Genomic DNA, 50,363 nt, shown 5'->3' on the forward strand with positions numbered 1-50,363 from the left:
AAATGAGCCTTCACTATTTTTTGCCGGAGATCGAGAGAATACGCTTTCATTAGGTTTGACTACAACAATGATATTTTGTTGTACCTCATTACAGCGGAATCCGCTGTATCGAAGATTTGGGCAGAAAGATTAAGCTATCGCAGCGAATGACTTGTCAGTTGTATGCTGGACATCGCGGTGCGGGAAAGTCAACAGAATTGCTGCGACTTCAGGAATATTTGCAAAATCAAGGCTGCTTTGTCGTCTATTTCGCGGCTGACGAGCAAGATATTAATCCCGAAGATACTGAATATACTGATATTTTGCTAGCTTGCACCAGACATTTGTTAGAAGAGCTCAGAGATGCCAACTCTAAACCTTTACGCGATTGGATGCGAGATAGGTGGGAAGATTTGAAAGATTTAGCCCTAACCGAAGTGTCTTTTGAAACCTTGAGCTTAGAGTCGCAAATTGCTCAGTTTGCCAAACTGACGGCGAATGTCAGAACCGTACCGAGTCTGCGCCAAAAAATTCGAGATAAAATTAATCCCCACACCACGACGCTGATTGATGCGCTGAATGAGTTTATTGGCGATGCTAAAAAAAACTTGCCGGATAAATCTTCGCAACTCGCAGTAATTGCCGATAATTTAGACCGAATTGTGCCGTTTTCCCAGGACGGGAAACGCAGCAATCTCGACGAAATCTTTTTAGACCGCACTGAACAACTCAAAGCTTTAGATTGCCATGTCATTTACACCATACCGATTTCTATGGTGTATTCTAACCGCGCTACTGAGTTAATCAATAATTATAACGACCCGCAAGTGTTGCCGATGATTATGGTGCAGAATCCTGACGGCAGCACCAACGAAGCGGGACTTGCTAAAATCAAAGAGTTGATTGAAAAGCGGGTAAAACAAGTCAATCCGAATCAATTTTTAGAAACAGGATTGTTTGACAGTGGAGAAACTCTAGAACGTCTGTGTTTGATGAGTGGGGGTCACGTCAGAAATTTGCTGTTGATGATGCAAGAAGCAATAACTCGCACCGAGGATTTGCCAATTACTGCAAAAGCAGCGCAAAGGGCAATTACTCAAGCGCGGGATGTGTACCGCAGAACTCCTGAAGAAGGCGAATGGCAAATTTTAGCGCAAGTCTCCAAAACTCAGCGCATACTGAACGATGAACAGCACCGTAATTTATTGTTTAGCCGCTGTATTTTGGAATACCGATACTATGATGAAGCAGGAGAAATGCAGCCTTGGTATGATATTCACCCGCTGATTAAAGGAATCAAGCAATTTAAAGATTGTCTTGCAAAATTGATCCATGACAGCAGAAATAATTGATTGGGATGCCGATTTACCCGAAGCAGAACCAGAGGAAGAATATCAAACTCTGGTACGCACCCTCAAACGGACAAATGGTTTCCGGTTGTTGTTTGTTGAGTGTTCACCTGCGGAAGGTGAACGCTTGATTGCGAAAGTTCAAGCAGATGTGCCGCAGAAAAAGATTGAAGTGTTGCCGCTGGATGAGTCGGTTTATAATTTTTATAAGATAATTGAAGATTTGCCAGACCGAGATGCAATTAATATTCTGTTTGTGAAAGGCTTAGAATATTCACTTTATGAATATGAGAAAGAAAAAAAAGACATCGGATGGGAAAGCAAGGATATTTATTCTTATAGTTGGCGGGGTGTGCCGTCGGTTTTAATTAATTTAAACCAGCAGCGGGAAAGGTTTAGAGATGGTTTTAAGATTTGTTTTGTGTTTATTTTGCCTCGTTTTGCAGTGAATTATTTGATCCAGCGGGCCCCGGATTTCTTTGATTGGCGCTCGAGTTTATTTAAGTTGTCGATGGATAAAGAACTGCTGCAACTAGAATCAAGGCAGGCTTGTTCCGAAAGAGGGAAGCGAGAAGATTATCTAGCTTTGACTTTCCAAGAAAGAAAACGGGAATTGGTGAGGATTCAATCTTTAATTGATGAGGATGGGCAAACACCCGAACAACAAGCAGAATTGTTTTATGAACAAGGTTTATTGTATGGCTATGCTGAAGAATATACAAAGGCGATAGCCTCCTTCGACAAAGCCTTAGAATTCAAACCAGATTATGACGAAGCCTGGTACTATCGCGGCATTGCACTGGCTAATTTAGAAAGATGGGAAGAAGCGATAGCCTCCTATGACAAAGCCTTAGAAATCAAACCAGATTCATACCAAGCCTGGTATAATCGGGGCCATACACTGGATGATTTAGGAAGATTGGAAGAAGCGATATCTTCCTACGACAAAGCCTTAGAAATCAAACCAGATTCATACAAAGCCTCGTTCAATAGAGGCAAAAGCCTGGGTAATTTAGGACGATGGGAAGAAGCAATCGCCTCCTACGACAAAGCCTTAGAAATCCAACCAGATTTACAGGAAGCCTGGAACAATCGGGGCTGTGAACTGGGTAATTTAGGAAGATTGGAAGAAGCGATAGCATCCTTGGACAAAGTTTTAGAATTCAAACCCGATGATGACTTTGCTTGGAAAAATCGGGCCATTGCACTGGATAATTTAGGAAGATTGGAAGAAGCGATAGCCTCCTACGGCAAAGCCTTAGAATTCAAACCAGATGATGACGAAGCCTGGAACAATCGGGGCATTGTACTGGGTAATCTAGGAAGATTGGAAGAAGCGATCACCTCCTTCGACAAAGCCTTAGAAATAAAACCAGATTTACACCAAGGCTGGTTCAATCGGGGCAGGGCACTGGATAATTTAGGAAAATTGGAAGAAGCGATCGTCTCCTTCGACAAAGCCCTAGAAATCCAACCAGATTTACACCAAGGCTGGTTCAATCGGGGCCATACACTGGATAATTTAGGAAAATTGGAAGAAGCGAGCGCCTCCTACGACAAAGCCTTAGAAATCAAACCAGATTTACAACAGCTTGTCTGGTACATTCGGGGCCATGCACTATGTAATTTAGGCTTATTAGAAGAAGCCATCGCCTCCTACGACAAAGCCTTAGAAATCAAACCATATTTACACGTTTTCTGGTACCTTCGGGGCCATGCACTATGTAATTTAGGCTTATTAGAAGAAGCCATTGCCTCTTATGACAAAGCCTTAGAAATCAAACCAGGCGATAACTTTGCCTGGTTATTTTATTTAGGCTTATTAGAAGAAGCCATCGCCTCCTATGACAAAGCCTTAAAAATCAAACCCGGCGGTAACTTTGCCGGGTATAGTATTAGACATCTGCGTTTTATAATAAAGCTTGCTGTTATGCGTTGCGTAGTCAAATTGACCAAGCGATTCAGAAGTGGCAGCAAGGCATCAATCTGAACCCTGACAAATACCGAGAAATGGCAAAAACTGACTCGGATTTTGACAACCTGCGATCGGATACTAGGTTTCAAGCCTTGATTCAAGAATAGGGATTTGCCCTTGGGCGGGGCGGGTTTATAAGATTGTCAGTTTTCGGCAATTGTTGGTAAAACCCGCCCCAACAGCATCAAAAACACTTTTCAACCGAAGCTAGCGGACACGATATGATATAAGAATTAGTAGCGAGGTAAAAGATGACTCAACTAAATGTAACCGTAACCAATGACAGATTTCCCGAACTCATCGCCCGTGTCGAGGATACTGGAGAACGAATTGTCATAGAACAGGAAGGAAGAGCGATCGCTGCTATCATTACTTATACAGACCTGAAGCGACTGGAAGCCCTAGAAGCTGCCCTAATTAACAAAGCAAAACTAGAAGAATATGAATCGCTAAAAGCTGCGATCCGCAATCCAGCTTTTGATTCTCTGAAAGACTCAGCAGAAGATATCTACACTTTAGCTGATGGCGTGCCCTTCCACGACCCTGAATGGATTAAAACAGTAGCAATCGAGCCGGATTTTGGTTCGATCCTAGACCCAGAAGAAGACATTTATACCATAGCTGACGGTAAACCATTCCATGACCAAGGGTAAGATTTTCCTAGTACCGTTTCCCTATGATGATTTATCGGCTAACAAACTGCGTCCAGCAGCTTGTTTGACTAACCCTTTGGGAACGCGACGCCATGTTATTCTTGCTTATATTACAAGTCGCTTGCCCACAAATCTACTGGAAACAGATATCGTATTAGAAGCTTCTCATCCCGACTTTCAGGCTTCGGGGCTGCGGGTGCCATCTACTATCAGGCTGCATCAACTGGTAACTGTTTCTACAGTGGTTGTTCAGCGTGAGTTAGGTGAATTATCATCAGATACACAGGCTCAAGTTGCTGAAAAGCTTTACAATTTGCTAAGTCAGTGATCGCCGATAGGTGAAACTTATATCAGGACTTATGCAACTTTTAAATTTTTACACTACCCGTAGCAATAAGGGCCGCAATGCACTATTAATAGGGTTGATGTGTAAGTCCTGTTAAATATTGGGTGAGGTTTGTCACACCTCAGTACGATCGCCCTTTCCTCTTTTCTACGCAGCCCTATAAAAAATTAGTATTAATCTATACTTACCTATACTTACAAATGCCAGCTCTAAAATTATAATGAAAAAAATTGAAAAAGTCCCAAAAATCCTGTAAAATTGCCATAAATAACCAAATAGTCGCGATCAAAAGCACTCAAAAGCAAAAAAGATCGCATATAAAAAAGAAAAGAATCAATTAGATAGAAAATGAGGTGAAACCCCTTGCAAAAATTAGCCAGCATAGAAAAGCCGATCGACTCAGGGGAAAAATCCATAGCAGTCAACACCCAAAAGGCTCAAACATTGTACGAACGCGGCAACGCCCTAGAAGCAATGGGACGATTCCAAGCTGCGATCAAATCCTGGGAACAAGCGATCGCACTCGAACCAAAATTTTATGAAGCGTGGTACAACCAAGGCGTAGCCCTCAAAAAATTGGGCCAGCTAGAAGAAGCGATCGCAGCCTACAACAAATCCCTACAAATCAAACCAAACAATCCCGAAGCGTGGTATAATCGGGCCAACGTTTTGCGGAAGCTCAACAGACTCTCAGAAGCGATCGCATCCTACGAAAAGGCGCTCGAACTCAACCCCAGCTACCCCGAAGCTTGGACGAACCGCGGCAACACCCTCGTCAGCTTAGAGAAATTATCAGAAGCGATCGACTCCTACGACAAAGCCATCGCCATCAAACCAGACTACTGCGAAGCTTGGTACAACAAAGCATTTGCCCTCAGAAAATCAGACCAAAATACAGCCGCGATCGCCTCCTACGACAAAGCGATCGAACTCAAACCAGATTTGCATCAAGCCTGGTACAACCGCGGCTTAGCCCTAGCCGATGAAAAACTATACCCGGAAGCCGTCGCCTCCTACGACAAAACCCTGCAACTGCGGCCGAATTCCGCCGAAGCCTGGAACAAACGCGGCAGGGCGATCGCACAAATGGGACAATTTGAAGAAGCGATCGCATCCTGGGACAAAGCCCTCGCACTCAACCCAAACGACAGCGAAACCTTTTACAACCGCGGCTTAGCCTTCGCCAACTTACAACGCTTTGAAGAAGCAGTCGCCTCTTGGGACAAAACCGTAGAGTTGCAGTCAGACAACACCGAAGCCTGGTACAACCGGGCTATAGCCCTCAAAAAAATTCAACGATTTACCGAAGCGATGGCCTCCTACGATAAAATCATCGCACTCACACCCGACGATCCAAACCTGTACTATCAAAAAGCTTGCCTTTACGCCCTGGAAAAAGAAGCAGGCGAGCTCACAAACAGCCAGGAACTTGTAGCCACCAGCATTCGGCTGGCGATCGAAAACTTATCAAAGGCGATCGAACTCAATCCGCCAAAATACCGGAAATTATGCAAAAATGACTCTAAATTGCATACAATACGGGAAGAAGTGCGGTTTTTAGCTTGATTTCAGGGTAGCTATGATTGATGGATACGGATGCCGCACTGCAACCTTTGTAGGCAAAACAGCACCATAAACCCCAATCATGCAAACCCTAGACAAAACTCAAGCAAAATTCGCTCAACTGGCAGCCCATCTCAGAGAAGTTACCGACATCGAATCAGCCTCGTCGTTGCTGCATTGGGATCAATCAACTTATATGCCCTCCAAAGGTGCAACTGCCAGAGGCCGCCAGTTGGCTACTCTCAAACAAATATCCCACGAAAAATTTACAGATCCAAAAATAGGTGAACTCCTAGAAGACTTGCGTTTCTACGAACAAACCCTCCCCTACGACTCCACCGCAGCCAGCCTGATCCGCATAGCCCGCAGAGACTACGATCGCGCCGCCAGAGTCCCCGCAACCTTCATGTCCGCACTCTGCCGCCACCAAGCCGACAGCTACGAAGCTTGGGCTGCGGCCAGGGCAGCCAACAACTTCGCAGCGGTTGAGCCGTACCTAGAAAAAACCCTAGAATTAAGCAGGCAATACGCCGAGTTTTTCCCCGGATACGAACACATCGCCGATCCTTTGATCGATCGTAGCGACTACGGCATGAAAGTATCCCTGCTGCGCCCGCTTTTCGCCCAACTGCGTCAAGAATTAGTGCCGATAGTCGAAGCCATCACCTCCCAACCTCCCGCCGACGACTCCTGCTTGCACCAAGACTTTCCAGAATCCCAGCAACTAGAATTCACTCGCAAAGTTGTAGAACGCATGGGGTTTGACTTCCAACGGGGACGGCAAGACACCACCCTGCACCCGTTCATGACCAACTTCTCCATAGACGACGTGCGAATTACCACCCGCGTCTATGAAGACCACTTGGATCAAGCACTCTTCAGCAGCATCCACGAAGCCGGACACGCCCTCTACGAACTCGGAAATTCCCCGGAATTTGAGGGCACGCTGCTTGCAGGTGGCATTTCCTCCGGCGTGCACGAAAGTCAGTCGCGACTTTGGGAAAATTTGGTCGGGCGCAGTCGCGGTTTTTGGGAATGTTTCTACCCGCAACTCCAAGGCGTATTTTTGCGACAGTTGGGACACGTATCCACTGACGCATTTTACCGGGCAATTAACAAAGTCTCGCGATCACTCATCCGCACCGACGCCGACGAAGTAACCTACAACCTCCACGTCGCCATCCGCTTTGACCTAGAATTGGCAATGGTAGAGGGAAAACTCGCAGTCCGAGACCTCCCCGAAGCCTGGAACGAACGTTATAGAACCGACCTCGGCGTTGTCCCCGCCACCGACAGCGAAGGCGCGATGCAAGATGTTCACTGGTATGTTGGTACGATCGGCGGAATGTTCCAAGGTTACACCCTCGGCAACTTGATGAGCGCTCAATTCTACGAAACAGCAGTAAAAAACAATCCTGAAATTCCCGTAGAAATAGAACAAGGCAATTTTACCGTACTCCACGACTGGCTAAAACAAAACATCTACCAGCACGGCCGTAAATACACCGCTGTCGAATTGATCGATCGCGTTACAGGTTCACCTTTAACTATCGATCCATTTATCCGCTACATTCGCCACAAATACGGGGAGTTTTATGTCATTTGAGGGATAGCAACTTCACTTTGCAGACTTTAAAATTACAAAAAAAGTAGCCGCTTAAAAAAAAGGGCGATACTGTTTGAGTATCGCCTAATTCTACAGCGGAAATCAAAAGTCTTAAATAAGGGAGTATTTATGTCTGAACTCTTTCAGGCTGTGATAGCCAGCGACGAAAAAACCGACTTGCGTCAGTTTGTCAGCGATTTACGCGCTTTGGGAAACAAATATTTACTCCGAAACGACATAGTTAACGCTTTTGCCGCCTACTGCACCAAATACGAAAAGCCGGAACAGTTCCATCAATCTTCTCTTTTAAGCAAACTGATTTACTACGTTCAGGAAATTATTCTTGAAGATGGCAGCTTTTGCGTCCTGCTGCGACCAAAAATTGCTAGTATGGAAATAGTGCGAGTTGCAGACGACTTGACTGTTGAGCAGATGACAGTGCAAGAATTGCTCGACGTGCGCGATCGCTTCGTCAACCACTTTCACCCCCAAGAAGGCGACATTCTCGAACTAGATTTCGGCCCTTTTTACGATTATTCCCCCACAATTCGCGACCCCAAAAACATCGGTAAGGGAGTGCAATTCCTCAACCGATACCTGTCCAGCAAACTGTTTCAAGACCCCAGACAGTGGCAGGAAAATCTATTTAATTTCTTGGGTCTCCACCGCTACAACGGCGTACAATTACTAATTAACGATCGCATAAAATCCCAAGAACAACTTTCCGAACAAGTCAAAAAAGCCCTCACCTTTGTCGGCGATCTTTCTGAAGAAGAACCCTACGAGAGATTTCGATTGGTTCTGCAAATGATGGGTTTCGAGGCAGGTTGGGGAAATACTGCCACCCGCGTGCATGAAACCCTAGGAATTCTTGACGAATTAATTGATTCCCCCGATCCGCAAACCCTAGAAGCATTTATTTCTCGCATCCCGATGATTTTCAAAATCGTCCTAGTTTCTCCTCACGGCTGGTTTGGCCAAGAAGGAGTTTTGGGGCGACCGGATACGGGAGGTCAGGTAGTTTATGTCCTCGATCAAGCCAAGAGTTTAGAGAAACAACTGCAAGAAGACATTCATCTTGCAGGTCTCGATAGTTTAGGAGTCAAACCTAAAGTAATTATTCTCACCCGGTTAATTCCTAACAGTGACGGCACGCGCTGCAACGAACGTTTGGAAAAAGTTCACGGTACAGAAAATGCTTGGATTTTGCGGGTTCCTTTCCGGGATTTCAATCCCAAACTGACTCAAAATTGGATTTCTAGATTCGAGATTTGGCCTTATTTGGAAACTTATGCGATCGATTCAGAAAAAGAACTGTTAGCTGAGTTTCAGGGCAAGCCAGATTTAATTGTCGGCAATTATTCCGACGGCAACTTGGTAGCCTTTTTGCTGTCTCGCAAACTAAAAGTTACTCAGTGCAATATTGCCCATGCTCTGGAAAAATCCAAATATTTGTTCAGCAATCTATACTGGCAAGAATCAGAGGAGAAATACCATTTTTCGCTGCAATTTACGGCCGATATAATTGCCATGAATGCAGCTAATTGTATTGTCAGCAGCACCTATCAAGAAATTGTGGGCCAACCCGATAGTGTCGGTCAGTACGAATCTTACCATTGTTTTACGATGCCGGATTTATATCACGTTGTGAACGGGATTGAACTGTTCAGCCCTAAATTCAACGTCGTGCCGCCGGGAGTTAACGAAAGTGTGTACTTTCCCTACACGCGGATCGAAGACCGGGTGCAAGGCGATCGCGATCGGCTCAACGAATTGCTATTTACTCTAGAAGACCCCGAACAAGTCTTTGGAAAACTCGACGACCCGCACAAGCGGCCTTTATTTTCGATGGCCCGGCTCGATCGCATTAAAAACCTGACAGGCTTAGCAGAATTGTTTGGAAAAAGCCAGGAACTGCAAGAAAAATGCAACTTAATTCTAGTAGCTGGCAAGCTGCGGGTCGAAGAAACCGAAGACTACGAAGAAGCAGAAGAAATTAAAAAACTCTACGCAATTATCGACCAATACAACCTTCACGGTAAAATTCGCTGGTTGGGAGTGAGGCTTTCCAAAAGCCTGTCCGGCGAAATCTACCGGGTAATTGCCGACGCCCAAGGTATATTTGTTCAGCCAGCATTATTTGAAGCTTTCGGCTTGACAATTCTCGAAGCAATGATTACGGGTATTCCCACTTTCGGGACGCAGTTTGGCGGTCCGCTGGAAATTATTCAAGATGGCGTAAATGGGTTTTATATCAACCCGACCAACCACCAGGAGACTGCCCAAAAACTTCTAGATTTTTTATCGAAATGCGAACACAATCCCAACTATTGGTATGAAATTTCAACGCGAGGAATTGACCGAGTTTACAGCACCTATACCTGGAAAATTCATACTACCAAGCTGCTGACTCTGGCGCGGACTTACGGTTTTTGGAACTACTCGTCCAAGGAAAACCGCGAAGATATGCTTCGCTACATAGAATCGCTGTTTTATCTGATTTACAAGCCGAAAGCGAAGGCTTTATTGGCAGAACACGCGAACCGATAACGGCCGAGTTTTGCTTTTTATATCAAATCTGTTGGCATCGGAATTATTAATTTCTCTCTTCTCTTTCTATGTATCCTTTGCGTCAATAGGGGTTTAATAATTCCGATACAACCGAAATTGGTATTACGGGGAGATAGAAGGAAAAAACTTCGCCTTTCATAGATAAACTTTGTACAAAATCCACCTGTAAAGATTTGTGAATGACGGTAGGTTTTGTACCATAAGACTGAGGCTAATATACGTGGTTTATACGAAAATATGGACTTTGGTCACGAAACATCTCGGAATCAACCGGGTTTATTAGGAAGAGTGGGAACTTGCCCCTACTTCAAACACGTAACTTCCAACTCACAACTTCTGAGTGCTGGTGTCCCCATTGCCGAAATTCTAGAGACCGGGGCAGATATAGCAACCGCGCCAGAAGGTTTAACTTTCTTAATGGTCCAAACCAATGCGGTCTATTACCCCTTCTCTGGGACTTCTTGTTACCCGATCGCGAAGTGAAATGGTCTTGTTCCTTCTTCCTTTTGTTATATGTTTCAGAAAGCTGTCCGGGTAATACAATTAGATTTAGAAACATGAAAACAGCGAAACCTTGTCAAACCTCACTAACAGGATGAAATTTATGCGTGTGACGACTGTTACGATTTTCAGCTTGATTGCTCTGCTCGCTCCCGGCTTAACCCGAAAAGCCACTGCTGCTTTCGATTCCGAACCCTTGGTGCAGGAACAGTACCGCAGAGACTTTACGGCTCCCGCCGATCCGGGTGCGTCAGCATCGCCTGAGGGAAAGTCCCAAGGAAATATGTTTAACAAACCTTTTTACGCGGGCGAGCAGGCGCCAGTGAAAAAGGAAAAAACTATCTCGGCGGGAGCTGACGGGCCAGAAGTTGCAGCCATACAGCAACGGTTGCAGGTACACAGTTTCAAGGTAGGGACGATCGACGGTACCTATGGCTCTCGCACTACATCGGCGGTTCGTGCCTTTCAGGAGTCTAAGGGTTTGAACGCAGATGGTATTGTGGATAAAGAAACTTGGACAGCTTTAGCAGCAGATCCGGCATCAGCTTCTGAAACTGTGCAGAGCAATGCTCCAATTCTGAGCAATGCTGCTGTTCCCGGCAATCCTCCAACTCTTCTAAATAAAGGCGCTGTCGGTTCCAAGGTGAAGACGCTACAGGTGCGTTTGGAAATACAGGGTTACGATCCGGGTCCGATCGACGGTATTTTTGGCGCTCGCACTGCTACGGCTGTCAAGAACTTTCAGAGATTTAAAGGTTTGATGGCGAACGGCATGGTGGACGAAACAACCTGGAAATCGCTCGGCCAAAAGTAAGTGACAAGTGAAAAATACGGAAAATTGCTGTGGCGATAACTCATGATTGAACCCGGTGTCCAAAAATGACCGGGTTTCTCAATGTTGAGCGATCGAGCAATGAAGTCATCAGCCTGCAGATTTATCAGTGGGTCGCCCTCTTCAATCAAAAATCTAAAATCTAAAATCGATTGACCGATCGCTCTGTTGTGTGCTATAGTATTTAAATCTCAAAATGCGGATATGGCGAAATTGGCAGACGCGCCAGATTTAGGTTCTGGTTCCGAAAGGAGTGAAGGTTCAAGTCCTTTTATCCGCACTACTCTCAACGCTTTGTACATCAATAGTTTCAAGTGTCGAGTGTCAAATAATTTGTCAAACGGACAGCAATCTGTCAACGCGGACAAATAATTTGACACTTGACAAATGCTGCCACTTTCTTTAGATCTTCCACAACATCTTCGGGCATACGGATCGTCACCCTAGTCAGTCGATGGTTTCGATCTAATCGCTGCTTTAATGCTTCAACCTTCATACTCTGCCCTCTCCTGACGAGTTGCTTTACGTGCTGAAATAATCTGAATGACATTTTCTTCACGCTCAATCTGAACCACATACAGTAGATCCCAGCGACTATCTAGCCCAATCACAGCATCACGCGCTTCCTCATTGCGGCTGGCATCAACGACAACTAGAAATGGGTCAAAGAAGGATTCAGCAGTTTGTTGAAAAGTAACCTCATCATGATTTGTGAGATTAATCTGGGCTTTTGAGTCGTTCCATACGAAGGTAATGCCATTGAGCACGAAGTATACATTCAGGCTGCCTAGTATAGGTAAAATGTATTTACAATGTCAATGCGTTATTCAGAAAAAACGATGGTTTTCAAACTACTGCCACAGCCTGTGCTGCTTGTTGTGGTCTTTCAATTGTGTTTCTGCATCAATATTTCAAAGTCAACTAGATCCACTAACCCATAACCATTCTCAGAAAACCGATATTCTCCTCGTTCTAGTGCATCTGCAAAGGTTTCCAGATAAACTCGAAAACTAGGTGCAATAAGCCATCTAGTAGCCTCCCGCCACTCAACAATAATTACTTGTCCAACATTTCCGCCTGCTGCTGGAGCTAAATCTACGCATTCGCAAGTACCATTGCTTTCGTTTGTGAATGGAATCCAATTCGGGTTCCACCAACCGTTCCAGATTCCTTCAAAAATGTTGTCACGATCGCACCTAAAATTATCGTCTGAACAATCCTGCCATGTTTCAGATATTTCGATCGCGCTTTGGAGAGACAGGAACTCCAAGTTGGGGAACAGGGAATAAGATTCTTCATCCTGACCGTTATGCACGCGGTAAGACAGCTTGAAATCTTCGGGAAACTCTACACCAAAGAATGCTTCTGCCCGATAAATCTCCTCATCATTAGCGCCCCGTCTGAGACTTTTGAGCACTTGAGGTGCATTGGCTGCCAGCCAATTATCAATTCTTTCCCAAATTATTTTCATGAGAAAACCTCCGAAGCTGGAAACTCAGTCTATAGGAGAACTCAGAGGAAAGTGAGATAGCGGTTTTAACCGCCTAAAATTAAACCGGGGTGCTGACTCTCTTTCCCTGCTACTTTTTGACTCTAACGATCGCTCAGGTGATTATAGCCATTCTAACCACGATCAACTGCTTTAATCTGAACCTTTTGTCCATCTTGTTTTCCATCCTCTATGCCCTCTGCGGTTTGTTCACTCTTTCCTGCATTAAACTCAGTTTTTTTCTGCTGGCGTTCCGACGCAGCTTTTTGCAGCATTTTCAATTTTTCTGGGTCAGCATTCGATCGCCAAAACAACTTATGGTCCTTAATTATAACGCAATTTTCCTCCAAACACTTCAGCCATTCTCGATGTTTCTTAACTGCGCCACCATCGAGAATTCCTAACTTTTCTTCTTGGCGGGTGAGTTTCGCAAACTTTTCATAATGGGGATAACTTGCAGTAACAAAAGCTTCTTTTCTAACTAAAATTGGCGGGTTGTACAAATCAGAATAGTCTTGATAGCTCACAGAAAGATCGCGCAAATCTATGTGCATAGAAGTGTGAAGAGCCGGATGCGGGTTAGTGTCAAAATCGGGATAAAATAAATAGGAAATTTGAGGTTTGCGAGCGTGAAATTTGATAATTGTAGCGCCGTCTAGTCTGCCGATTGTGCGGTTAGCGCAGCCTTCGTAGAGTCGCAGCAAAGGATCAAGTTCTTCTAATGCAGAGACGTGTACTGAAAGGGAACCATGCTGTTTGTAGCCGATCGCACTATCTTCGCAGCAATCCGCAACAATATCAGCTTTGCCCAAACTGTATAGCATTAAATCCGCCAAAGTGCAAGCTTTTTGATAATTGTCAAATAAACCTTTGATATCGTTGCGGATTTGAGCCGGGAGTCGGCGCATCGAAGGTCGATCGCCCAAACCGTTGAGAGCGAGATATACCAGCAAATCTTGGCGGCGCTTGTCGGCGATTGTCTCCCAATCATCCGCATCCGTTGCTTGCAAAATCACCCTCCAAGCGCGATTAAAACTGTGGAATTCCCCTTTAATTACCGATTCTTCAGCTAATTCGCCTTTAAGAGGAAGGCGACCCCGATCGCTCACAAAAGCCATCAAAGGAGCCAGCATTTCCGCATAATCCTCAAACCGCTTAACTTGCGATCGTACTCTGGGAGTCGATAAGTGCGATCGAAACCGAGAAGCACGAAAACTTTCACCCTCCGCAGCATTCCGAAACACAAAATAAATCCCCAAAGCCACAGGAATTGCATCAACACTCAAAACTTGGTCAATATACACCTTCAATTCTTCTTGTTCGTAATACTTCTGAAAAGTATTCCGAGAAGTAATCACCCCATCCCCGTAAGCAATTTGGCCTCTATCACTATCATCAATCAAAACCTGAGCCGCCACAACTAATAAATTCTTAGTTAATTCCCAAGCCTTCAGCAAAGCTTCTCGGCGTTCCGCCAAAGATTCAATGACATTAATCACATAACCAATATTCACAACATCAGCACAAATTCGCGGAGTATCCGGCTGATAGTAGGGGTCCCAACCAGAAATAGCATAACCCTCTTGTGCAATATATTTAACATCCCCGCCGTAACCGCAACCGTAGTCAAAAAAAGTCGCCCCGTCCCTCACCAAATCAGCTTCTAAAACCAGACGCAGAGGTTTAGAAAGCGAATTGCGTACCATTGCAGCTTTGTGCCGCTCGATCTTAGGAATTGATAGCTCGCTATTCTCCTGCTTCACACGCTCGACAACAGTATGATCTTGGATTTCTACACCGCAATATCCCAAGTATTTGAGCCAACCCTCGCGAGTGCCGATAACGCTAGTATTGTCAAGCAGCCCCCACTTTTCCTCGCTGCGAGTCAGCCGGGAAAACTTTTCGTAATGGGGATAATCCGCAGCTACAAAAGTTTCCTTACGGTGCAAAACCGGGGGATTTTCGCTGTTGCTGTAATCAAAACATTTAACTTCCCCCGTTGCTAGATTAATCTGGATGCTGGTTTGCAAAGCAGGATGAGCATCTGTATCGAAATCAGGGTAAAAAAGATAAGATATTTTAGGTTGATGGAGTGAAATTTTAACTAAAGTTGCTTCATCAATATTTTCCAGAGTGCGTCTGGCACAATTTTCGTAGATTCCGAGGACAGGGTTGAGTGTCTGCAAAGCGGAAACGTGAACGTAAAAAGCCGTCGGCAATTTTTTTCCCACCTTGCTTTCCCGACAACAGCGAGCCACCTTTGCTAGGAGATTGTCAACACATAAATTATTGATTTCATCGAGCGAGTACGGCACAGTATTTGCATAATCTTGCTCAGAGATCGCCTCGTTTTCGTACAATAAAACTTCCCGCTCAAACATCATCAAAGGCGTTAGCAGTTTTTCATCATTTTCTAATGAATCGCTATCTAAAATAGTGTTTGTACTGGTATCGTAATTCATAGCTAAATTAATTATTTTTTTAATTAATCGCAGAGAACGCAGAGGACACGGAGTGAAGAAACAAACAAAATTTTCCTAGATTTTCTATATTTAGGATGCACACTCCGTACCATACCGCTTTATTTATTAGTCTTTTAGAGAAAGACTTCGTTTTTGTGATGGCGATTTTAATCGCCGACTAATATCGACTACGAGCAAGTAAGATATTAACCAAACATTCGAGTTTCCACAAATTCTTGCACCCGGGCTAAATGACTAGACAAACTCACTAATATGTTTTCAACCCTCTCAATATTTAACAATTCCACCTCTGATGGTTTAGATTGAAAGCCTCGCGCTTGATGCTCCAATTGTGCGGCCAAATCAGACATCAGAGCAACTCCCACATTAGCCGAAGTTCCCTTGAGACGGTGGGCTTGATATTCCACAGCTTGCCAATCTTTAGCTTCTAGAGCTAGTTTGGCAGCAGCCATATCAGCTTGGGCGTCTGCCACAAAAGCTTGCAAAAGTCGCTCTGGCAATTTAATATTAACTCGTCCGAGTTGCTCCAATCTGCTCTTGTCGAACAGTCCGTCGTAGTCTCTATGTTCCCAAGTTTGAAGTCCGATCGCCCTGGGTGTCGGCTCAGCCACAACCTGCGCTTTTTCCACAACTTCTGTATAATTTGTTGCTAATGGAGATTTATTTTCCGAATTAATACTTTTAACTCCATACTTATTTTCACCATGAACATTTAGGGCTTCATACTTTTTCAGGGCCGCCGCCAAAGCATCTAAATCTACAGGTTTGCTGAGATAATCGTCCATCCCCGCCGCCAGACACTTTTCTCGTTCCCCCGGCATAGCATGAGCAGTTAAAGCCATCACAAAAGTATGCCGCTCGCTTCCTTCGATTTGCCTCAACTTTTGGGCCGTTTTGTAACCATCAAGTACCGGCATTTGACAGTCCATCAGCACTAAATCATAGCTTTTTTTTGCCAGCAACTCCAGCGCTTCTTGACCGTTGACTACGCAGTCAGCCTGATAGCCTAAAACAGCCAACTGTTCGACAAGAACTTGTTGATTGATCGGGTGGTCTTCCGCCACCAAAATTCTCAGCGATGATGGTGAATTGGCAGTAACATATTGAGAATTAACTAATGGCAAGTTGCAAGTATTAGCAGCCTCCACTCTCCCAAAATCTCCCGTTCCCTTCACCAGCGCCAGCATTGCCTCAAGCAGATGGCTTGGCCGCACTGGCTCGATCAAATATCCGTTAAAACCCTGACGGCAAAGCGCTTCAGCCTTCGGCTGTTCCCGTAAAGCAGTCATGGCGATTAACGAGCCAACTATAGAGGTCGATCGCACTTTCCTCGCAAATTCCTCCGCATCCAAATCCGGCATTTGCAAGTCCACAAGCACCACATCCCAGCTTTTTCCCCCCTCCCCCGAATTGTGAGAAATCCCGCCCCGGGCATTTTTCAACCAACTCAAAGCCTCAGCAGCAGTTTCTGCCTCATCGCAGCAGGCCGCCCAACTTTGAGCGAGCGATCGCACCGCTGCCCTCCTCAAAGCGCTTCCAGAGACTACTAACAGCTTCTTGCCCGCAAGTTCGGGAGCATGAGGCTCAACTTGCAACTGTTTTTCCAAAGGTACAGTAAACCAAAAAGTCGAACCGCTGCCTAGCAAACTGCGAACTCCAATGTCGCCTCCCATCATCTCCACTAACTGCTTGCAAATAGCCAAACCCAAACCCGTTCCGCCGTAAGGCCGAGTCGGAGAATCGTCTACCTGAGAAAAAGATTGGAACAGCTTTGTTTGCCCTTGGGCCGAAATTCCAATGCCAGTATCCCGCACGGAAAATAGCAATCTTGCCCCTTGTCTACCGTCTCCAAGTCGGTTGCCCTGTTTCACAGTTACGTGAACTAGAACTTGACCGCTATCCGTAAATTTTATGGCATTACCCGTCAAATTCAGCAAAACTTGCTTCAATCTTCCAGAGTCGCCCACCAACTTTCTCGGCACTGAGCTGTCCACTAAAATATTCAATTCAATACCTTTTTCTTCTGCCAAATGCGCTATGATTTCTATCACCGACTCCAAGCAAATATCCAGATCAAAATTAGCCTTATCCAGTCGCATTTCTCCAGCTTCAATCTTAGAGAAATCGAGAATATCATTAATAACATTTAGCAAATGTTCAGCACTGCGGTAAATCGTCTGAGCACAGTCCCGCTGTTTCTGTTCCAGAGGAGCGCGCAGCAGCAATTGAGCCATTGCCAAAACTCCATTCATCGGAGTGCGAATTTCGTGACTCATGTTCGCCAAGAATTGCGACTTCACCCGGCTCGCTTCTAAGGCCGTTTCCCGCGCTTCCACCAACTCATTAATTTTGTCGGCAACCATCACAATTCCCCCGACTTTCTCGTCTGGATCGTACCAAGGGTGAGCAGCCCACCGCAGGTACAGAACAGATCCGTCTGCTCGTTCCCAGGCATCTTCGCTCACAGAAACTACCTGACCTGTGAGCGCTTGTTGGTACATTACTTTCCAGCGATTCGGCGTATCTGGAAACAATTCGTAATGGCTCAAATTATTCAGAGACGGCAAGTCCAAATTAAATTGACTAACCCATTTTTTAGAGTTAGCCATATAGCGCATTTGTGTATCGAACATCGCCATTGCTACAGGCACGCAAGTAATAATTTGTCTCAGTTGCTGCCGTTCCCTTTCCAGAGCATCTTCCGCCTGTTTCCGCTCAGTAATGTCGCTAATCATGCCAGCCATTCGCAGCGCTTGTCCTTGGGAATTACGTTGAGCTTTTCCCTGAGAAGTGCAGTAGCGGTAAGCACCGTTCGAGTGTAACAGCCGGAATTCTACATTATAGTCTATTTCTTGTTCCAAGTGAGCGGTGATCGCCGCGACGATTCCCTCCTTGTCATCGGGGTGCAGGCGGTTGTATAGAGCCTCCATTGTCCTGCCAAATTGCTCTCGCGACAAACCGATAATTTCCAAAAGGCGATCGTTCCAATAAACCTCATTTTTACTTAAATCCCAATCCCAAATTCCGTCGTTCACTCCCTCTAAAACTAACCTGTATCGTTCCTCACTTTCCTTAAGTTTTTGACTGGTATGAAACGCCTGAAATTCTGCGCGGTAAACGCGCATTGCATTGGACAAACTGCGAGACAAACTTTTGGGAGAAAGCTTATTTTTAGCGATATAATCAGAAGCTCCTGCCTTCATCAATTCCACAGCAATTTGTTCGTCGCCTTGACCTGTGAGCACAATTAAGGGAACTTTTAGTCCAGCTTCTCGTAGAGATTTTACCAAACTCAGTCCGTCTCCGTCCGGCAATCCGTAGTCGAGGAATACGCAGTCAAATTTGCATTCAAATATTTGATTTAATAGCACCCCATTTTCTATCTCATCAACCTGGCTTAAAAGTTGAGATTTATTTTGTTTGGATAGTTGAGCGGTAGCCTGGGCATAATTTTTGTTGACCGAGAGTTTGGCCAGCGCATCCGCGCAGTCTTCTGCTTCAGTAACTGCTGCCGAAACACCAGCGGACTTGAGCGAACGTTTGATCGCCATTCGATCAACTGCATCGTCATCAACTATCAGAATTGTGAGAATTTTGTCCATAAAAACCGAATTGTGGATTACTCCGAAAAAGCTGCTGTCGAGAAAAAGGAATTAAAATAACTGCATAGCTGAAAAATCATAAAGCTCCCTTGAAAAAATTTTATTAAAAATTCCCTATTATAGTTAGGGAATTTCGCTCAGCATCCAGTATCTGTTGAGGGTAGCCATCACTTCCACAAAATTAGAAAAAGTAACAGGTTTAAGAATATATCCCGCTACATTCAAATTATAAGCTTTTACTTTATCTCTATCTTCATTAGAAGTAGTGAGAACGATCACCGGAATCGACCTCAAACATTCATCGAGTCGCAATTCTTGCAAAAACTCGATCCCGCTCATTCTCGGCATATTCAAGTCCAGCAAAATCAACCGGCGGGCTTGAGGCATTGGAGGCTCTATTTTTCCTTCTCCACGCAATATAGCCAGAGCTTCTAATCCATTGGCAGCAATGTAGAGGGGGTTGACGATGTTATTTTTTTTGAAAGCTCGCCGGACGTTCATCACATCAACCTCATCATCTTCTACCAATAGAATATGAATTTTTTTGTCTTGCATAAATCAGCCATTTTATAGATGTTTGTTAAGCGCCCGTCTCGTTGGCGATGTTTAGTCAGCACGGATCGCGAACCCAGCAGGTTTAATCTCTATTGTCCTTTGTCAAGAATCATTTATGCCTGAGCCGATGACAGTATCTACCTGCAGGCGTACTCGCCCGTCATTCGATTTTAGATTTTAGATTTTAGATTTTGGATTGACCCCACGGATAAATGCGGGGGCTTGAGGATTTTAGATTTTAGAATTTGGATTGATTCCACGGATAAATCTGGGGGCTTGTACCCTCAAGAAATTCTTGGTCAGAGAATGAGCGGTGCAGCGGAGATCCAAAAACTCGCCAATAACACCCGATCGAGCTACGGTAAAATCTAAAACTCATCTACATTATTAATCGCCATGTCAGCCGATCGCAAACTCTACGAAGGCAAAGCCAAAATCCTCTACTCCACCGAAGACAGCGAAATTTTGCTGACACACTTCAAAGACGACGCCACAGCCTTTAACGCCCAGAAACGCGGCAGCATCGTCGGCAAAGGCGAAATCAACTGCGCCGTATCCGCCCACCTGTTTCGGATGCTAGAAGCCAAAGGCATTCCTACCCACTTCATCGACACGCCGGCCCCCAACCAAATGCGAGTCTGTCGCGTCCAAATCTTGCCATTGGAAGTCGTAGTCCGAAACATTGCCGCCGGCAGTCTTTGCAAGCAAACCGGACTCGCCCTCGGCACAATTGTCAATCCGCCGCTGGTTGAGTTTTATTACAAAAACGACGATTTGGGAGACCCACTGCTGACCCGCGACAGGCTGCTGCTAATGCAGCTAGCCACCCCCGAACAAGTAGACCAACTAGAAATCGCCGCCCGCGAAATTAACGAAATACTAAAAGAATTTTTCACCGAGTGCGGCATTACCCTAGTAGACTTCAAACTAGAATTCGGTATCGACCAACATCAAAATCTGATCCTCGCCGACGAAATCAGTCCCGACACCTGCCGCCTCTGGGACAACGCAGAAGCCGACCCCGACGCCCGTGTGATGGACAAAGACCGATTCCGCCGCGACTTAGGATCGGTAGAAACCGCTTACCAACAAGTTCTCCAACGGGTTCTCGCTCAGAAAGTCTAGAGGCCTTGGTAATGCGCTAGAATTGCACAGTTTGTCACCCTTGTGCCTTTGATGTCAGCAATCAGCGGTCAACAGTCATCAATTAGCGGTCAGCGCGAGATTCAACCGACTTAATAACTAATGACTATGACTAATGAATAATGACTAATGACTAATGTGGTGTGTGGATTGCCCAAAAAAGTGAACAAAAATGCGTTTATCTGCTGTATTGGTGGCAGTTTTTACTGCCTCAGCAACATTCGGGTTATCAAATTCTGCAAGCGGCCAAACATCCTACTCTGAATCAGCAGAGGAAGCTTTGGCTGCCGTTCCGCCCGCCCCGTCGATCGAATTACCCGATCGCCCCATTCCAGAATTAACCCAAAACCCTCCTCAAAACCGCAAAGCCGCTAAAACCAGCAAAGGGGAAGCCCTAAAAATAGCTGCGGCCCCTGCCAGAGGAGAAGGCGACAGCGAACCCCCAAGGCTAGTCACAGAGCCGCCCTCCCCGGTTTCTCCTCCGATCCTTGAACTAAAACCCGAGCTAGCATCCAACCTCTCCCCCACCTCTAGCAGCCAAAACGCCCTGCCAGACGCGCAACAGGACAGCTCGCTCCCCCCATCGGAAGCGGCTGTAACGCCCGCCTGGATCGCAGCAGAGCTAGCGAAACCAGAGGAATCCGGGACGATCGCTCAAAACGCCCAAGTTACCCCCAGACCGGCCCCGACCAGACCGCCGGCTAACACCGTTCCCCCATTGCCCCCTGGCCCAGCACCGCAGCCCAGGCAAACCCCAGCACCCGCCGGGGCGGCAGAACCGCAAGTGCTAGTTGCAGAAGTTACAGTCACGGGGGCGACAGAAGACTTGGAAAGTGAAATTTACCGAGTCATCAGCACCCAACCAGGACGCACGACCAACCGTAGCCAACTGCAACAAGACATCAACGCCATTTTTGCCACAGGCTTTTTCAGAAACGTGCGGGCAGTACCGGAAGACACACCGTTGGGCGTCCGGGTGACTTTTATTGTGCAGCCAAATCCGGTATTGCGGGGAGTGACAATCACCGGTCAGCAAGTGCTGCCCCAAAGCGTAATTGACGAAAGCTTCCGCGATCAATACGGCAAAATTCTAAACCTTCGTCGCTTTGAAGAGGGAGTGAAAAAAATTAATGCGTGGTATCAAGACAACGGCTATGTTTTGGGCCAAATCACTGATGCCCCGCAAGTAGCAGACGACGGCACTGTCACCCTGGTAGTGGCAGAAGGCCAGATCGAATCCGTTGATGTCCGCTTCCTGAACAAGGAGGGAGAGTCAACGGATGCCACGGGTCAGCCGATCGGAGGCAACACCCGTCAGTTTGTCATCACCCGCGAAGTAGAACTCAAGCCCGGAGACATCTTTAACCGTACCAAGGCGGAAAGAGATTTGAGACGGGTGTTTGGTTTGGGAATTTTTGAAGACGTGCGACTTGCCTTGGAACCGGGAACGACTGACCCCCGCAAGGCAAGGGTAATTGTCAACGTCATTGAGAAAAATACCGGTTCTCTGGCGGCTGGTGCGGGTTTGAGTTCCGCGACGGGTTTGTTCGGTACGCTGAGTTACCAGCAGCAAAACTTGAGAGGTAGGAACCAGAAATTGGGGGCTGAAGTACAAATCGGGGAACGCCAAACGCTGTTTGACCTGAGTTTTACCGACCCCTGGATTGCGGGCGACCCTTACCGGACTTCTTATACGATTAATGCGTTTAGAAGACGATCGATCAGCGTGATTTTTGACGGTGGCGAACGGGAAGTTAGATTGCCCAACGACGATCGACCTCGCGTCGTCCGCACCGGCGCCGGCATCAATTTCACCCGTCCCCTGTCGCGCAATCCTTTTGCCGATTCTGAGTGGACAGCTTCAGTCGGCTTGCAGTACCAACGAGTCTCAATTACCGATCGCAAAGGCAGGCGCGAGTCCGAGGACGAACTCGGCAACCTGTTAAGTTTTAGCGATTCGGGTTCGGATGACTTGACAACATTGCAAGCAGGTGCGGTGCGCGATCGACGCAACGACCCCCTCCGCCCCACTAGCGGTTCCCTGCTCAGGTTTGGGGTGGAACAATCGATTCCTGTAGGTTCCGGCAGCATCCTGTTAAACCGCCTCCGGGCGAGCTACAGCTTGTACCTACCAGTCAAGTACACTAACTTTGCCCCCGGCCCTCAAACGCTGGCATTTAGTGTGAAAGGCGGCACGGTATTCGGAGATTTGCCTCCCTACGAAGCCTTTGCCTTGGGCGGCGCCAACTCGGTGCGCGGGTACGCCGAAGGCGACCTCGGAGCTGGTCGCAGTTTCTTAGAAGCCAGCGTTGAGTACCGTTTCCCGATTATTTCGTTTATCGGCGGAGCGCTATTTTTGGATGCTGGCACTGACTTGGGCACGGGCAAAGATGTCCCGGGCGACCCGGCCGGTATCCGCGAAAAGCCCGGTAGCGGTTACGGTTACGGCCTCGGCGTGCGGATTCAATCTCCTTTAGGGCCGATCCGGATCGATTACGGTATCAACGACACCGGCGACAATCAAATTCACTTTGGGATTGGTGAGCGATTCTAATTAACGAAGAGCCATTAGTCAGCAGTCATTAGTCATTAGTGAGGAGTAAGGGGTAATTGGTAATTGGTAATTGGTAATTGGTAATTGCTAATTGGTAATTACTAAGCTGCGCCTCGGCGCACCCTACGAATCATGTCTAAGGTGCGCGGCCCGGCGCACCCTACGGGTTAACTACTGTGACGCTGTTGCGGCTGTTACAATCGTAGAGAACCTTACCACCAGCCCAATATGACTCCATTTTTTCCGATGCTGTTATTGCCATTTACTCAAATAGCAGAAACTAGCTCTTGTCGTACTGTCGGACAGCCGGAGTTAATCGCAATTATTGCTCTAATGGGGGGACTTTTAGCCTTTGCTGCTACAGCTAACTTGCCAGCTATTTCAATCGTAGCAGCAAAGGTTCTAGCAGGTCTTGCAATTGGAGCTAGCTTCGAGTCGATAATATTGCCCTTCCAGGCAATTTTAGATATCGCAGCGGTGGTGGCTGTAGTCGAGGGCATTAAGCACATCTTAGGATGTGGTTAAGGAGTTAACTACGGTTAACTTCCTTCTTCCTTTTTCCTTATTCCAAATGACTATTCACACCCTAAAATCTGAATTTGAACTGTCGGGAATCGGTTTGCACAGCGGCCAACAAACTCGCGTCCGAGTTTTGCCTGCGGAGGTTGGGGAAGGCCGCTATTTTGTCAGAATTGACTTGCCCGGTGCTCCAATAATTCCTGCAAAAATTGAGGCGGTTTGTCAGACTGCACTTTCAACTGAACTCGCAGGTATCGATGCTGAAATTCGCACTGTAGAGCATTTATTAGCCGCTTTGGCGGGGATGGGAGCGGATAATGCTCGAATTGAGGTTGATGGGCCGGAACTGCCTCTGCTGGACGGTTCTGCTCTGGTTTGGGTAGAGGCGATCGCCCATACCGGCTTAGTTCCTCAAGAATCGAAGCAAGACTCCACTTCCTCCTTCGTCCTTGAACAGCCAATTTGGGTGCGTCACGGAGATGCTTTTGCAGCGGCTTTACCCTCAGCCGAAACTCGATTTAGTTACGGAATTGATTTTGAGGAACAGGCGATCGGCAATCAATGGTACAGTTGGTCGCCAGAGGCAGAAAGTTTTGCGACGGCGATCGCCCCAGCCCGCACTTTTGGACTTGCTCGCCAAGTTGACCAATTGCGACAAGCAGGTTTGATCAAAGGTGGTACCCTAGAGAACGCCCTAGTTTGCGATCGATCCGGCTGGCTCAACCCGCCCTTGAGATTTGCCAACGAACCAGTGCGCCATAAAATCCTAGACTTAGCAGGCGACCTCAGCCTGCTCGGAACTTGGCCAAAAGCTCACTACTTGGCTTACAAAGCCAGTCACAACTTACACGTCCAACTCGCCCAAGCCCTGAAATCGGAAGCTCTAGCTACGCTAGATAAAAGTTAGGAAAAAACACACAATCTGTTAAGATTGCATATTCCTTCTGCCATACCACACTCAAAAGTCTTCAAGCAATGTCCACGCTGACTGAAGTTAACACCCTCAATACTGCTAATTCTGAATCCATCCCCACCAAAAACGGTGAAGATTCTCCAGCGGTTAAATCTACTTTTACTCTCGAAGAAGTTCATAAATTATTGCCTCATCGCTATCCTTTTGCACTGGTTGACAAGATTGTTGATTACGTGCCGTCCGAGAAGGCTGTAGGAATTAAAAATGTGACTTTCAACGAACCGCATTTTCAAGGGCATTTTCCCGGACGGCCGATTATGCCGGGGGTATTAATTGTTGAAGCTATGGCTCAAGTTGGCGGTATTGTTCTCGCTCAGTTGCCCGACATCAAGCAAGGATTGTGGATGTTTACCGGAATTGATCAAGTCAAGTTTCGTCGTCAGGTTGTACCGGGCGATCAGTTGCTGATGACTGTAGAATTGCTGTGGGTAAAACGCCGCCGCTTCGCAAAAATGCAGGCTTTGGGTGAAGTAGACGGACAAAAAGTTTGTGAAGGAGAATTGACGTTTTCGATGGTAGATTAAATTTGGAATTAGTGAGGGCTTAGGGGTAGTTTTAAGTTATGAGTTTTCAATTTAAATTGAAACCGCGAAGCCTTCATCGGCAGGAAGTAATCTTAAAATTAAAAAAATTCCTTCTTCGTTCTTCCTTCTTCCCCCTTCCTTCTTGCTTCAACATCCATCCGTTAAATCAGTTTAATCCCTTACACTGCGCGTTGCCAAACTTCCTTCCCACTTACCAGCAAAACAACTGACAAATGCTTACTTTGATTCACCCAACTGCTGTGATTCATCCCGGTGCTGAACTTCACCCGACTGTAGAAGTGGGAGCTTATGCTGTAATTGGGGAAAGAGTGAAAATCGGGCCTGATACTAAGATTGGTGCCCATGCAATTATCGACGGGCTAACCGAAATAGGCGCTCGCAATCAAATTTTCCCCGGTGCGGCGATTGGTTTGGAACCTCAAGATTTGAAATACGAGGGTTCTCCGACTAGGGTGAAAATTGGCGACAGCAATCAAATTCGGGAATACGTGACAATTAACCGCGCTACTGGAGCGGGGGAAAGCACGACAATTGGCAATAATAATCTATTGATGGCTTATGTTCATGTCGGACACAATTGCGCGATCGCCGATCGAGTAATTATCGCCAATGCTGTAGCCTTAGCCGGACACGTTAAAATCGAGTCTCAAGCCCGATTGAGCGGTGTTTTGGGCGTTCACCAGTTTGTCCACATCGGCCGCTTGTCTATGGTGGGCGGCTTGAGCAGGATCGATCGAGACGTACCTCCTTATATGCTAGTCGAGGGGAATCCTTCGAGAGTGCGAGCTATCAACAAAATAGGCCTCGAACGCGCTGGTTTTACAGCAGAAGATTTGCTAGTTTTGAAGAAAACTTTTCGTATTCTCTACCATTCTGGTTACACTCTAAATCAAGCTTTGGAACAGTTGGATTTGTTACCGGAAAACGCCCACTTGCAGCACCTGCGGAGATTTGTGCAGCAGTCTATAACCAAAGGGCGGCGCGGTTTGATTCCTGGCAAAAAGTGAATGAGGTAGAATAAGCCTAGGAACTAAGCGACTGTTGCCCAATGAATGTTTATACTTCAGTCCAATCTACGTCCCCTGAAACAGAACAAGATGGCTGCATCAGGTTCTTAGATGTGAGTTGGGAACAATTTGAAGCGATAGAAGCAGCTTTTAAAGATGTCAGAGGTGTGAAATTTTTCTATCTAGATCAAAAACTGCAAATTATGACTGTCTCGCCCGAACACGAAATAATCAAGAAAACTCTCTGTATGCTGCTAGAGGCATATATGAGAGCAAATGGAATTCGATTTTACGGCAAGGGCGGGCCGACTCTCGGTAACAGAGAATTAGGCGGTAGAAAAGAGCCGGATGATTCCTATGACATAGGAACCCCAAAAAGAGTCCCAGATACTGCTATTGAAGTGGTAATTACCAGTGGCGGGATAAATACTTTAGAATTTTACAAAAGATTGGGCGTTAGGGAAGTATGGTTTTGGCAAAATAGTCAGTTATCTCTCTATTACTTAACAGGTGAAAATTATGAGGAGATTGGCCAGAGTACATTCCTTCCCGATCTGCACTTAGAATTACTGCTACGCTGTGCTAATATGCCGGATCAATATGATGCTGTTACCGAGTTATTAGCAAACATCTTACCTGTATAAAGTGAGAATATGAAAATTTTTATCAGCACTGGTGAGGTTTCTGGGGATTTGCAAGGAGCTTTGTTAATTGCAGCCTTAAAACGTCACGCTGTCGCCGCTGGTTTAGAGTTAGAAATAACAGGATTAGGCGGGCCTCGTATGGCAGAAGCTGGGGCTACTATTTTAGGCGATACTGTGGGCATTGGTTCTATGGGCCTTATAGAATCTGTACCCTATATTTTGCCGACGATCAAAGTTCAGGAAAAAGCTAAAAAATATCTCAAAAATTTCCGCCCCGATGCGGTTGTATTGATTGATTATTTGACTCCAAATCTCGGCATTGGCAGCTACATCCGTCGCTGTTTGCCGGATTTGCCGGTGATTTGGTACATTGCACCTCAAGAATGGGTTTGGTCGATTTCTCCTCGCAATACTGATTTGATTGTCAATATTTGCGACCACCTTTTGGCGATTTTTCCTGAAGAAGCTTGTTATTATCAAAAAAAAGGAGCCCAAGTGAGTTGGGTTGGTCATCCTTTGGTGGATAGAATGCAATCTGCGCCCAGCCGGGAAGTTGCCCGCAAAACTTTGGGAATTGGGCCGGAACAGGTGTCGATCGCCCTAATTCCCGCTTCTAGACACCAAGAACTCAAGTACCTGATGCCTGTTATATTTGAGGCCGCTCAAACTATTCAAGCTAAATTGCCGGAAGTTGATTTTTTGATTCCGCTTGCTAACAAAGCTTTCCGCAGCAAAATCGAAAAAGCGATTGAGAATTACGGTTTGCGGGCTACTTTGTTAGAAAATCAAACTCTGGAAATCTTGGCGGCTGCCGATCTGGCGATCGCTAAATCTGGTACTGTTAATTTGGAGTTGGCTTTGCTGGATGTTCCGCAAGTTGTCATCTATCGCGTCAGTCCGATTACGGCGATTATTGCTCGCCACGTGCTGAAATTTTCGATTCCTTTTATGTCACCGCCCAATTTGGTGCAAATGAAACCGATCGTCCCGGAGTTGCTGCAAGACGAGGCGACTGCTGAAAATATAGTGGACCACGCATTGGAATTGCTGCAAAATGCCGATCGACGCCAGCAAACTTTGGCAGGTTATCGGGAAATGCGCGAAAGTCTCGGAGATGTAGGTGTGTGCGATCGGGCCGCTGCGGAAATAATGAAAAATGTCAAATTAAATACAGCTTCTTAAAGCAATTTTGGTATTGAAAGGTTATGTATAAACCCGGTTAATTTGTGGATGGCTCCTTGACAAACCCAAGATTTATTACCAAAAACCCGGTTAATTTTTTTAATTTCTATTAAAGCAACTTTGTTATTGAAATGTTATGCCAAGCAATCGGAAAAAGCGACCGATCGCTGTTGATTTATTTGCAGGCGCGGGCGGCATGACCCTGGGCTTTGAACAAGCAGGTTTTGATGTACTTGCATCAGTCGAAATTGACCCTATTCACTGCGCCACACACGAGTTTAATTTCCCGCTGTGTTCTATTCTGTGCAAAGATGTCACACAGCTTACGGGATCGGAAATTCGGAAAAAATCGGCGATCGGGCGGCGGGAGATAGACGTAGTAATTAGCGGTTCGCCCTGTCAAGGATTCTCGATGATGGGCAAGCGCGATGTGGACGACCCGCGAAATTCTCTAATTTTTCACTTTAAACGCTTAGTTTTGGAGCTAAAACCCAAATTTTTCGTAATGGAAAATGTGCCGGGAATTGCATCAGGAGAACACAAAGAACTCCTGAATATTTTAATTAGCTCTTTTCTGGAAGCAGGCTATCAAGTAGAAGAAAACTATCAAGTTCTCAACGCAGTTCATTACGGAGTGCCTCAAGCTCGCAAACGCTTGTTTCTGATTGGGTGCAAAGCAGGTTATGAGCTACCCAAATACCCTCAGCAAACTACGATACTGCCGAAAATTAAAATTCCTAAACGCTATAAAAAAGTTAATTTACCTGCTGTCCCGACAGTTTGGGATGCGATTGGAGATTTGCCGGAAGTGGAAAAGTACAGCGAGTTGCTGCACCGAGATTGGGTAATCGCGGAGTACGGAAAGTGCAGCGCTTATGCGAGTATAATGCGCGGGATTGATGGTTTGGAGGATGATTATTCCTACGATCGCCACTACGATCAACAAATTCTCTCTTGTAGTTTGCGAACTCAACACTCTCTGGAATGTATGGAAAGGTTTCATGCTGCTAAACACGGCGAAAAAGAGCCGATCAGCCGTTTTTATAAGCTTCATCCCCAGGGAGTTTGCAACACTCTCAGGGCTGGAACCGACCGAGCTAGGGGGGCTTATACTTCGCCGAGACCGATTCACCCGATCGCGCCTCGGTGCATTACTGTCAGGGAAGCTGCGCGACTCCATTCCTATCCTGACTGGTTTAGATTTCACGTTACAAAATGGCACGGTTTTCGCCAAGTCGGAAATTCTGTACCACCGCTATTGGCGAAAGCTGTAGCAGCGCAGATTATTAGCGCTTTGGGCGTGGAAGCAATTAAGCCGAGTCTCAAACTGACCTGGGGAGATGATTCGTTGCTTAAGCTGAATTGGTCGGAAGCAGAACAATATTATCTAAAAAGTTAAGAGTTAGATTTAATTATCTCTAACGGGGAATTAGTAATTGGTAATTGGTAATTAGAAATTAGTAATTGCTAATTGGTAAACAAGTAGTGATTTTTGCCTGTCATCTCCTTCTACAGACCGGGTTAGATCAAATCGCATAACTACTTATAGCAATCCTCGCATCATTTGTGGATTTCTTACTCCCCAGCGAGCGGGTTCGGGGAGGGTTTGGGTGGGGTTAAAAATTTACGACTCAGGCAAAGATTGCTATATGCAGAACTACCCTTAATTAAGCGCGGGCTACCGTTCCCTGTATCGGTGGACACATTTCGACGGCGTGCAGGAGATGTCCCGCGTAGTTAAACAAACCGAGAATGTATTCCGGCGCGCTGTCCAGTTTTTTTTTAGGTGACAGTGGGGGAACTGCTTCGACTACGCCTCTGTTATCCAAGACGGAGCGATCGTCCTATACATCCAATAGCAACATCAACATCTAGATACCATTTAAGATTTTAGATTGTAAAAGTCTCCCGATAAAACATTTTGATAAATTTCGCTGAGTTTTGCAACAATTACGAGTCTTTTGAAATTCTAGAGCTATCTTGGAAAAAGTGTATTTTCAGGAGACTCAACTAATATGGGTTGGTTTAAAAGACTGTTCGGACTCGAAAAGCCTGAAGCCCCGGCTGAACCGATGGCACAAGTAGTACAGCAAGCAGCACAAGCGCAATCCATCGCTCCTGCTAAAGTCGGCCCAGACGGAAATTTTGACGAGAGCGGCTTAGCGAAGCGGGTTGCTTTAGCTTTTGACAGCGATGCAGAAGTTGCTGATATCGAGACTGTTTATGTGGCTCAGCTCAGCAGCACAGTTGTTCTCAAAGGTCAAGTTCCCAGTCAGGAAATTCTCGACAAGTTGGTAGCGATCGCCTCTGCTGAAGAAGGTGCAACAAACGTGCAAACCGATCAGGTGACAGTCGGGTAGTTCTTCGGAACCGAAGCAGTTTCGCTCCGGGCGCGGCTCGAATTAGTCAAAAGCTCGATTAAACCCGCGGCGGCGGGTTTTTTCTTGCCCTCTGCCCCTCAAAATATTAATTTTTGTAAATTTAACGAATTCATCTTAAAAAACAGTATAATTGAATACAGAAACTAAAAAAGTTTTAGCGAAAAAACCCAAGCTAGCCTGACTGCCCTTTTTATCTCCATACATATAAGGATCAAAAAATATGAAACTCACTTATCGCGGCGCACACTATGAGTACGACATTCCGACTGTCGATATGATCGAAGGCGAAGTCGCGGGCAAATATCGGGGCCAAAACTGGAACTATCGCTATCCGAGACACATTCCCGCCCCAAATAAATACGGCGGTACAAACTATACTACAAAGCGAGATTCTCAAGCTGGCGATCGGGATAGCGCAGCAGTTCGCACCCCAGGGGCGGTTGAATCTTACCCAACAGTTGTGGAAGTGGCGCAAGTCCACCAAGCGAATATTTGCAATATTCTCGATCGTAGAAAGCAAGCAGCCAAGGCCAAGGGCGATGAAAGACTGCTGCGTTTGCTAGAAATTGAGTCGAGACAAATGGTCTGTTAGAGAAAAGTTTCAGAAAACAAAGCGTTTGTCAAGAGGGGGGAAATCAACAGCGGTTTGATTTCCCCCCTTTTCCCATAACCCTATTCTGTCACTCTGGGAAAATAAAAATAAGAGCCAAATTTTTAACTGTAGATAGAGCTAGCATTTGAGCGTTTATTTTCTAACAGAATGGCTGAAGTCAATGATTTTGGTAAAAGTCTTATGCTATCAGCCTTCCAGATTATTTTTTGCAGAAAGTCATAGAATAGGGATAAAGCAATGTCCAGGTAAGTGAAGTACAAATAAACCAGTTTCTGTCACCCCTTGACACAAACCACCTGCTTGAGAGTCGCCACCACTTCCACCAAATCCGACTGCTGACTCATTACCTCATCAATCGGCTTATAAGCCCCCGGAATTTCATCTAAAAATTGCTCATCTTTCCGGCACTCAACCCCCTCAGTCTGCCGCACAAAATCATCGAGAGTAAATACATTTTTCGCTTGATTGCGAGACATCAACCGCCCCGCGCCGTGACTGCAACTACAGTAGCTTTCAGCATTCCCCTTCCCTTTAACAATGAAAGACTTCGCCCCCATTGAGCCCGGAATAATCCCGTAATCCTCTACATCCGCGCGCACAGCACCCTTGCGAGTCACATACACATCTTCGCCAAAATGCACCTCTTTTTCCGCGTAATTGTGGTGGCAATTCACCTCTAATAACGGCTTAACAGATTTGCCACCCGCGACGTGCTTTTCCACAATTCGCTTAAACCGATTCATCATCACATCGCGATTAAAACGAGCATAATCTTGCGCCCACTGCAAATCGTGCCAGTAAGCCGCAAACTCCTGTGTACCCGCTACAAAATAAGCTAAATCTTTGTCAGCCAGATTAATTTCTGCCAGTTTAGCTAAATCTTTAGCAGTCTCGATATGCTGCTGTGCGAGCAAATTTCCAATGCCGCGAGAACCGGAGTGCAGCATCAGCCAAACAAAGTTTTCAGTATCAACGCAAACCTCAATAAAATGATTACCGCCACCGAGGGAACCCATTTGTTTTAAGGCTTTATTGTTTTGGTGCTGTACGCCTTGATGAAGTTTGTTAAACTCGCCCCATCCCTGCCAGTTGGTGACAGTTTTTTCTACTTCCTTGTTTTCATAAAATCCGACAGGAATTGTGGCTTCGATATCGAGGCGAATTTGTTTGAGTTTGCCTTCTAATTTGTTAGCCTTGAATGGCATTTTAATAGCAGCCATCCCACAACCAATATCAACGCCCACAGCAGCCGGAATAATCGCTTCTTTTGTGGCAATTACGGAACCGACTAAAGCACCTTTTCCTAAATGTACATCGGGCATTAGTGCGACGTGTTTGAATACAAAGGGCAAAGATGCTACGTTGGCGGTCATCTTGGTTTCTTTTTCGCCCAGGGCGTGATTTGCCCAAGATAATACTGGTTTTGGGGCTGATATGTCTAATTTTTCGTAGGGCATTTTTGTTTAAGTTGGTTTTGCCAGTATTTGTGTAGCATAAATGTAACACAAAAACTTTCGGATGTCAAAAACACTAATTCTTGTAGGGTGTGTCAGTCGGGAATTTCTTTGGGGAGTCATAAAATGTTTACTGACGCACCTTACCCACTAATTCTTGCGGCGTCAAATTCACATCAAATGCAGTAGCGGTATTGTTGATAAATCCGACAGTCCGACATGGAATGAATTCCCTGTCTCATAGCTAAAGTCCTCTGAAAGATGACTAAAATTGCTCGCACTTCCCGTCAAAATCTACAGTCGGTGTAAAACCGACTTTCGCTTTGAGACAGGGGTTTAAATCCCTGCCGGATTGCGTCGAAGTGCATAAAAAGCTGACACTAAATTTTACAAATTCGGAGTCTTTCTCGCCGCCTTCTGCACGGGAATAGCCACCGCCTGCGGCTTCTTCTTCGCTGCAAACATCCCGAAGAAGTCGTGCAGCAAAATGTAAAAACACGGAATAATAAACAGCGTCAGCAGCGTCGCCAGCGACAAACCAGAAAACACCACCACACCCAGTGGTTGCAAGAATTCCGAACCTTCTCCAATGCCCAAAGCTAGGGGAAACAAACCCAAAACTGTGGTAATAGTTGTCATCAAAATCGGCCGTAAGCGCTGAGGTGCCGCCCTCAGAATTGCTGTTGTGCGATCGACTCCTTCCTCTTCCCGAATTTGGTTCGCCAACTCCACCATAATAATACCGTTATTCACGATAATTCCCACGAGCAAAATTGCCCCGATCATCACCGTCGCACCGATCGCAGTTTTGGTCACATAAAGCCCGAATACTCCCGCCGCCAACGCCAGTGGCACTGTCAGCAAAATCACCAGCGGGTCAACCAAAGAGTTGTACTGCACCGCCATCGCTACAAACACTAGAAAAGTCGCCAATCCCCCCAACAGCTTGAGAGAAGTTTGCAATTGCTGATTAGTTTCAGCAGCCGAACTCGGCACAATTGTTACTCCTCGCGGCAACTTCAGTTCTGATAAAACTGCATCGACTTGCTGGACAGCATCGCCGAGACTTGCACCCTTATTCAAGTTTCCGACAACTAAGAAAACTTGCCGCTGATTGAGACGCTGAATTTCTGCCGGCGCTTTGCCGATCGTAATATTAGCCACGTCACTTAAACGGATGATGCTGTTATTGCCACCCGATAATGGGATTTGTCCGAGTTGGGCAATAGATTTGACAGAAGTGCGATCGAACTGCACCCGCACATCTATTAATCTGTTTCCCCGCTGCAACTGAGTGGGAACAGCACCTTCAATTGCTGTCTGAATTGTCTCCCCAATATCTTGGGCTGTCAGCCCGTACACAGCAGCCTTTTCCCAGTCTGGACGAATTTGTACCTCTGACTGCGGCGGGTCTGCCTCCGGCCGAAACCGGGCTAATTTTACCTTCTCATCTAATGCTTTTAATATCTGACGGCCTGCTTCCTGCAATGATTCTTCAGTGTCCCCCTGAACCACGACATCAATTTCGCCACCCCGCACGGGAGAATTAGTTAAAACTAAACCCCTAATCGATTCTGGAACTAGCCGCAGACGAGTTCCTTTAGGAAGGTCAATTTTTTTCAATTCCTCAGTCATTCTTTCTGTAAAATCGGTGGTATTAGTACCTGATTTGAGCGTAATTGTGCTGCTTCCCCGAAGCAAATTTTCAGACGTACTGTTGCCGAACAGCAGCCCTCCCGCTGTCGTTAAAGTGTACTCTGTTTCTGGCTGTTCAAGCAGAATCTTATCGACAGCAGCAATCACTTTTTGATTGGTTTCCAAGTTAGTCCCCGGAGGAAATGAAGCAAATAATCTGGCTTGACTTGTATTAACTCTCGGCAAAATTTCTTGGGGAATTTGTCCTAGCATCACCCATGTGCCACCGCCTAAAATGACAAAAGCTACTACAATTATAATTAACCGCAAACCCAGGACTTTCGAGAGCATTGAACCGTAAGCCCGCGTGCCGTTTTCAAAGCCGCGGTTGAAATGTTTTATCGGCCCGAACTGATTGATACCGCTGGAATAAGACATTCCCATCAAGCGAGAAGTCAGCATCGGTACTACCGTTAAAGCTACTAGCAAAGACGCTGCTACTGCAAAGCTAATTGTCAAAATTAATTCGTTAAATAGCAGCGAAAAGAAGCCGCCAATCAGCAAAAATGGCAGCACTGATACTAAGTTAGCCGCTGTGGAGGCAACCATTGCTGATTCTACTTCTTCACTCCGCAACACTGACTCTTCTATTGTGCGTTCTTTTCGATCTTTTATTCTGCCTTTTTTCAGATGAGGGTTGCTGTCTAGACCGACTACAATATTTTCTAAAATAACTACGCTGGTGTCGATCGCCTGACCGATTCCTAGCGCTAAACCGCCTAAACTAAATAAATTCAGCGACATACCAAACAGCCGCATTAAAATAATGGCTGCTAGAGTACACAGAGGAATTGTCAGAGAGATAATCAGGGTTTGTCTCAAGGAGCCTAAAAAGAACAAAACAGCGATCGCAGCCAGCACTGCTCCTGAAACCCCCGCATTCGCCACATCGGCTAAGGAATTGCGGATAAATCTAGATTCGTCTAAGGTAGTAACTACAGTCATGTCCGCCGAAATCAAGCCGGACTCCTGCATTTCTTTGATGCGATTTTTCACTCCGTCTACAACAGTAATGGTGTTGGCGTCCGGCTGTTTTAAGATGCTAATTTTAACGGCAGGTTTTTGATTGAGAAAAACTTTGACTCGCTGTTCTTCCGTGCCGTCATTGACTCGGGCAAAATCGCGCAGGTAAACTCGTTTTGGCGGGTTAGAACCGGATACTTGAAAAGAAAGATTGGCAATTTCAGAGGCTGTTCTAAAGCGGCCGATGGTTCGCGTCAGCGGTTCGTTAGATTCTTGCCGCAGCCGACCGCCGGAAGTGTCTAAATTGCGATCGCGCAAAGCATTAAAAACGTCGTTAAGATTAACTCCTAAACTTTGCAGCCGGTTCAGGTCAATATTAACTTGAATTTCTTCTTGAACGCCGCCGGAAACGTCAACGGAAGCTACTCCGGGAATAACGTTAATTTCCCTGGCTAATTCTTCATCTGCAAATACCCGCAAATCTACCCCTTGTCGCGAGTCTGAAGTCAGGGCAAATTCGTAAACCGGCTGTTGAGAAGGGTCAAATTTAAACAGATTCGGCGATTCAACTGTATCGGGAAGTCGGTTGCGAATTCGGTTGACGGAGGCTGTCGCGTCGTTGAGAGCTTGGTTGATATTGCCGCCCGGTCTGAAGAATAAATCGACGCTGACTTGTCCTTCGCGGGTGCGGGAAAAAACTTGCGTGACGCCTTCTGTCGCTGAAAGTCCTTGTTCGAGGGGGCGGGTAATTTCGTCAACTGCAACTTCTGGCGAGACTCCGGGGGCGTCTAAGCGCACGCTGATGCGAGGATAGGTGATGGAGGGCAGCAAGTCAACGGGCAGTTGGGTGATGTAGAAAATGCCCACAACTATAATCGCAAGTGTCAGCATGAGGGTGCCGATGTGGCGGCGAATCGCGGTCGCGCTAATGCTGAATCCGGGTTTGTCGGCTGTCATTTGATTTTAGATTTTAGATTTTAGATTAAAGAATTGGAAAGTTTACAACGTCACTCAGCCTGCAAAGGAATGAATCGCCGGGCTAGTGACCAAATTGTTTTCGGTCAGGCTTGATTTTGTATAGGGAGTGAGAGACTATTTACGCTCCGCACCTGACAAGTAGTATAATAAATTTTAATAAATTGTCAAAAATGTTTTTTATAATATTCCTTTAGAGGTAGTCTATCGCCCACAATACAGATTGGCAGAAATTGCGATCGGCTTTTTTATAGGTCGAAAGCAATGGCGATTTACCGCTATCGTGGGGGTAGGTTGACTATATTGTTAGCCTTACCTACAGGTTCGTTGTAAAACTCGCCACTCCATTCTTATTCGGCTTTGCAGATTTACGGTATGGAAGGCTAAATATGCCGGATATTCCGTACTTCGTGTGCTCATTGATCTGAAATTAATAGCCTAAATTTTTATACAGCAAGGGTTTCCGGTCTTAGTTTAGTTAATTTGGAGCCATTTTTTCCTTTGATTCATACATAGCTTGGGTTTTAACTACTTAAACTAATGGTTGGACACACTAAGTAAGGAAGAGCCAGCTTTACTAAAAAGTTCTTTCTGCTGATTTACTGCCATTCACCCTATTTCCTAAAAAAACCCGGTTTCTTCACAAAACCGGGTTTTTTACACTCAAATTGCGTGTTCTCGATACCACTCAATCGTATTTTTCAACCCTTCCTTAAACTTCACCTCCGCAACAAAACCAAACTTTTCCTTAGCCCTTTGGGTATCCAAACAGCGGCGCGGCTGACCGTTTGGTTTGTCTGTTTCCCAAACAATTTCTCCCTCAAATCCCATCAATTCGCAAATCGTTTCCACTAAATCGCGAATTTTAACTTCACTATTCGTTCCCAAATTCACCGGATCAGATTCACTGTAATCTTGCGTTGCCATCACAATTCCCCGCGCGGCATCTGTGGAATACAAAAACTCGCGGCTAGGGCTGCCGTCGCCCCAAACTGGCAGTGTTTTGTCTCCCCTTTCTTGCGCTTCGTGGACTTTGCGAATTAATGCGGGGATGACGTGGGAACTTTTGGGGTCAAAATTATCTTCCGGGCCGTACAGATTAACTGGTAGCAAGTAGATACCGTTGAATCCGTACTGCTGACGGTAGGATTGCAGTTGCACTAATAAAGCTTTTTTTGCTACTCCGTAAGGTGCATTAGTTACCTCTGGATAGCCGTTCCACAGGTTGTCTTCTTTGAAAGGAACTGGGGTTAAATTGGGATAAGCGCAAATAGTGCCTACGCAGACAAATTTTTCGACTCCTGCTTCGTAGGCGGCGTGGATTAGTTGCGCGCCCATCATCAAATTATCGTAAAATAATTCAGCGGGTTTGACTAGGTTTAAGCCGATGCCACCGACGTGGGCGGCGAGGTGAATGATGATATCTTGTTTTTCGGCGGCGCGCTTGCAGTTTTCCATGACGCGAAGGTCGCAGTCGCGCGATCGAGTTACCAAAATTTTATCAGCATCTGCCCCTGCTTTCACTAGCTGGTCGATTACCTGACGGCCCAAGAAACCGGCGCCGCCCGTGACTAGAATGCGTTTGCTGCTTAAATCCAAGCTTGTCATAATTTTAGCCTCGGGATTTTGAATAAAGGTCGATCGACAATTTCAATTCTAAAATTGTTGCTTTAGCAAAAAAAGCTTTAAGGTGCAGGATGAGGTTGCCCACACATTTGTTTTAGCTGCAGCAGAGAGGGACAATTTGCGCCATACACACCCGAAAGTTAGATATAGGGGTCGCGACTCCCCAACTCTCATTTTAATGTTTTTTTTAGCCCGCACAGCCGAAAATTTTGCGAGCAATTAAGCGGGTTCTCTGAATGCCCGCGCTACGCTAATAGCTGTAACAACCCTCTGCTCAGTTGTGAAGTGCTTGCAGGGGCTATCCCCCGGTACACGCCTTTCGCCAAAGGGGTAGACACGGGGTCCTACCCCTACAAATTGTTCGCACTGACAGCTTGGTTTAGCGACTTAATCAAATCCGTTGCCCGAACCTCGACCTTGCTGGTCTAAAGCTTTCCTGTCAGCATCTACCATTAAATGTACTAACTCCTGAAAAGTTACAGAAGGTTCCCAATTTAATTGCTGGCGCGCCTTAGTCGAATCGCCAATCAACAGTTCGACTTCTGCAGGCCGCAAGTAGCGTTCGTCAAATTCCACATATTTTTGCCAATCTAAATTGACGTAAGTAAAAGCCAAATCGAGAAATTCCTTAATGGAATGAGTCTCGTTGGTAGCAATGACATAATCGTCAGGCTTGTCTTGTTGCAGCATCAGCCACATCGCCCGCACGTAGTCTTTAGCATAGCCCCAGTCCCGCTTAGAATCGAGATTGCCCAAGTAAATCTTTTTCTGCTTGCCGGCGACTATTCTGGCAACGGCGCGAGTAATTTTGCGAGTTACAAAAGTTTCGCCACGGCGGGGAGATTCGTGATTGAACAAGATGCCGTTGCAAGCAAAAAGTCCGTATGATTCGCGATAATTTACTGTTTGCCAGTGCCCGTAAACTTTGGCGCAGGCGTAAGGACTTCTGGGATAAAAAGGAGTTGTTTCCTTCTGCGGAACTTCCTGTACCAAACCAAACATTTCCGAAGAACCTGCTTGATAGAACCGCACTTCTATGCCGGTGCGGTGCTGATAGTCCCGAATTGCTTCTAGCAGCCGCAATACTCCCATCCCTACTGTGTCAACCGTATATTCCGGCGAGTCAAAACTGACTCGAACGTGAGATTGAGCGCCTAAGTTATAAATTTCTACCGGCTGAACTTCTTCCAATATCCGGCGGAGAGTGGTGCCGTCCGTCAAGTCGCCGTAGTGTAGAAACAGGCGTGCACCCTCGCTGTGAGGATCGACATAGATGTGGTCAATTCGATCGGTATTGAAACTAGAACTGCGCCGGATAATACCGTGAACTTCATATCCTTTCTCTAACAGTAATTCGCTCAAGTAGGAGCCGTCTTGACCTGTAATACCTGTTATTAGCGCTCGCTTGCGTTGCGTCATCTGATTTTCCTGTGACAGGCTGTGTTAATTCACAATAAATTTTTTGGCAGAGGCTGTTGCTCCCTGCCGGGCGTATTCTCAAACTCTACGTTAACGGCTTTATAAAACTTACTCAAACTTAACTTTAGTTACCTAAAGCCAGTTGAAGTTTACTTCCTACGCTGTTGGGTAGTGGGCTATCCCAAGATAAGTAGGCTATCCCCCTTAAGCCAAAGGTTATAGAGTTAAGTTTAACACCTAAACCTAAAGTAGTCTATCTAGAAGAAGTGATCTTTCTAGATGAATAAGAGGTAGGTTTATTTAAGTATTTGCCCCTTTAGTTAAGCTCACAATTCTTCGATCGGCACCCAGGAACTGTTTAGTTTTGACAAAGAGTTTGTCGCGGATTGTCAGTAGTCAGCATCAGTGGTCAGTAATAAATAAAACTAACTACCGATTGCTGACTGCGGACAAAAATTAATATGCGCCGTTAAAATTAATATGCGCCGTTATTTTTGGGAAAAATCACAACTCCAATTGTTTTGAAAACAATCCACATATCCATCCAAAGGTTTTTGTCATTTGCGTAATAGAGGTCGATTTGGACTCGGCGGGGATAGGGAATGTCGTTGCGACCGGACACTTGCCACAAGCCTGTAATTCCAGGCCTTATGGTGAGAATCTTGTTGATGTGACGGCCGTATCTCGGCAGTTCTTCTTCAACTAAAGGTCTCGGTCCGACGACACTCATATCTCCTTTTAAAACATTCCAAAACTGGGGAAACTCGTCTAAACTGGTCATTCGTAAAAATCTTCCAATCCAGGTAATTCGAGGGTCTTGTTTCAGCTTGAAATTGTCCTCAAACTCTTGACGCAAATGCGGAGAATTTTCCATGATTTCCAGCAATATATCGTCCGCATTTTCCACCATCGTTCTGAATTTAAGGCAATAAAACCTTTTACGGTTTTTGCCTACTCGTTCCTGTACGTAAAAAATAGGACCGGGCGAGCTTAAGGCGATTAAGAAAGCCAAAAGCAGGTAAACCGGAGCAAACAGGATCAGAACCGATAAGGAAAACAGGATGTCAAATAACCGCTTGAAAAGTTCTCCGTCGAGGCTCTGTAGAGAACGACTTATGCGTCTATCTCCTTGCAGGACAGACCCAAAACCGCGTCTTGCGATCGCTCGAATTACCTTGCCGGAGATTAGTTGGCTGTCGGCAGTCATCTTACTCCTTCACTTCACACCACACACAGTCCTGATCATAAAGCCTCAAGACGCTTTGTTCTCTCAATTATGTTTCCAATACTCAATTTTCTGCCTTCAGAAGGCTTCAAAAGGCAGAATTAAGAAGGAAGAGGGCTTCTGGCGGCAGAAGAAAGAAGGCACCAGGCACTTATCCAGAGGTGTTCTGAAGGCACTTATACAAAGGCACAAGGAAGATTGTCCCGCTATCGGGTTCTGGCACTCTCACGCCCCGGACTCGGTAAAATCACGGGAGTGAAATTCCTGATAGCAGCGTTCCACAAAAGCTAGATAGCGCTGCCCAAAAACTTCGGGGCCAAACTGTTCAGCGCGCAACCTGCTGATTTCTGGCCGAAATTTGCCTTGCAACTGCTCAAATTCCTTGACAGCTTCGACTAATGCTGCTGCGGTTTGGGAGGAAAAAAATAAACCAGTCCCTGTGTCTGGGTGTTGGCGAATGTCGAGCACTGTCTCCAAAGCGCCCCCTGCTGCATAGGAAATTACTGGTGTTCCGCAAGCTTGAGCCTCTACCAAAGCTATGCCAAAATCTTCGCAAGCTGCATAGACAAAGGCTTTCGCCTCTGCCATGTACTTTTCAACTATGGAGGCGGGCTGCCAGCCGAGCACTTGCACGTTGGGTTTGGCGATTTGCCGAATCATGTCTAATTCTGGCCCGGTGCCGATGACAATTAGAGTATGCCCGAGTTGATTGAATGCTTGGACGATCGCACTTACGTTTTTGTAACTTACTAACCGACAAACTGTGACGTAAAAGTCCTGTTTTTGCCGCATCAAGGAAAATCGCTCGATATTTACCGGCGGATAAATCACCTGGGCCCGCCGCCGATAGCAGCGCCAAATTCGGCGCGCCGTGTGTTGAGAGTTAGCGATGAAATAATCAACGCGATTGGCGGAAATTACGTCCCACTGCCGCAGTCGATGCAACAAATATCGCGTCAGCAGCCCCGGGATGCCCCGTCCGGCTTTGCTGCTACGCAAATAGTCAAAAGTTAAGTCCCAAGCGTAGCGCATGGGTGTGTGGCAGTAGCAGACGTGCAGTTGCTGAGGACTGGTGAGGATGCCTTTAGCGACGGCGTGGGACGATGAGAGGATGATGTCGTATTCTCGCAGATCTAGTTGTTCGATCGCGATCGGCAGAAATGGCAGATATTTTTGCACGCCGCTGCGGGCCTTGGGAAAGTGCTGCAAAAAAGTTGTGCCAATCTGTCGCCCGAAAAGATAGCTTTCGGGATTGGCTGATTCAAAGTCGATGAGGGCATAGACATCTGCCTCGTCTACGTGTTTGAGGATTTCCTGTACTACGAGTTCTGAACCGCCAGTAGCTAAGGGCGTCAACCATTCGTGAACTAGGGCGTATTTGAGTTTTTTCACTTGTATTTGTAGCCAATCAAACGATTTGTTAGCGCCAGTGCTGTCAATATTAGTCTTACTAAGGGATCAACTTACGCAATATCCAGCCATCAACCAGGTTTCTAGGTAGGTATCTAGGTCAAACCAAGGATTTTGGGAATAAACGGAGTTTGGGTCAAATCAACCACAGCAAAACAGCACTCTCCGGCAGCGATTTCCCCGATAATTGACAAGAAATACTATTAGGCGGAATACTGAAGGTGATTTGCGATCGCCTAAATCTGCGGAATCGGCGATCGGCTCAATGTGGTGTGAGGAAAAATGTCCAAATTTTTGTGGAAGGGACTTTTAGTTAGTCCCGCTGTATTGGCAGCAAGTTTAGTAGTATCTTCGACGGCGCTCGCAGAGCAACCTGTAGAAATTGCCACGGCAGCTCAAACTGATAAATTGCAATTAGCAGGTGCTGCAACCGAGGCAGCCAAGTCTGAGACAGCAAAGCCTGAGACAGCCGAACCAGCCTCACTAGATAGCAACTTGACTGTTGAAACTATTGAGAAAGAAAGTGCGAACCTCTACGAGGGCTTTCCTTCGGATCGCTTCGCTAACGATCCCATCGCCCCAGTTACCGAACAAGCAAAAGCAACGGAAAACGCAGTTGCAGCAGATTTAAGCGAAACCAAACCGGCAGTAGCGCCCGCAAATTTAAGTGCCGAACAACCAGTCGCGCAGCAAATCCCCGCAGTAGCGCCCGCAAACTTAAGCGAAACGCAACCCGCCGCACCACTGGCTAATTTAAACGCAGAAAAATCGGCCGCGCAACCCGAGCAAATTTCCCAATCCACAGATTCAAGTGCCCAACCTCAAGCACAGTCAAATGTTTTAGAACAAATCAATCAATACAGCGCAGAAGACAGTCGCAGCGAAGATGGGGCTGGCCAAGTAACCTCAGTTTCTCAACTTTCCGACGTTCGGCCCACCGATTGGGCATTCCAAGCTTTGCAATCCCTAGTAGAGCGCTACGGGTGCATAGCTGGGTATCCTGACGGCACTTTTCGCGGCAACCGGGCGATGACTCGCTACGAGTTTGCAGCAGGTTTAAATGCGTGTTTGGATAAAGTTACCGAGCTAATTCAAGGCGGTTCCAGAAATCTGGCGACGCGAGAAGATTTGGCTTCTGTGCAAAGGTTGCAAGAAGAATTTGCGGCGGAATTAGCAACTTTGCGCGGCCGCGTCGATGTTTTGGAAGCGCGCGCCTCGGAATTAGAAGCAAATCAGTTTTCAACTACGACTAAACTCAACGGCGAAGTGATATTTGCTTTGACGGGTATCGCCAGGGGAGATGATGCCGAGGGCCGCGAAGCTGATCAAACCACGGCTTTCGGCAGCAGGGTTCGGATCAATTTCGACACGAGTTTTTCTGGGGAAGATTTGCTGAGAACTCGACTGCAAGTTTTGAATCTGGGTTCGTTTTCTACGAATAATACGAAAACCGCTGAAGGAGAATTGCGGTTTAACGCCGGGCCTTTTGCCGAGGCCAGCAATACTGTAGGTTTAGATGCGCTGCTTTACCAATTCCCTCTAGGGAAAAACACGACTGTAATTTTAGAAGCCAACGCTGGCGCTGCTGATGATTTTGCTAACACTGTCAACCCTTACTTTGACGGAGACGGCGGCAGCGGTGCTCTTTCTAATTTCGGTACTCGCAACCCGATTTACTATTTGACTGGCGGTTCTGGCATCGCTCTGCGGCATCAGTTTGGGGAAAAACTCGAGCTGAGTTTGGGATATTTGGCTGGAAACGCCGCGGACCCGACGCGGGGTAACGGTTTGTTCAACGGTTCTTATGGCGGTTTGGCTCAGTTGACTTTCAAACAGAACGACAAAATGGCTTTAGGTTTAACTTACGTTAATTCCTACAACTTCGTTACTGGTACCGGGAGCAATGCTTCTAATTTTCCGGTGCGTCTCGGTTCCTTCGGGCTCGACAGCGACAGCACTCTGCCAGTTACTAGCAATTCCTACGGCGCACAAGCTTCGTGGCAGTTGAACCGGAGATTTGCAATTGGCGGTTGGGCGGGTTACACCAACCAGCGCATTTTATCCAACTTGGCTACTCCTACCGGTTCTGTGCAGCGGGGGGATCAAAAAATCTGGAACTGGGCAGTTACTTTGGCTTTTCCCGATTTGTTGAAAGAAGGAAATGTGGCCGGCATTTTGGTAGGTATGGAGCCGCGGGTGACGAGTTCTACTAATCGGACTTTGCCGGAAGATAAGGATACTTCGCTGCACGTTGAAGGTTTTTATCAGTTTAAGTTGAGCGACAATATCTCTATCACTCCTGGCCTGATTTGGCTGACTGCTCCTGACCACAATAAGAATAATTCTGATTTGGTGATTGGGGTGGTCAGAACGACGTTTACTTTCTAGGAGAAGCCCACACCGATTTTAGATTTTAGATTGGCGGTTGTAATCTAAAATCTAAAATTGTCCTAACTTGGATTTAAGGTTTCAACAAAAACGACCAGCTTTTGCTAAAGCTGGTCTGCACAAATAGTTAAATCCGTTGTGTTCCCACAGTGTTGTTCTCACAGTGAGGAAACCCAAGTTGCACGTTTCTTTGCAAAGGGTTCTAAAAGAAATATCATCTCTCTTAAGTGGTATTATAACAACAAAATTTAATTTTCTGTAATAAAACTTTACATTACAGAGGCACTTTAATTTTTATTTAGGGACGATCGCACTTTTTTGCACTTTGTATAATAAAGCCTGTTTCAAAAACCAGCTCTATACGTAGGTTGATGCCTACCAAACCTTTTATTTTGCGAAAAAAGGAGGTTTCAATGGTCGATAGACCCTTTTTCTCACTTTGTATAAATCAAGCCGGAGCTTGCTGCGGTCTGCCCCAGACAATCCGCTCCTGCTTGTATACAACCATACCCGGTTTCGCACCTTTCGGCTTGTATACATATTTCGGTTCTGTATAAACCACGGGGACTTGTTCGCTGTGGCGGGCGCGACTGTAGTAAGCAGTCATGTCGGCGGCAAATTGCAAATCGGTTTCTTCAGCCACAGTACCGGGTTTCAGACGCAGCAAAGCGTGACTTCCGGGAATCTCTAGGGTGTGGAACCACAAGTCGTAGTCGTTGGCGGTGCGAAAAGTGAGTTGGTCGTTTTGGCGGTTGTTGCGCCCGATTAATAATTCAAAGCCGCTGGGGGTTTGGTAGCGGTGAAATTCGATCGCAGCATTTTTGTCGGTACTGCGGTAATCTGGTACGTCTAGGTATTTTTGCTGGATCAGTTCTTCGCGGATTTCGGCAAGGGTTTGCAAATCTTGGGTGTTGCGGTAGGTTTCCAACACCGAAAGCGCTACTTCAACTTGTTCTAAATAGTCGATTTCTTCCTGTACGGCGGCTAACAAAGGTTCTACAGCAATGCGAGCTCTTTTAAGTTTTTGGTGTTTTTTGTAGATGGCTTGAGCGTTTTGAACGGCGTTTTTTTCCGGGTTTAGGAGAATGCTAACTGGTTTTTCGGTTTCAAAGTCGGGGAGAGAAATTGATTTCATTCCCGGTTCCCAATGCTGCAAATTTGCCATCAGCAAGTCGGCTTGGGATTTGTGGGTGTCGGCATCTGCAGATTGCTGCAAACGTTCTTTAAATGTGTTGGCTTTGAGGCGCAGTTTTGCTAAGACATTGTTGAGTTTTTGGGTAAGCTGATGCCGCAGTTGGGCGAATACTTCTTGATTGATTTCGCCTGTGTAGTAGCTGTTAAGTAATTCTTGAACGGAAGAGAATGAAGAAGGAACAGGGGAGTTAGATTCGTTTCCAGGTTCTGCCTCTTTTATATCCGGTGTCGGCCAATCGATGACGGTGTAGCCTTCGGGGGTAAAACTCGGGTGAAATTTGGAGTTTTCTAGGCATTGCAGCCAGTATAGCCAGCGCTGGAATAGTTGCTGCCAGTCGTCGGGATTGAGGCTGTCGGTGGATTGTTCGGGGTCTAATGAAGCCGATCGAATCATTGACAAAACTAAGGCTTTACTCATCCCTCGGTAATTCTTCAACATATTGCCCTTTAATTGCCCAGGAACCAGGCTAATTCGCGATTGCCAGCGGTTTTGAGATTCGCTCAGACTCGGCACTGCATCGGTCAAAGACGGGGGCATTTCGTAGGGTTGCCCGGTTTGGATGGGACGGACGGTGGACTGTTTGGCGCTGACTTGGTGGGCGCAGGTGACAACGAGGTTGTCTTGGGCGGTGAGGATGACGTTGCTGTACTTGCCCATGATTTCGGCGTAGAGGTGCCAGAGGGCTGGTTCTCCTGGGCGTTTGGCGAATTGCAAGTCGATGACTCTTTCCCAGGATGCAACAGGGGCGATGGAAACTAAGGCTAAACCGCTGAGTTGGTGCCGCAGTTGTTCGCTGAAGGTGAAGGTATCGGGAATGCGGGGCGGGGGGTCGCCGACGCAGATGCGGGCGGCCACAGGATGCCAGGAAAGGTCAATCCAGCCGCGCCCTTTCATAGTACGCAGCGCCAGGGACACGGTGAAGCGATCGCGCTGGTAGACTTGTTCTAAGCGCGCTGGCAGCCATTGGGCTCGCAGTTCGCTGCAAGTGGCGGTTAAAGTTGTAAAGTCTACGGGTTGCACGGTATTCTCAGGGCGATCGAACTATCTATTTCTATGCTGACAGATATCGGTCACATTTTACTAATTATATAAAATTATTGTTTACTCTTGCTTTCCGTCCTTCCCTAGGAAAGCTCTTCCATAATTTCGTTAACAAATAACTGATAACTAATAGACATCTCCTAAAAAGCAGGTTTTGAACAGGCAGGGGAACTATTCCACAAGAATTATGGCAGATATCTAATAACAACTAACTAATAACTTCCTGAATCAATTGCAAATGTTTGTACAAAGGTGCGATCGTATTGGCGGTGATCGCACCGCTAGCAGCAACAGCCGGCAAACCTATTCCCGGAAACGTCGAATCTCCACAGCAAAACAGCCCCGCTAAAGGCGTTCTCGGCCCGGGAAACAAGCCGCTACCCGCCCGAATTCCGGGCCCGTAGGAACCGCGATGGCGGCGCAAAAACCGTTCGTGGGTGAGGGGTGTGCCAACTAAGGTGACTTCGCAGCGCGATCGAATATTGGGGATAATTCTCTCTAAGGCTTCCCACATTACCTCGGCGCGCGCTTGTTTTTGCTGCTTGTACTCTTGGCTGGTGCGATCGAGCTTTTGCCACAAATCGTAAGGCTCGTTTCCGGGGGTATATGCGTGAATGACGTGCTTTCCCGGAGGCGCGAGATGGGGGTCGAGGAGGGAGGGAATCGAGACGAGAACGACGTTCTGAGGGGCGGAAACGCCCATTTCCCAGTCTTTGACGAAGATGTAGTGACAAGCCAAGTCCGATCGCACTCCGGCAGCATCAATTCCCAGATGCAGGTGCATGAAGCTGTCGCACTCGGGCGTCGCCTGCCTCTCTTGCCGAAACCTTTGCGGGACAGAGGTTTCAGGCAACAGTTTCAGGGTATCCCAAACGGAAGCGTTGGAAACGACGGCTTTGTGCGATCGAATAATTTTGCCCGATCGCAGCCGCACGCCCGCAGCCCGGTTGTTTTCGATCAAAACTTCTGCAACGTGGGAATTTAGCAGCAACTGCCCTCCGTGGCGCTCAAAACCGCGTACTAGGGCATTTACCAAAGCTGCACTACCACCGATCGGATAGTCCAAAACTGCATTGGGGCGATACCAGTCGGCGAACATGAAAGCAACTTCGGCTGCGATCGTTCCGTCGGCGGGAAGTCCAGACAGCAGGAAACACAACAAATTCAGCCAATTTCGGACAAAGGGATCTTTGACATTTTTGTCCATAATTTTGCTGAAAGGGCCTGCAAGTGCGATCGCGTCGCCAGCACTTTGCAGGAAAGCCGGCGCAAATTTGCCGAGGGTAAAAACAGCGCCCAAATCGAAGCGCAAAGCCAGGGAGGGCAAGGCTATGGCAGCTTTGGCGTAGGGTTCCATGATGCGCTGGAGTTGCTGCCATTCGGCGACTGCTTCGGCGCCGCGCAGTTGTGCGAGCACTTCGCCAAATTGACTCGCACCAACGGATGTGTCGAAATCGCCTTCTGGCAAACAGCAACCCCAGGTATCGTAGGTGATGCAGGGGAGTTTTTCGCCGATCGCATCCAAAACTTGCCGCAGGGGATTCGCAGACTGGCTGTAGGATAATCCTGAGTACAGGGAGGGCCCGGAGTCGAAGCTAAATCCGTCGCGTTCAAAACCGTGTGCGGCCCCGCCCGCGATCGAATGGCTTTCGCAAACCACAATCTCAAAGCCATAGCGGGCAAGCATTGCAGCGCAAGTCAAGCCGCCAATCCCGCTGCCGATGACGATGATTTCTGTGTCTGTGGGGGCGATCGCAACCATGTTTTTCTCCGCTACTTCAGCTAATATTATCAATGTCTTGCAGCTTTAGGACTTAGGCATTTAACAGATGCGATCGTCCCTAGCCCTCTTTAACAAGGGGAGTACGGAGTAGTACGGAGTGGGAGAAGAAGCTGTCAAAGCCCCCCTTAATCAGGGCGAAGAAGTAGTAAAAGTCAACCCCTAATCCCTGATTTTTTGGGGAATTTAGGGGGAGATCGACTCAGCTACCACCCTTAAAATACCAATCTGTATATTATTAAATGGAAAATCTATCTATTCTAGAACAAGCTGCCCAATCTAATTCTCAACCATCTCCCGACGCTGTAGTCGCCGCCCTCCTAGAAGCTGAGAAAAACGCGAAAAAAAATAAAATTCGCTATTCTTTCGAGCAATTAATCGGAAACTGGCAACTCTGCTTTATCACCGGCACCAAAAAGACTCGACAAAAAGCGGGGATTGTGTTGGGTGCGGGACGTTACATCCCTCGGTGGATTGCGAAAATTCAAATTGCTTATGCGGCCGAACCTGTTGCTGAAGGGGAAGAGAATAGCGAAACCGGCAGGGTGGAAAATTCGGTGCAAGTTGGGGCTATCGTACTAACTCTTTCCGGGCCGACTAAGTTTTTGGTTAATAAAAATATTTTAGCTTTTGATTTTACCAGAATTACTGTGAAAGTGTTGGGTAAAACTGTGTATCAAGGATTTATTCGCGGTGGAGAAGTGCGGGAGGCAGAATTTTTTAGTTTGAGTGTGGGGAAGCAGGCATTTTTTGCATATTTTCTGGTAGAAGATGGGATAATTGCCGCTAGGGGAAGGGGCGGTGGCTTGGCTTTGTGGGGGAGAGTTTAGAGGAATTGAGGAGGCGATCAAGTAATTGTTTTTGATAGCAGTCAGGTATTGGCGAATTCCCAGGAGATTGTTAACCCGAAATACAGTCAAGATTTCCTGCATATGAACGCAGAAGGCTATGTGGTACTCAACAAGGCAATTAATTGCTGGTATCATGGTATCGTAGGATAAGGATACTTGACATATATCAAAGTAGTAGACTGTATTAGATATGGATGCAGCAGACATCCTCTAAGGATGACGTCCCGTTACCCACTAGGGTCTAGGAAGTTTCGGTAAAGACGTTCTGAATACCAAAACTGATTTTTTGGCGAAGGCTCCTTAAGGAGCCTTTGTTATTTTATGGCTTCGGTAATTTTTTATTATTCAATAAGTTTTTGGCTATAACGAAGAAGCCGACTTTTTTCACTTTGCCTATGCCTTCGTATTTAGGGTAAGCACTTTGTACGGGTAATTTCAGCTTTTTAACGTCTTTGAATCCTGCAAAACCACCGTAATAATCAAGCTCTCTACCATTTAAATCAAAAATTTCAACGGTGGCAGATTTTCCATATTAAACGTGACAAACTAACGTTTTTTTCTCGCCCAATGACTTAATAATACTCGGTAAGTGCTTTGAGAGTTGATATCTCTCAAAATTAAATTTTCTAGACTCTTTCGGCCCACTATACATCAATAACTGTGATTATTCGCTAGAAACATAATCTGAATATTTAGTGAAGCAATGTAAGCCATAACTTACTATAAACTTGTATGCTATCGGCTTTTGATCGTCTGTTTGGTCTAGATACTCAACCCACCGATCATTAAGATGTAATAGGTCGTATATTTCATCATTTAGTATGAACTTTTTCCAGGATGTAACTTCTTTTACGGTATTAAAGTTCATACTTACCAGAACATATTAACTAAGCTTCGGCTCATGTGTTTAAGACGCAATGTTTGTCGAAATTGATTAAGGAGAGGCGACCCGGACAGTTGATAAGACCTAGCACCTTTACTCATGGAATAGAGACAAATGAGGTCATTTAGAACGATAAAAGACACTATACCGCAAATCATAGATACTGGAAAAGCATAATTTTTTTTGATTTATTTGGCAAAAAAGCAAATTAGTGGTACCATTGATGATTAAAAAAAGTTAAAATACCTCTATGACTTATCCAGGATAGATAGGTGGTTTTCTGGGAAATTGGACTTATCAAGGTGATGCCAAACTGGGTAGTCCTGCATAGCAAGGAAAATCCAGGGTTTTAATTGATAGATAAACTGGCGTTGTACTCATGAATAAAATACC

36 protein-coding genes and 1 tRNA gene are annotated in these 50,363 nt (G+C 46.3%); 23 read left to right on the top strand and 14 right to left on the bottom strand.

What is annotated here, in order from left to right; translation table 11 throughout:
- Window positions 1–146 precede the first annotated feature (146 nt).
- From QUA38_RS04070 to QUA38_RS04110, 10 genes are all read left to right on the top strand, one after another.
- Entirely contained in the window at window positions 147–1,331 is a 1,185-nt protein-coding gene (locus QUA38_RS04070) for an ATP-binding protein (protein ID WP_333159439.1), read from the top strand.
- Window positions 1,312–3,318: a tetratricopeptide repeat protein gene (locus QUA38_RS04075; protein WP_333159441.1), complete on the top strand. Its 2,007-nt coding sequence runs from the start codon at window positions 1,312–1,314 to the stop codon at window positions 3,316–3,318. The genes QUA38_RS04070 and QUA38_RS04075 overlap by 20 nt, the downstream gene beginning before the upstream one ends.
- Window positions 3,264–3,410, top strand: a complete 147-nt coding sequence (locus QUA38_RS29260) for a TPR end-of-group domain-containing protein (protein ID WP_445305025.1) — start codon at window positions 3,264–3,266, stop codon at window positions 3,408–3,410. The genes QUA38_RS04075 and QUA38_RS29260 overlap by 55 nt, the downstream gene beginning before the upstream one ends.
- 144 nt (window positions 3,411–3,554) lie before the next feature.
- Window positions 3,555–3,956 carry a type II toxin-antitoxin system Phd/YefM family antitoxin gene (locus QUA38_RS04080; protein WP_333159443.1) on the top strand — a complete coding sequence of 134 codons (402 nt, stop codon included), beginning with the start codon at window positions 3,555–3,557 and terminating at the stop codon, window positions 3,954–3,956.
- On the top strand, window positions 3,943–4,284 hold the full coding sequence (locus QUA38_RS04085; protein ID WP_333159445.1) for a type II toxin-antitoxin system PemK/MazF family toxin: 342 nt from the start codon (window positions 3,943–3,945) through the stop codon (window positions 4,282–4,284). The genes QUA38_RS04080 and QUA38_RS04085 overlap by 14 nt, the downstream gene beginning before the upstream one ends.
- Before the next feature lie 381 nt (window positions 4,285–4,665).
- Complete coding sequence (locus QUA38_RS04090; protein WP_333159447.1) at window positions 4,666–5,868, top strand: tetratricopeptide repeat protein; 1,203 nt, start codon at window positions 4,666–4,668, stop codon at window positions 5,866–5,868.
- A 79-nt stretch (window positions 5,869–5,947) separates the two neighbouring features.
- Window positions 5,948–7,471: a carboxypeptidase M32 gene (locus QUA38_RS04095; protein WP_333159448.1), complete on the top strand. Its 1,524-nt coding sequence runs from the start codon at window positions 5,948–5,950 to the stop codon at window positions 7,469–7,471.
- A gap of 129 nt (window positions 7,472–7,600) precedes the next feature.
- Window positions 7,601–10,021 (top strand): sucrose synthase, encoded by a 2,421-nt coding sequence (locus tag QUA38_RS04100; RefSeq protein ID WP_333159450.1) that lies wholly within the window; start codon window positions 7,601–7,603, stop codon window positions 10,019–10,021.
- Between the two features lie 625 nt (window positions 10,022–10,646).
- Window positions 10,647–11,357, top strand: coding sequence for a peptidoglycan-binding protein (locus tag QUA38_RS04105; RefSeq protein ID WP_333159452.1), 711 nt, complete (start codon window positions 10,647–10,649; stop codon window positions 11,355–11,357).
- Window positions 11,358–11,573: 216 nt separating this feature from the next.
- Window positions 11,574–11,655, top strand: a tRNA-Leu gene (locus QUA38_RS04110).
- Between the two features lie 205 nt (window positions 11,656–11,860).
- Here the strand turns inward: QUA38_RS04110 and QUA38_RS04115 are convergent.
- From QUA38_RS04115 to QUA38_RS04135, 5 genes are all read right to left on the bottom strand, one after another.
- Complete coding sequence (locus tag QUA38_RS04115; RefSeq protein ID WP_333159454.1) at window positions 11,861–12,142, bottom strand: BrnT family toxin; 282 nt, start codon at window positions 12,140–12,142, stop codon at window positions 11,861–11,863.
- Between the two features lie 119 nt (window positions 12,143–12,261).
- Complete coding sequence (locus QUA38_RS04120; RefSeq protein WP_333159456.1) at window positions 12,262–12,846, bottom strand: SMI1/KNR4 family protein; 585 nt, start codon at window positions 12,844–12,846, stop codon at window positions 12,262–12,264.
- A 152-nt stretch (window positions 12,847–12,998) separates the two neighbouring features.
- Window positions 12,999–15,326, bottom strand: coding sequence for a DNA phosphorothioation-associated putative methyltransferase (locus tag QUA38_RS04125; protein ID WP_333159458.1), 2,328 nt, complete (start codon window positions 15,324–15,326; stop codon window positions 12,999–13,001).
- Window positions 15,327–15,532: 206 nt separating this feature from the next.
- On the bottom strand, window positions 15,533–18,949 hold the full coding sequence (locus tag QUA38_RS04130; protein ID WP_333159460.1) for a response regulator: 3,417 nt from the start codon (window positions 18,947–18,949) through the stop codon (window positions 15,533–15,535).
- Window positions 18,950–19,072: 123 nt separating this feature from the next.
- Complete coding sequence (locus QUA38_RS04135) at window positions 19,073–19,504, bottom strand: response regulator (protein WP_333159462.1); 432 nt, start codon at window positions 19,502–19,504, stop codon at window positions 19,073–19,075.
- A gap of 396 nt (window positions 19,505–19,900) precedes the next feature.
- Here QUA38_RS04135 and purC point away from each other — a divergent pair, with 396 nt between their 5' ends.
- The 9 genes from purC (at window position 19,901) to QUA38_RS04180 (ending at window position 29,470) form a co-directional block, all read left to right on the top strand.
- The gene (gene purC, locus QUA38_RS04140; protein WP_333159464.1) at window positions 19,901–20,629 is read left to right on the top strand and encodes a phosphoribosylaminoimidazolesuccinocarboxamide synthase; all 729 of its coding nucleotides are present in this window, start codon (window positions 19,901–19,903) and stop codon (window positions 20,627–20,629) included.
- Between the two features lie 190 nt (window positions 20,630–20,819).
- Window positions 20,820–23,201 carry a BamA/TamA family outer membrane protein gene (locus QUA38_RS04145; protein WP_333159466.1) on the top strand — a complete coding sequence of 794 codons (2,382 nt, stop codon included), beginning with the start codon at window positions 20,820–20,822 and terminating at the stop codon, window positions 23,199–23,201.
- 228 nt (window positions 23,202–23,429) lie between these two features.
- A complete protein-coding gene (locus tag QUA38_RS04150) occupies window positions 23,430–23,726 on the top strand; it encodes a hypothetical protein (protein ID WP_333159468.1) in 297 nt (98 codons plus the stop codon).
- Window positions 23,727–23,772: 46 nt separating this feature from the next.
- Window positions 23,773–24,627: a UDP-3-O-acyl-N-acetylglucosamine deacetylase gene (gene lpxC, locus QUA38_RS04155; RefSeq protein WP_333159470.1), complete on the top strand. Its 855-nt coding sequence runs from the start codon at window positions 23,773–23,775 to the stop codon at window positions 24,625–24,627.
- A 68-nt stretch (window positions 24,628–24,695) separates the two neighbouring features.
- Window positions 24,696–25,217 (top strand): 3-hydroxyacyl-ACP dehydratase FabZ, encoded by a 522-nt coding sequence (fabZ, locus tag QUA38_RS04160; protein ID WP_333159472.1) that lies wholly within the window; start codon window positions 24,696–24,698, stop codon window positions 25,215–25,217.
- 233 nt (window positions 25,218–25,450) lie between these two features.
- On the top strand, window positions 25,451–26,245 hold the full coding sequence (gene lpxA, locus QUA38_RS04165; RefSeq protein WP_333159474.1) for an acyl-ACP--UDP-N-acetylglucosamine O-acyltransferase: 795 nt from the start codon (window positions 25,451–25,453) through the stop codon (window positions 26,243–26,245).
- A 41-nt stretch (window positions 26,246–26,286) separates the two neighbouring features.
- Entirely contained in the window at window positions 26,287–26,889 is a 603-nt protein-coding gene (locus tag QUA38_RS04170; RefSeq protein ID WP_333159476.1) for a Uma2 family endonuclease, read from the top strand.
- Between the two features lie 9 nt (window positions 26,890–26,898).
- Window positions 26,899–28,071: a lipid-A-disaccharide synthase gene (gene lpxB, locus QUA38_RS04175; protein ID WP_333159478.1), complete on the top strand. Its 1,173-nt coding sequence runs from the start codon at window positions 26,899–26,901 to the stop codon at window positions 28,069–28,071.
- A 136-nt stretch (window positions 28,072–28,207) separates the two neighbouring features.
- Window positions 28,208–29,470 carry a DNA cytosine methyltransferase gene (locus tag QUA38_RS04180; RefSeq protein ID WP_333159480.1) on the top strand — a complete coding sequence of 421 codons (1,263 nt, stop codon included), beginning with the start codon at window positions 28,208–28,210 and terminating at the stop codon, window positions 29,468–29,470.
- A gap of 268 nt (window positions 29,471–29,738) precedes the next feature.
- On the opposite strand, the gene QUA38_RS04185 is transcribed toward QUA38_RS04180, so the two are convergent.
- Window positions 29,739–29,900: a hypothetical protein gene (locus QUA38_RS04185; RefSeq protein ID WP_333159482.1), complete on the bottom strand. Its 162-nt coding sequence runs from the start codon at window positions 29,898–29,900 to the stop codon at window positions 29,739–29,741.
- Window positions 29,901–30,086: 186 nt separating this feature from the next.
- Between QUA38_RS04185 and QUA38_RS04190 the strand changes: the two genes are divergently transcribed.
- Window positions 30,087–30,431 (top strand): BON domain-containing protein, encoded by a 345-nt coding sequence (locus QUA38_RS04190; RefSeq protein ID WP_333096175.1) that lies wholly within the window; start codon window positions 30,087–30,089, stop codon window positions 30,429–30,431.
- Window positions 30,432–30,672: 241 nt separating this feature from the next.
- Window positions 30,673–31,044: a DUF4278 domain-containing protein gene (locus QUA38_RS04195; protein WP_333159484.1), complete on the top strand. Its 372-nt coding sequence runs from the start codon at window positions 30,673–30,675 to the stop codon at window positions 31,042–31,044.
- A gap of 296 nt (window positions 31,045–31,340) precedes the next feature.
- On the opposite strand, the gene QUA38_RS04200 is transcribed toward QUA38_RS04195, so the two are convergent.
- From QUA38_RS04200 to QUA38_RS04225, 6 genes are all read right to left on the bottom strand, one after another.
- On the bottom strand, window positions 31,341–32,522 hold the full coding sequence (locus QUA38_RS04200) for an RtcB family protein (RefSeq protein WP_333159486.1): 1,182 nt from the start codon (window positions 32,520–32,522) through the stop codon (window positions 31,341–31,343).
- A 384-nt stretch (window positions 32,523–32,906) separates the two neighbouring features.
- Window positions 32,907–36,134 carry an efflux RND transporter permease subunit gene (locus QUA38_RS04205; protein WP_333159488.1) on the bottom strand — a complete coding sequence of 1,076 codons (3,228 nt, stop codon included), beginning with the start codon at window positions 36,132–36,134 and terminating at the stop codon, window positions 32,907–32,909.
- Window positions 36,135–36,815: 681 nt separating this feature from the next.
- Window positions 36,816–37,760: a GDP-L-fucose synthase gene (locus QUA38_RS04210; protein ID WP_333159490.1), complete on the bottom strand. Its 945-nt coding sequence runs from the start codon at window positions 37,758–37,760 to the stop codon at window positions 36,816–36,818.
- A 405-nt stretch (window positions 37,761–38,165) separates the two neighbouring features.
- A complete protein-coding gene (gmd, locus tag QUA38_RS04215; RefSeq protein ID WP_333159492.1) occupies window positions 38,166–39,197 on the bottom strand; it encodes a GDP-mannose 4,6-dehydratase in 1,032 nt (343 codons plus the stop codon).
- A 475-nt stretch (window positions 39,198–39,672) separates the two neighbouring features.
- Window positions 39,673–40,404 (bottom strand): sugar transferase, encoded by a 732-nt coding sequence (locus QUA38_RS04220; protein ID WP_190663127.1) that lies wholly within the window; start codon window positions 40,402–40,404, stop codon window positions 39,673–39,675.
- 243 nt (window positions 40,405–40,647) lie between these two features.
- Complete coding sequence (locus QUA38_RS04225) at window positions 40,648–41,814, bottom strand: glycosyltransferase (RefSeq protein WP_333159494.1); 1,167 nt, start codon at window positions 41,812–41,814, stop codon at window positions 40,648–40,650.
- Between the two features lie 300 nt (window positions 41,815–42,114).
- Here QUA38_RS04225 and QUA38_RS04230 point away from each other — a divergent pair, with 300 nt between their 5' ends.
- On the top strand, window positions 42,115–44,220 hold the full coding sequence (locus QUA38_RS04230) for an iron uptake porin (RefSeq protein WP_333159496.1): 2,106 nt from the start codon (window positions 42,115–42,117) through the stop codon (window positions 44,218–44,220).
- A gap of 448 nt (window positions 44,221–44,668) precedes the next feature.
- On the opposite strand, the gene QUA38_RS04235 is transcribed toward QUA38_RS04230, so the two are convergent.
- Window positions 44,669–46,435, bottom strand: coding sequence for an NFACT RNA binding domain-containing protein (locus QUA38_RS04235; protein ID WP_333159498.1), 1,767 nt, complete (start codon window positions 46,433–46,435; stop codon window positions 44,669–44,671).
- A 229-nt stretch (window positions 46,436–46,664) separates the two neighbouring features.
- Window positions 46,665–48,218, bottom strand: coding sequence for an NAD(P)/FAD-dependent oxidoreductase (locus tag QUA38_RS04240; RefSeq protein WP_333159502.1), 1,554 nt, complete (start codon window positions 48,216–48,218; stop codon window positions 46,665–46,667).
- A gap of 260 nt (window positions 48,219–48,478) precedes the next feature.
- Between QUA38_RS04240 and QUA38_RS04245 the strand changes: the two genes are divergently transcribed.
- Window positions 48,479–49,066 (top strand): hypothetical protein, encoded by a 588-nt coding sequence (locus QUA38_RS04245; RefSeq protein WP_333159500.1) that lies wholly within the window; start codon window positions 48,479–48,481, stop codon window positions 49,064–49,066.
- Window positions 49,067–50,363 lie beyond the last annotated feature (1,297 nt).

Origin of the sequence: Microcoleus sp. Pol12B4 (genome assembly GCF_036701385.1) — a bacterium.
Lineage (GTDB): Bacteria > Cyanobacteriota > Cyanobacteriia > Cyanobacteriales > Microcoleaceae > Microcoleus.

Coding starts and splice junctions, on each gene's coding strand:
- QUA38_RS04220 (WP_190663127.1), bottom strand. CDS start 40,404: ATGACTGCCGACAGCCAACTAATCTCCGGCAAGGTAATTCGAGCGATC.
- QUA38_RS04240 (WP_333159502.1), bottom strand. CDS start 48,218: ATGGTTGCGATCGCCCCCACAGACACAGAAATCATCGTCATCGGCAGC.
- QUA38_RS04180 (WP_333159480.1), top strand. CDS start 28,208: ATGCCAAGCAATCGGAAAAAGCGACCGATCGCTGTTGATTTATTTGCA.
- QUA38_RS04075 (WP_333159441.1), top strand. CDS start 1,312: ATGACAGCAGAAATAATTGATTGGGATGCCGATTTACCCGAAGCAGAA.
- QUA38_RS04200 (WP_333159486.1), bottom strand. CDS start 32,522: ATGCCCTACGAAAAATTAGACATATCAGCCCCAAAACCAGTATTATCT.
- QUA38_RS04195 (WP_333159484.1), top strand. CDS start 30,673: ATGAAACTCACTTATCGCGGCGCACACTATGAGTACGACATTCCGACT.
- QUA38_RS04130 (WP_333159460.1), bottom strand. CDS start 18,949: ATGGACAAAATTCTCACAATTCTGATAGTTGATGACGATGCAGTTGAT.
- gmd (WP_333159492.1), bottom strand. CDS start 39,197: ATGACGCAACGCAAGCGAGCGCTAATAACAGGTATTACAGGTCAAGAC.
- QUA38_RS04125 (WP_333159458.1), bottom strand. CDS start 15,326: ATGAATTACGATACCAGTACAAACACTATTTTAGATAGCGATTCATTA.
- QUA38_RS04135 (WP_333159462.1), bottom strand. CDS start 19,504: ATGCAAGACAAAAAAATTCATATTCTATTGGTAGAAGATGATGAGGTT.
- lpxA (WP_333159474.1), top strand. CDS start 25,451: ATGCTTACTTTGATTCACCCAACTGCTGTGATTCATCCCGGTGCTGAA.
- QUA38_RS04145 (WP_333159466.1), top strand. CDS start 20,820: ATGCGTTTATCTGCTGTATTGGTGGCAGTTTTTACTGCCTCAGCAACA.
- QUA38_RS04210 (WP_333159490.1), bottom strand. CDS start 37,760: ATGACAAGCTTGGATTTAAGCAGCAAACGCATTCTAGTCACGGGCGGC.
- QUA38_RS04070 (WP_333159439.1), top strand. CDS start 147: ATGACTTGTCAGTTGTATGCTGGACATCGCGGTGCGGGAAAGTCAACA.
- QUA38_RS04170 (WP_333159476.1), top strand. CDS start 26,287: ATGAATGTTTATACTTCAGTCCAATCTACGTCCCCTGAAACAGAACAA.
- QUA38_RS04085 (WP_333159445.1), top strand. CDS start 3,943: ATGACCAAGGGTAAGATTTTCCTAGTACCGTTTCCCTATGATGATTTA.
- QUA38_RS04245 (WP_333159500.1), top strand. CDS start 48,479: ATGGAAAATCTATCTATTCTAGAACAAGCTGCCCAATCTAATTCTCAA.
- lpxC (WP_333159470.1), top strand. CDS start 23,773: ATGACTATTCACACCCTAAAATCTGAATTTGAACTGTCGGGAATCGGT.
- QUA38_RS04095 (WP_333159448.1), top strand. CDS start 5,948: ATGCAAACCCTAGACAAAACTCAAGCAAAATTCGCTCAACTGGCAGCC.
- QUA38_RS04205 (WP_333159488.1), bottom strand. CDS start 36,134: ATGACAGCCGACAAACCCGGATTCAGCATTAGCGCGACCGCGATTCGC.
- QUA38_RS04150 (WP_333159468.1), top strand. CDS start 23,430: ATGACTCCATTTTTTCCGATGCTGTTATTGCCATTTACTCAAATAGCA.
- purC (WP_333159464.1), top strand. CDS start 19,901: ATGTCAGCCGATCGCAAACTCTACGAAGGCAAAGCCAAAATCCTCTAC.
- QUA38_RS04105 (WP_333159452.1), top strand. CDS start 10,647: ATGCGTGTGACGACTGTTACGATTTTCAGCTTGATTGCTCTGCTCGCT.
- QUA38_RS04080 (WP_333159443.1), top strand. CDS start 3,555: ATGACTCAACTAAATGTAACCGTAACCAATGACAGATTTCCCGAACTC.
- QUA38_RS04230 (WP_333159496.1), top strand. CDS start 42,115: ATGTCCAAATTTTTGTGGAAGGGACTTTTAGTTAGTCCCGCTGTATTG.
- QUA38_RS04120 (WP_333159456.1), bottom strand. CDS start 12,846: ATGAAAATAATTTGGGAAAGAATTGATAATTGGCTGGCAGCCAATGCA.
- lpxB (WP_333159478.1), top strand. CDS start 26,899: ATGAAAATTTTTATCAGCACTGGTGAGGTTTCTGGGGATTTGCAAGGA.
- fabZ (WP_333159472.1), top strand. CDS start 24,696: ATGTCCACGCTGACTGAAGTTAACACCCTCAATACTGCTAATTCTGAA.
- QUA38_RS04190 (WP_333096175.1), top strand. CDS start 30,087: ATGGGTTGGTTTAAAAGACTGTTCGGACTCGAAAAGCCTGAAGCCCCG.
- QUA38_RS04100 (WP_333159450.1), top strand. CDS start 7,601: ATGTCTGAACTCTTTCAGGCTGTGATAGCCAGCGACGAAAAAACCGAC.